At 62.7% G+C, this 56,276-nt stretch carries 52 protein-coding genes and 1 riboswitch (2 of these 53 running past the window's edge); of the genes, 24 read left to right on the top strand and 28 right to left on the bottom strand.

The window, feature by feature from the left end:
- A protein-coding gene (locus AC4D2M_RS09015) for an MFS transporter (protein WP_490891360.1) crosses the window boundary here: on the bottom strand, window positions 1-1,146 show its 5' portion. The gene continues 234 nt to the left of window position 1, outside the view; only the first 1,146 of its 1,380 coding nucleotides appear in the window; the start codon lies at window positions 1,144-1,146; the stop codon falls past the left edge of the window.
- Between the two features lie 153 nt (window positions 1,147-1,299).
- Here AC4D2M_RS09015 and AC4D2M_RS09010 point away from each other — a divergent pair, with 153 nt between their 5' ends.
- The 6 genes from AC4D2M_RS09010 (at window position 1,300) to AC4D2M_RS08985 (ending at window position 6,088) form a co-directional block, all read left to right on the top strand.
- Window positions 1,300-2,250, top strand: a complete 951-nt coding sequence (locus AC4D2M_RS09010) for a LysR family transcriptional regulator (protein ID WP_490891358.1) — start codon at window positions 1,300-1,302, stop codon at window positions 2,248-2,250.
- Between the two features lie 1,029 nt (window positions 2,251-3,279).
- A complete protein-coding gene (locus tag AC4D2M_RS09005; protein WP_490891357.1) occupies window positions 3,280-3,450 on the top strand; it encodes a hypothetical protein in 171 nt (56 codons plus the stop codon).
- Window positions 3,451-3,453: 3 nt separating this feature from the next.
- Complete coding sequence (locus AC4D2M_RS09000) at window positions 3,454-3,657, top strand: hypothetical protein (RefSeq protein WP_490891355.1); 204 nt, start codon at window positions 3,454-3,456, stop codon at window positions 3,655-3,657.
- Between the two features lie 128 nt (window positions 3,658-3,785).
- Window positions 3,786-4,511: an ATP-binding cassette domain-containing protein gene (locus AC4D2M_RS08995; protein ID WP_490891354.1), complete on the top strand. Its 726-nt coding sequence runs from the start codon at window positions 3,786-3,788 to the stop codon at window positions 4,509-4,511.
- Between the two features lie 462 nt (window positions 4,512-4,973).
- Window positions 4,974-5,105 (top strand): hypothetical protein, encoded by a 132-nt coding sequence (locus AC4D2M_RS08990; RefSeq protein ID WP_490891353.1) that lies wholly within the window; start codon window positions 4,974-4,976, stop codon window positions 5,103-5,105.
- A gap of 692 nt (window positions 5,106-5,797) precedes the next feature.
- Window positions 5,798-6,088, top strand: coding sequence for a hypothetical protein (locus AC4D2M_RS08985; RefSeq protein WP_490891352.1), 291 nt, complete (start codon window positions 5,798-5,800; stop codon window positions 6,086-6,088).
- Here the strand turns inward: AC4D2M_RS08985 and AC4D2M_RS08980 are convergent.
- The 6 genes from AC4D2M_RS08980 to AC4D2M_RS08955 all read right to left on the bottom strand — a co-directional run bounded on the left by AC4D2M_RS08980 (window position 6,075) and on the right by AC4D2M_RS08955 (window position 13,792).
- A complete protein-coding gene (locus tag AC4D2M_RS08980) occupies window positions 6,075-7,334 on the bottom strand; it encodes a D-arabinono-1,4-lactone oxidase (RefSeq protein ID WP_490891351.1) in 1,260 nt (419 codons plus the stop codon). The genes AC4D2M_RS08985 and AC4D2M_RS08980 overlap by 14 nt on opposite strands.
- 83 nt (window positions 7,335-7,417) lie before the next feature.
- Complete coding sequence (gene mmsB, locus AC4D2M_RS08975) at window positions 7,418-8,653, bottom strand: multiple monosaccharide ABC transporter permease (RefSeq protein WP_490891349.1); 1,236 nt, start codon at window positions 8,651-8,653, stop codon at window positions 7,418-7,420.
- Window positions 8,654-8,657: 4 nt separating this feature from the next.
- Window positions 8,658-10,187, bottom strand: coding sequence for a multiple monosaccharide ABC transporter ATP-binding protein (mmsA, locus tag AC4D2M_RS08970; RefSeq protein ID WP_490891348.1), 1,530 nt, complete (start codon window positions 10,185-10,187; stop codon window positions 8,658-8,660).
- Window positions 10,188-10,260: 73 nt separating this feature from the next.
- Window positions 10,261-11,379 (bottom strand): multiple monosaccharide ABC transporter substrate-binding protein, encoded by a 1,119-nt coding sequence (chvE, locus tag AC4D2M_RS08965; RefSeq protein ID WP_490891346.1) that lies wholly within the window; start codon window positions 11,377-11,379, stop codon window positions 10,261-10,263.
- Window positions 11,380-11,549: 170 nt separating this feature from the next.
- Window positions 11,550-13,064, bottom strand: a complete 1,515-nt coding sequence (araA, locus tag AC4D2M_RS08960; protein ID WP_490891345.1) for an L-arabinose isomerase — start codon at window positions 13,062-13,064, stop codon at window positions 11,550-11,552.
- Complete coding sequence (locus AC4D2M_RS08955) at window positions 13,061-13,792, bottom strand: L-ribulose-5-phosphate 4-epimerase (protein ID WP_490891344.1); 732 nt, start codon at window positions 13,790-13,792, stop codon at window positions 13,061-13,063. The genes araA and AC4D2M_RS08955 overlap by 4 nt, the downstream gene beginning before the upstream one ends.
- A gap of 291 nt (window positions 13,793-14,083) precedes the next feature.
- On the opposite strand from AC4D2M_RS08955, the gene AC4D2M_RS08950 reads away from it, so the two are divergent.
- Window positions 14,084-15,709, top strand: coding sequence for a xylulokinase (locus AC4D2M_RS08950; RefSeq protein WP_490891343.1), 1,626 nt, complete (start codon window positions 14,084-14,086; stop codon window positions 15,707-15,709).
- A 39-nt stretch (window positions 15,710-15,748) separates the two neighbouring features.
- Here the strand turns inward: AC4D2M_RS08950 and AC4D2M_RS08945 are convergent, their stop codons facing one another.
- The 3 genes from AC4D2M_RS08945 to AC4D2M_RS08935 form a co-directional block, all read right to left on the bottom strand.
- The gene (locus tag AC4D2M_RS08945) at window positions 15,749-16,804 is read right to left on the bottom strand and encodes a LacI family DNA-binding transcriptional regulator (protein WP_490891342.1); all 1,056 of its coding nucleotides are present in this window, start codon (window positions 16,802-16,804) and stop codon (window positions 15,749-15,751) included.
- Between the two features lie 64 nt (window positions 16,805-16,868).
- On the bottom strand, window positions 16,869-17,900 hold the full coding sequence (locus AC4D2M_RS08940) for an FAD-dependent oxidoreductase (protein WP_490891341.1): 1,032 nt from the start codon (window positions 17,898-17,900) through the stop codon (window positions 16,869-16,871).
- A complete protein-coding gene (locus AC4D2M_RS08935; protein ID WP_490891340.1) occupies window positions 17,897-18,556 on the bottom strand; it encodes a cyclodeaminase/cyclohydrolase family protein in 660 nt (219 codons plus the stop codon). Before AC4D2M_RS08935 ends, AC4D2M_RS08940 begins: the two co-directional genes overlap by 4 nt.
- A 153-nt stretch (window positions 18,557-18,709) precedes the next feature.
- Here AC4D2M_RS08935 and AC4D2M_RS08930 point away from each other — a divergent pair, with 153 nt between their 5' ends.
- Genes AC4D2M_RS08930 through AC4D2M_RS08920 form a run of 3 tightly spaced genes read left to right on the top strand, consistent with a single transcriptional unit; the run spans window position 18,710 to window position 20,966 of the window.
- On the top strand, window positions 18,710-20,191 hold the full coding sequence (locus AC4D2M_RS08930) for a DUF1538 domain-containing protein (protein ID WP_490891339.1): 1,482 nt from the start codon (window positions 18,710-18,712) through the stop codon (window positions 20,189-20,191).
- Window positions 20,188-20,538 (top strand): P-II family nitrogen regulator, encoded by a 351-nt coding sequence (locus AC4D2M_RS08925; RefSeq protein ID WP_490891338.1) that lies wholly within the window; start codon window positions 20,188-20,190, stop codon window positions 20,536-20,538. The genes AC4D2M_RS08930 and AC4D2M_RS08925 overlap by 4 nt, the downstream gene beginning before the upstream one ends.
- A 38-nt stretch (window positions 20,539-20,576) precedes the next feature.
- Window positions 20,577-20,966 (top strand): CBS domain-containing protein, encoded by a 390-nt coding sequence (locus AC4D2M_RS08920; protein WP_490891336.1) that lies wholly within the window; start codon window positions 20,577-20,579, stop codon window positions 20,964-20,966.
- A 66-nt stretch (window positions 20,967-21,032) separates the two neighbouring features.
- Here AC4D2M_RS08920 and AC4D2M_RS08915 read toward each other — a convergent pair whose 3' ends face one another.
- The 5 genes from AC4D2M_RS08915 to AC4D2M_RS08895 form a co-directional block, all read right to left on the bottom strand.
- On the bottom strand, window positions 21,033-22,007 hold the full coding sequence (locus AC4D2M_RS08915) for an AEC family transporter (RefSeq protein ID WP_490891335.1): 975 nt from the start codon (window positions 22,005-22,007) through the stop codon (window positions 21,033-21,035).
- Between the two features lie 37 nt (window positions 22,008-22,044).
- A complete protein-coding gene (locus AC4D2M_RS08910) occupies window positions 22,045-23,373 on the bottom strand; it encodes an enolase C-terminal domain-like protein (protein WP_490891334.1) in 1,329 nt (442 codons plus the stop codon).
- Complete coding sequence (locus AC4D2M_RS08905) at window positions 23,370-25,010, bottom strand: aldehyde dehydrogenase (NADP(+)) (protein ID WP_490891333.1); 1,641 nt, start codon at window positions 25,008-25,010, stop codon at window positions 23,370-23,372. Before AC4D2M_RS08905 ends, AC4D2M_RS08910 begins: the two co-directional genes overlap by 4 nt.
- A 35-nt stretch (window positions 25,011-25,045) precedes the next feature.
- A complete protein-coding gene (gene kdgD, locus AC4D2M_RS08900; RefSeq protein WP_490891332.1) occupies window positions 25,046-25,993 on the bottom strand; it encodes a 5-dehydro-4-deoxyglucarate dehydratase in 948 nt (315 codons plus the stop codon).
- A 136-nt stretch (window positions 25,994-26,129) separates the two neighbouring features.
- The gene (locus AC4D2M_RS08895) at window positions 26,130-27,014 is read right to left on the bottom strand and encodes a LysR substrate-binding domain-containing protein (protein ID WP_490891331.1); all 885 of its coding nucleotides are present in this window, start codon (window positions 27,012-27,014) and stop codon (window positions 26,130-26,132) included.
- A gap of 154 nt (window positions 27,015-27,168) precedes the next feature.
- Here AC4D2M_RS08895 and AC4D2M_RS08890 point away from each other — a divergent pair, with 154 nt between their 5' ends.
- Genes AC4D2M_RS08890 through AC4D2M_RS08875 form a run of 4 tightly spaced genes read left to right on the top strand, consistent with a single transcriptional unit; the run spans window position 27,169 to window position 30,779 of the window.
- Entirely contained in the window at window positions 27,169-28,173 is a 1,005-nt protein-coding gene (locus AC4D2M_RS08890) for a Bug family tripartite tricarboxylate transporter substrate binding protein (RefSeq protein WP_490891329.1), read from the top strand.
- Between the two features lie 48 nt (window positions 28,174-28,221).
- Window positions 28,222-28,827 (top strand): tripartite tricarboxylate transporter TctB family protein, encoded by a 606-nt coding sequence (locus AC4D2M_RS08885; RefSeq protein ID WP_490891328.1) that lies wholly within the window; start codon window positions 28,222-28,224, stop codon window positions 28,825-28,827.
- Window positions 28,828-28,851: 24 nt separating this feature from the next.
- Window positions 28,852-30,369: a tripartite tricarboxylate transporter permease gene (locus AC4D2M_RS08880; RefSeq protein ID WP_490891327.1), complete on the top strand. Its 1,518-nt coding sequence runs from the start codon at window positions 28,852-28,854 to the stop codon at window positions 30,367-30,369.
- An 8-nt stretch (window positions 30,370-30,377) separates the two neighbouring features.
- A complete protein-coding gene (locus AC4D2M_RS08875; protein WP_490891326.1) occupies window positions 30,378-30,779 on the top strand; it encodes a universal stress protein in 402 nt (133 codons plus the stop codon).
- 86 nt (window positions 30,780-30,865) lie between these two features.
- On the opposite strand, the gene AC4D2M_RS08870 is transcribed toward AC4D2M_RS08875, so the two are convergent.
- The 4 genes from AC4D2M_RS08870 to AC4D2M_RS08855 form a co-directional block, all read right to left on the bottom strand.
- Window positions 30,866-31,132, bottom strand: coding sequence for a glutaredoxin family protein (locus AC4D2M_RS08870; RefSeq protein WP_490891325.1), 267 nt, complete (start codon window positions 31,130-31,132; stop codon window positions 30,866-30,868).
- Between the two features lie 35 nt (window positions 31,133-31,167).
- Complete coding sequence (locus tag AC4D2M_RS08865) at window positions 31,168-31,854, bottom strand: FadR/GntR family transcriptional regulator (RefSeq protein WP_490891324.1); 687 nt, start codon at window positions 31,852-31,854, stop codon at window positions 31,168-31,170.
- Window positions 31,855-31,894: 40 nt separating this feature from the next.
- Window positions 31,895-33,028, bottom strand: coding sequence for an L-talarate/galactarate dehydratase (locus AC4D2M_RS08860; RefSeq protein ID WP_490891323.1), 1,134 nt, complete (start codon window positions 33,026-33,028; stop codon window positions 31,895-31,897).
- Window positions 33,029-33,092: 64 nt separating this feature from the next.
- Complete coding sequence (locus AC4D2M_RS08855; protein ID WP_490891322.1) at window positions 33,093-33,899, bottom strand: carbon-nitrogen hydrolase family protein; 807 nt, start codon at window positions 33,897-33,899, stop codon at window positions 33,093-33,095.
- 68 nt (window positions 33,900-33,967) lie between these two features.
- Between AC4D2M_RS08855 and AC4D2M_RS08850 the strand changes: the two genes are divergently transcribed.
- A complete protein-coding gene (locus tag AC4D2M_RS08850; RefSeq protein WP_490891399.1) occupies window positions 33,968-34,465 on the top strand; it encodes a DUF427 domain-containing protein in 498 nt (165 codons plus the stop codon).
- A 3-nt stretch (window positions 34,466-34,468) separates the two neighbouring features.
- On the opposite strand, the gene AC4D2M_RS08845 is transcribed toward AC4D2M_RS08850, so the two are convergent.
- The gene (locus tag AC4D2M_RS08845) at window positions 34,469-35,581 is read right to left on the bottom strand and encodes an alanine racemase (protein ID WP_490891320.1); all 1,113 of its coding nucleotides are present in this window, start codon (window positions 35,579-35,581) and stop codon (window positions 34,469-34,471) included.
- A gap of 101 nt (window positions 35,582-35,682) precedes the next feature.
- On the opposite strand from AC4D2M_RS08845, the gene AC4D2M_RS08840 reads away from it, so the two are divergent.
- A complete protein-coding gene (locus AC4D2M_RS08840; protein ID WP_490891319.1) occupies window positions 35,683-36,417 on the top strand; it encodes a SurA N-terminal domain-containing protein in 735 nt (244 codons plus the stop codon).
- Window positions 36,418-36,479: 62 nt separating this feature from the next.
- Here AC4D2M_RS08840 and AC4D2M_RS08835 read toward each other — a convergent pair whose 3' ends face one another.
- Window positions 36,480-37,769 (bottom strand): adenylosuccinate synthase, encoded by a 1,290-nt coding sequence (locus AC4D2M_RS08835; RefSeq protein ID WP_490891318.1) that lies wholly within the window; start codon window positions 37,767-37,769, stop codon window positions 36,480-36,482.
- 215 nt (window positions 37,770-37,984) lie between these two features.
- A complete protein-coding gene (locus AC4D2M_RS08830) occupies window positions 37,985-38,281 on the bottom strand; it encodes an Hsp20/alpha crystallin family protein (RefSeq protein WP_490891317.1) in 297 nt (98 codons plus the stop codon).
- 147 nt (window positions 38,282-38,428) lie between these two features.
- On the opposite strand from AC4D2M_RS08830, the gene AC4D2M_RS08825 reads away from it, so the two are divergent.
- Window positions 38,429-39,295, top strand: a complete 867-nt coding sequence (locus AC4D2M_RS08825) for a DUF72 domain-containing protein (RefSeq protein WP_490891316.1) — start codon at window positions 38,429-38,431, stop codon at window positions 39,293-39,295.
- Window positions 39,296-39,390: 95 nt separating this feature from the next.
- Here the strand turns inward: AC4D2M_RS08825 and AC4D2M_RS08820 are convergent, their stop codons facing one another.
- A complete protein-coding gene (locus AC4D2M_RS08820) occupies window positions 39,391-40,551 on the bottom strand; it encodes a heparan-alpha-glucosaminide N-acetyltransferase domain-containing protein (RefSeq protein WP_490891315.1) in 1,161 nt (386 codons plus the stop codon).
- Between the two features lie 229 nt (window positions 40,552-40,780).
- Here AC4D2M_RS08820 and AC4D2M_RS08815 point away from each other — a divergent pair, with 229 nt between their 5' ends.
- Together AC4D2M_RS08815 and AC4D2M_RS08810 are read left to right on the top strand one after the other, a co-directional pair.
- Complete coding sequence (locus AC4D2M_RS08815) at window positions 40,781-41,551, top strand: response regulator transcription factor (RefSeq protein WP_490891314.1); 771 nt, start codon at window positions 40,781-40,783, stop codon at window positions 41,549-41,551.
- Window positions 41,505-43,079 carry a sensor histidine kinase gene (locus AC4D2M_RS08810; protein WP_490891313.1) on the top strand — a complete coding sequence of 525 codons (1,575 nt, stop codon included), beginning with the start codon at window positions 41,505-41,507 and terminating at the stop codon, window positions 43,077-43,079. The genes AC4D2M_RS08815 and AC4D2M_RS08810 overlap by 47 nt, the downstream gene beginning before the upstream one ends.
- Before the next feature lie 87 nt (window positions 43,080-43,166).
- Here AC4D2M_RS08810 and AC4D2M_RS08805 read toward each other — a convergent pair whose 3' ends face one another.
- Entirely contained in the window at window positions 43,167-43,415 is a 249-nt protein-coding gene (locus AC4D2M_RS08805; RefSeq protein ID WP_490891312.1) for a hypothetical protein, read from the bottom strand.
- Between the two features lie 477 nt (window positions 43,416-43,892).
- Window positions 43,893-43,967: riboswitch (cyclic di-GMP riboswitch) on the top strand.
- Between the two features lie 290 nt (window positions 43,968-44,257).
- On the opposite strand from AC4D2M_RS08805, the gene AC4D2M_RS08800 reads away from it, so the two are divergent.
- The 4 genes from AC4D2M_RS08800 to AC4D2M_RS08785 all read left to right on the top strand — a co-directional run bounded on the left by AC4D2M_RS08800 (window position 44,258) and on the right by AC4D2M_RS08785 (window position 47,739).
- Window positions 44,258-45,613: an FG-GAP-like repeat-containing protein gene (locus AC4D2M_RS08800; protein ID WP_490891310.1), complete on the top strand. Its 1,356-nt coding sequence runs from the start codon at window positions 44,258-44,260 to the stop codon at window positions 45,611-45,613.
- A 294-nt stretch (window positions 45,614-45,907) separates the two neighbouring features.
- Window positions 45,908-47,032: a glycosyltransferase family 2 protein gene (locus AC4D2M_RS08795; protein WP_490891397.1), complete on the top strand. Its 1,125-nt coding sequence runs from the start codon at window positions 45,908-45,910 to the stop codon at window positions 47,030-47,032.
- A 3-nt stretch (window positions 47,033-47,035) separates the two neighbouring features.
- On the top strand, window positions 47,036-47,233 hold the full coding sequence (locus AC4D2M_RS08790; RefSeq protein WP_490891309.1) for a hypothetical protein: 198 nt from the start codon (window positions 47,036-47,038) through the stop codon (window positions 47,231-47,233).
- Between the two features lie 113 nt (window positions 47,234-47,346).
- Window positions 47,347-47,739, top strand: a complete 393-nt coding sequence (locus tag AC4D2M_RS08785; RefSeq protein ID WP_490891308.1) for an Hpt domain-containing protein — start codon at window positions 47,347-47,349, stop codon at window positions 47,737-47,739.
- On the opposite strand, the gene AC4D2M_RS08780 is transcribed toward AC4D2M_RS08785, so the two are convergent.
- The 4 genes from AC4D2M_RS08780 to AC4D2M_RS08765 form a co-directional block, all read right to left on the bottom strand.
- A complete protein-coding gene (locus AC4D2M_RS08780) occupies window positions 47,736-50,372 on the bottom strand; it encodes a LuxR C-terminal-related transcriptional regulator (protein WP_490891306.1) in 2,637 nt (878 codons plus the stop codon). The genes AC4D2M_RS08785 and AC4D2M_RS08780 overlap by 4 nt on opposite strands.
- A gap of 461 nt (window positions 50,373-50,833) precedes the next feature.
- Window positions 50,834-51,985 (bottom strand): mannitol-1-phosphate 5-dehydrogenase, encoded by a 1,152-nt coding sequence (locus tag AC4D2M_RS08775; protein WP_490891305.1) that lies wholly within the window; start codon window positions 51,983-51,985, stop codon window positions 50,834-50,836.
- Window positions 51,985-54,045, bottom strand: coding sequence for a PTS mannitol transporter subunit IICBA (locus AC4D2M_RS08770; protein ID WP_490891304.1), 2,061 nt, complete (start codon window positions 54,043-54,045; stop codon window positions 51,985-51,987). The genes AC4D2M_RS08775 and AC4D2M_RS08770 overlap by 1 nt, the downstream gene beginning before the upstream one ends.
- A 58-nt stretch (window positions 54,046-54,103) precedes the next feature.
- Window positions 54,104-54,823, bottom strand: coding sequence for a TetR/AcrR family transcriptional regulator (locus AC4D2M_RS08765; RefSeq protein ID WP_490891303.1), 720 nt, complete (start codon window positions 54,821-54,823; stop codon window positions 54,104-54,106).
- Between the two features lie 111 nt (window positions 54,824-54,934).
- Here AC4D2M_RS08765 and ptsP point away from each other — a divergent pair, with 111 nt between their 5' ends.
- Window positions 54,935-56,276: the 5' portion of a phosphoenolpyruvate--protein phosphotransferase gene (gene ptsP, locus AC4D2M_RS08760; RefSeq protein ID WP_490891302.1), read on the top strand. Its footprint extends 344 nt past the window's final position; 1,342 of the gene's 1,686 nt are visible here — the first part of the coding sequence; it begins with the start codon at window positions 54,935-54,937; its stop codon lies off the right edge, out of view.

The following is a 56,276-nucleotide window of genomic DNA, read 5'->3' as shown; positions in this document are numbered from 1 at the left end:
AATCGATCCGATCGCATAGGTGATCGAGACGCCCGAGAAACGGATCGACGCCGGGAAGATTTCGGAGTACCAAGCGGCGAGCGGTCCGTAGGTGAGGCCGAGGCCGGTCGAGATGAGGACGAGCGCGGTGTAGAGCCCTGGCAGTCCGCCGTGGTCGACGAGCCAGAAGATAGGGAAGACGATGGCGGACTGCAGAGCAAAGCCGATGAGGAAGGTGTTTCGCCGGCCGATCACATCGGCCAGGTAGCCCGCGATGAGCGTCGAGAAGAACCAGACCACCGCCGCGACTGATGCCGCAACGAGCACCGACGTGGTGTCGAGGCTCTGCACGTTGATCGCGTAACGGTTGAGGAACCCGCCCGTGGTCATGTAGCCAAGTGTGCCGTTGCCCGCGAACACGAGCGCAGCGAGGATCACAAGGTGCCAGTGGCGCTTGAACAGGGCCACTATCGGAACACTCTTCTGTTTGCCGCGCATGGCGATCTCCGCGAACACCGGGCTCTCCTCGACCGAACGGCGGATCACGAAGCCCACAACGATGAGCACGATGCTCAGGAGGAACGGCACACGCCAACCCCACTGGAGGTAAGCATCGCCCGGCGAGATGACACCGGTCATGAGGGCCGTCATGCCCGACGCGAGGAGGAAGCCGAGGGGGACTCCGAGCTGCGGCCAGGAACCAGCGCGGCCGCGGCGATTCGCGGGGGCGTGTTCAACGGCCATGAGCACCGCTCCGCCCCACTCGCCGCCGGCAGAGAGACCTTGGAGGATGCGAAGGATGAGCAGGAGGACCGGCGCGGCGATGCCGATCTGGGCGTAGGTGGGCAGCAAGCCGATGAGTGTGGTCGCAGCGCCCATGAGTATGAGCGTGACGACCAGCATGGTGCGCCGTCCGATCACATCACCGAAGTGCCCGGCGAGGAATGCGCCGAGCGGGCGGAAGAGGAAGGAGATGCCGACTGTGGCGAAGGACAGTAGCACGCCGATCTCCTCGCCGGCGGGCTGGAAGAAGAGCTGTGCGAACACGAGCCCTGCGGTCGTCGCGTAGATGAAGAAGTCGTACCACTCGATGGTGGTGCCGATGATCGTCGCGAATGCGATTCGCCGCTGGGAGGTGGGGGTTCCGGTGGAAACAGAGGATGTCATTCTCGTCCCTAACGTCTTTGTCGCCCTCCATCGAGAGGGCTCGGGAAGCTGATCCTCCAATGTTGCGGCGCTTATCTCCGCATGTAAATCACAGTAATGTGGGAATATAGTTCAATCTAGACGAAGAAGTTGGTGGCCATGGCGGACGTGAGCATGAGGCAGCTTGAACTGTTCGCGGCCTTGCCGAACTTCACTACACTCAGCGCCGCCGCAGCACATCTGCATATTTCGGAGTCCGCGCTGTCGCAGGCCGTCACAAGTCTCGAGAATGCGGTAGGGGAGCAATTGTGCGTGCGCCGTAAGGCGCGGGGCCTCACTCTTACTCCGACCGGCCAGCAGTTCGCGAAGCAGGCACGCAAGATTATCTCCGACACGCAGGAGCTCGTCCTGGGCGCCCGCCGGGCAGAGGAGCTGCGAGGTCCCGTGAAGCTCGGCTGTTATTCGAGTTTCGCCACGAATGTGGTCCCCGAACTTCTCGAAGGCTTTCCTCGGAGGCATCCCGGAGTGCACATCGAGATCATGGTGGGCACCAACGAAGAACTACTCTCCGCACTCGAGGCGGGGCGTCTCGACGTGGCCCTCGTGTACAACGTGTCTCTACCTGTCGGGTACCGTCGCCGCAAGATCTACGCGACTGAACTCGAGGTCCACCTGTATCCGAGCCATCCGCTCGCGGCGGCCAGCACCGTCGACCTCGCAGATCTGGCCGGCGAGCCCTACATCCAATATGACGCTACCCCTGGCATCGTCAACGTCACGGATGCATTCACCGCGCGCGGTCTTGAACCCAGGATCGAAGCCCGTGTCAGCCAGATCGGTCTCGTCGAGGCGCTCGTGGGCCGCGGCGTGGGCTATGGCCTGCTCATGTCACGACCCAACACGCTCCCGATGAGCTCCGAGGGCCGGCAGGTTGTCATCCGACCCCTCGACCCACCCGTCACGGTCTCGCACGTGGTCGGGATCTGGCCTGAGGACATGAACCTCACGCCGCGCGCCGCGGCTCTTCTTGACTTCGCGGTGGAGAAACTCGGAGGCTACGGCCGCGCCGATCTCGTCTCGAATCCAGCCGTGGCCGGCCTAACGGCACGTCGGCATCCGCAGTGATTCCGCTCTGCAGGATCAATATCCGTGTCGACTGCCGAATTCTGTGGCCCAGTTCCGCACTTGCCTTGTTACTCAGCCACAGACGGCAATGAATGCCCCTCTTGCCCGAATGCCACAACGGGTCGTTTCTGACAGGTGCTCAAGCAGAAGATTCGGTGCGGTTAGGGCACCTCAGCGGGCATCGTTGCGTGCAGGTCAAACGCCCCGAAGGTACACGGGCAGTCCCAACATCTGGGAGTCTACCTCGAGCGAGCGGTGGCCGTGCACAGCCCAGTTCTAGCGCAATAATGGGTCGATGGAGAGCGTGCCGCTTAAACCCGGAGCACCGCCAGCGCTGGCGTTGGCCCGGGCGGTGCCGAAACTCCCTGCACCCGATGCTCTTCCTGGCGGCTACGTGTATGAGCCGAGATGGAATGTCTACCTTCACTGCACCATGCGTGCCAAGGACCCCGGTGAGTGCCGATAACGGCCCATACGTCAGGCCACCAATTCCGGTGGGCTGGCGTAGAACAGGTCCGCAGGCTCGTCATGTTCTGGCTCGGTGGTCAGGGCGGGTTCGTTGGCTTCGAAATCGCTGCTGAAGTCCCTCATGAGTACTCGTTATTGCCAGTACGCGATGTTGGTTCAGCTGGACCGCGTTGCACCGAATCGCAGGATACGAAGGAGCCTTTTGAGTTTTCTGCGTGTGGATCGTTCATTCAAGGAACGGTTTCAATCAACGTGGCCGGTGCACCGGTCTAAATGCGGCTCAATGCTTCAGCGTCGCCTGCCTGGGCAGCGCCCAGCAGGTTGTCCGTCAGAGTGGAACCCCACTTTCACCTTTCGATCAGGGGGTGCGGCTACTCGCCGCGACGTCCTTACTGGGGGGCGGAGTGGCGCAGCCCCACATGTACGTAATCGACGGCGCACCCAGAGGGGTCACGCACCTTTTCAAACTTTCTGGGACCGTTTCGAACTGTGGCAGAAAATTAGCGGGAGCGGTCTTTCCTGCCACTGTTGCGCGCTGAAGGCGAAGAGGACGATCAAGGTATGGAAATCGTCGTCGTACTGGTTCTGCTAGCCGCTCTCACAGCGGCCGTCCTCCGCGCCGTCCATGCCGACGGCAGGGGGAACACTCCCCCGGTCCTTTCCCACCCGGGCTGGGGAGATGCCGCACTGCCGAGCCGCTCCTACTCCAATTCCACGCCGGAGGGTGTGTAAGTAATGGATCTGCTCATCATTTTCGGTGTGACTCTCGCCCTGTTCGCCCATATCGGTCGCAGCTCGGTTCCGGCGTCAGAGCGTCTGCCGCTCTCCTCCTGGCGGATCTCTGATGTGGCGCGGAACGCCTGGCTCGGCCTGGTCGTGTGCTCTCTGCAGACGCCTCTGGACCGCACGCTGGAGGAGATGTTCCGCGAGTACCGCTGACCGAAGCGGGCGCAACATAACGTCAAACAAGGTATCCCGTGACCGTATCCTTCGCCGCGCGGGCTAGGTTAGGGGTGATCACTGGCGGGCACAGGGGTGCCCGGACACCTGGATGCTACGGAGTACCGATGAGTCCCAGCCCGGTTCCACCCCATCACACGGCAGTAAAACGCGCTTCGACGCCGCTGCCCGTCTCCTTCGTGAAGCTGCACGCCGAGGGCGTGCGCAATGTCAGTCTCGATATTCGCGCCGGCGAGGTGCTCGCGTTTGTGGGCAACGAGAACGACGCCGCATCCCGCCTCCTCCGCGCGGCTGCCGGCCTCGATCACCCGCAGTCCGGATCGGTACTGGTGGGCGGAGAGCCTGTCCGGCGCACCGACGACCGCTGTTCCTGGACTCCCCGGGATGCCGACCTTCAGCTGAACCACTCGCTCCAGGCAAACCTCGCGTTGGGCCTTCGCAAGAGTTCAAGCGCCAGCGAGGGCAAGGCGAAAATCGCCGAGCTTCTGGACCTTGCCGGCCTGCACAGGTTCGCGAAGCTGTTGCCGACGGAAGTCACCGCCGAGATAGTGCGGCGGGCCGCTTTGGCTCGCGCCCTCGCGGGCGGGCCCGGCGTGATGCTCCTCGACCACCCGTTCGCCGCCGTCGAAGGCGCAGCCCGGAACGTGCTGTACAACGTGCTGCAGACCCTCCATCGGGCGCTCCCCACCACTGTTCTCCTGGCGACGAACAGTATGGAAGAGGCAGTCCGCCTCGCTGACCGGGTGGTGGTGCTGGGCCGGACAACGGCCGAGGACGTCACCGGCGCACTCTCCATCCGCGAGATCCTGGAGGGGCAGCGCAAGCAGCGCTGACCCGTCCGGCTCGGGTTCAGGGCCTCGCTCTGCGATAGCGTTTCGGCCTCCTGGTGGCATCCCGGCCGATATCCGTTGGCCCAAGCGCTATCCGCGAGCGAGGGCTGTGGATAGTCAAAACCGCAACAGGCAGGTGCTCGGTACTCTCGTCAACGAGAGAACGGACGGGCATGGCTGAGAACGGCGCTACCTATGGAGCAGACACCGGACAACCCGGGAGGTCGGGTTTCTGGATGATGAGAAGGCTGCTTGGACTGATTGCACCAGTCATCGTCCTCGCGCTTGCAGCCCTGATCTACCTAATGTTCGCCTCCGTTCCGGCAGACGAGGGCTGGATGATCGACGTCGTCATCGTGTATGGGGCCGCGCTGCTATGCCCGATGGGACTGGGTGGCTTTGGCTGGTTATCTCTGCGCTTATTCGACCCGCGGCAGTCCAGCGCCACGGACCGGGAAGGTCTCATTGATCATCAATCTCCTGCTAATTGCAGTCCTCATCATCCCGGCGATTTCCATGCTTTCCTTCTTCCTCGACTCTGCGCCCACCATCATTCCGGAGCTTTTCGCATGGACGGGAGCCCGGTTGCGCGGCTGATACTGAATTCGACCGGGATACATCTTCGAGCCTTTTGTGTAAACTAGTAAGCACACTTACGGTAGGGTGGCTCGTATTCAACGCGCCGACGCCTGGAACGTGGAGCTGTGTAGCGCCCGTCGCCCGTGCAGCGTTGGGAGATATCTGTGCAGAGCACTAACAACTGGTTCAAGTACACCGCAGGGGCGGCGCTCTTCATCGGAGCAACGTTCGCCGCCGCTCCGGTCGCGCATGCCGAACACGAGGTGGATCAGGAGTCGGGTCTGCCTTCTCCGTCGACGCAGCCCACGCAACCCGATACCGGACCACCAGCTGAGCATGGACCGCCGGCTAACGGGGAAACCCAGCCCACACTGCGCGGGGAATCGTCCGAGGATGAAACGCTGGAACCTGTCGATACTGAGACCGGTCAACCTAGTCTTGCCCCAACGACTGAGCCACCTCCACCTCCACCTCCAACGACTGCTCCGCCAACAACTGCTCCTCCAGAAGTGGTAACTCCTGCACCTGAGCCGGAACCGACGGAGGAGCCCGCACCGGCGCCTGCGCCCGTCGAGCCGCCACCGCCCGTCGAGCCGCCACCGCCACCCGCACCGGCGCCTCCGCCGGCTCAACCGGCCCCGGCCCCGGCTCCCCAGCAGTTCGTTCTTCCGCCTCCGCCCGCCCCGGTGTTTCCGCCGCCGTTGGAGTTTGTGCCGCTTAAACCTGTTCCGGAACCCGCTGCGGAAGAAACCGAAGAACCCGAAAAGGAGATCGCACCGTTTGCGATGCCTCCGTATGCCTGGGCGCCGATGTATCAGGCTCCTACGCCCTCTGATACACCGGTTCCTGTTACACCAGCCGCCGGAAGCGAGGAACCGGCCTCCGAAGCAACCGGCTTCCCGTTGCTGCCCGGTATCAGCGCCGCGCTGCTCCTGCTGGCCGCGGGCGTGGTTATTGTCGGGAAGCGTTCGCAGGGCCCCAGGGGTTTCAGCGCCCCATAACGGCTTCGGTAAACGGGTTGGTGAAGACACCTTCGGGATCGAGCCGCTTCGCCAGGATCCGGAAGTCCTCCAGCCGCGGATAGAGCCGGTCAAGATCGTGGGCGCCGGCAGTGAACAGCTTGCCCCAGTGCGGCCTTGCCGAGTACGGCTCCAGCGCTGCCTCAAGAGTCGGCAGGAACGCTTCGACGGCCGGTTGATCCTGGATCCAGGTGAAATGCAGGCCGACGGCGTCGGTTCCGTAGCTTGAGCTCAGCCACAGCTCATCGGCGGCAACCGTCCGGATTTCGTTGACCTGCAGGAGAGGCGCAATCTCGGTGCTGAGCTCCCTGACCGCGCGGATGGCGGCTACAGCATGCTCGCGGGGAACAAGGTACTCCGACTGGAGCTCCACACCGTTGCTGGGCGTGAAGTCGAGCTTGAAGTGGGGCAGCCGGTTGTACCAGGGGCCCGCCGCACCCAGCTGGGGAGTGCATCCGATGGCCGGCAGCCCGGGCAGAGGGTGTCGCTCATCCTCCGCGGGAAGCGCACCAAACAGAGTCGCCGCCAGCGGCGCATCTCGGTCCGGCCGACGCTTCACCCACACCGAGTCGGCCACGTCCGGATCGCGCCACGTAATGAAGACACTGACGCTGTACGCGGCGCCGGTCACGCCGTCGAAATTCTGCACCAAATTTTCCAGCGGCAGTTTTTCAAAAACGGTTTGCTCTACCTCGAAGGCCGGCTCAATCTCCAGATCGAGGCTCGTGACGATACCCAGTGCGCCAAGGTTGATTACCGCGCCCTCAAAGTCGGGGTCTCCGGCTTCGAACCGCACCAGGTCACCGCTGCCGGTCACCAGTTCCAGCCCGACGACGGCTGCCGCCAGGCTGCGGTTCCGGTTGCCGGAGCCGTGGGTCCCCGTTGCCACGGCCCCTCCCACCGAGATGTGCGGCAGCGAGGCGAGGTTCGCCAGCGCTAACCCTGCCCTCTCGAGCTCACCGGCCAACTCGCCGTAGCGGATTCCGGCGCCCACGGTCACGGTGGAGCGGTCCGGGTTGATCGTTACCGGGCCGGACAGCGCCGCCGTCGACAGCAACTCGGCGGTCCCGTCAGCGATGTCGTTGAAGGAGTGGCGCGATCCCAGTGCACGGATTGACGTTGACGCGGCAACAATCCGGCGCACCTCGTCCACTGTGGCGGGGTGATGCAGGGTTGAAGCGCTGTAGGCCAGGTTGCCCGCCCAGTTCGTGCCGACGTCGTTCGTCATGAGTTTCTCCTACACGTGAGTTGGCAGGACACACCCCTAAAGAGTGGTCTTAAGGGGCGTGTCCTGCCCAATGAACTACAGGGTTATTTCAACGCATTGGATGCCTTGCGCTTGTTGAAGACGTCGAAGGCGACGGCAAGCAGCAGCACTATACCCTTGATGAATTGCTGATAGTCGATACCGACGCCCAGCAGGGACATGCCGTTGTTCAGCACGCCCATGATGAGCCCACCGGTGATAGCTCCGACCACCGTGCCCACACCGCCGGTAACAGCGGCCCCACCGATGAAGGCCGCGGCGATGGCATCAAGCTCGAAGAGGGTACCAGCGCCGGGTCCCGCGGAGTTCAACCGTCCAGTGAAGACCAATCCCGCCAGAGCCGCAAGAACGCCCATATTCACGAAGAGCCAGAAGTCGATGTGCCTCGTTTTCACGCCGGACAGCTGTGCGGCCTGCAGATTACCGCCGCGGGCGTAGATATGACGACCGAAGACGGAGTTGTTCATGACCGCGCTGTACACAACGACGAGGACACCCAGCACCACAAGCACAATGGGTGTGCCGCTCCGCGAGGAAGCCAGCAGATAGGTGAGGCCGAGAATGACGACGATGCCGAATGTGAGCTTGGTGTAGAACCAAGCGGCAGGCTCGTCCTCAAGGTTGAGCTTTTTCCGGGCGCTACGGTAACGCAGCTGACTGAAGATCAGCAGCGCTACAGAGATGAGCCCAAGGCCTACCGTTGTCCAGTCGAGGATGTTTGTGTCCGGCGGGAACAAGCCCGGGAAGAGGAATCCGCCGCCCAGCTGACGGTATTCATTTGGGAACCCGGAGATGCGCTGGTTATCGAGCGTGATCTGGGCAAGGCCACGGAACAGAAGCATCCCCGCTAGCGTCACGATAAAGGCCGGGATCCCCACGTATGCCACCCAGAAGCCTTGCCAGGCCCCGACCAGGGCTCCGATGAAGAGCGACAAGAACAGAGTCAGCCACCAGGGGAAGCCCCAGTCCTGAATCATTACTCCGGACATTGCACCTACGAAGGCTGCCACGGAGCCGACGGACAGGTCAATATGGCCGGCGATAATGATCATCACCATGCCGATGGCCAGCAGTAGGATGTAGCTGTTCTGAACGATGATGTTCGAAACGTTGTCTGCCTGCAGTAGCTGTCCGCCGGTCAGAACCTGGAACAAAGTGACGATGACCAGAAGCGCGACAAATATGCCGATCTGACGCAGCCGGCTGGTCAGGAAGGCGAGTCCGTGCTCGACGGTGGGACGTGGCGGCGTCGCTTCGGCTTCCTTGACGGTTGTTGCCATGGAGTTAGTCCTTTTCCTTGGTCATATGTTGCATGAGGTATTCGGGAGTGGCATCCACGATGGGTACCTCCGCGGTGATCACGCCTTCTGCGAGGGTGTAGATGCGGTCGCAGATACCGAGCAGCTCAGGCAGTTCAGAGGAGATGACGATAATCGCCTTACCCTCGGCGGCCAGACGATTGATGATGGTGTAAATCTCGTACTTCGCGCCGACGTCAATGCCGCGCGTCGGCTCATCGAGAATCAGGATGTCCGGATCAGCGAACATCCACTTGGACAACACAACTTTTTGCTGGTTGCCGCCGGAAAGCTTGCCGGTAATAGCAGAAACCGACGGCGCTTTGATGTTCATGGATTTGCGGTAGTCATTCGCGACAACAGTTTCCTGATGCCCGTCAACCCACCCGAACCGCGCAAGCTTGCTGAGTGCAGAACCGGATACATTCCGCTTGATGTCCTCAATGAGGTTGAGTCCGTACCGCTTCCGGTCTTCGGTGGCATACGCGATCCCATGCTTGATGGCGTCGCTGACGGTTCGCGCGGTGATTTCCTTGCCGTTCTTATAGAGCCGCCCTGAGATCGCGGACCCATAACTTCGACCGAAAATGCTCATCGCCAGTTCCGTGCGTCCAGCCCCCATGAGGCCGGCAATGCCGACAATTTCACCTGCGCGGACGTTGAGGTGGGCGTTGTCGACGACCACCCGATGGTGCTCCTGGGGGTGATGAACCGTCCAGTCCTCGACCCGGAACACCTCCTCGCCGATGGACGGCGTACGTTCGGGGTAGCGATGCGCCATGTCCCGCCCGACCATCCCCTTGATGATGCGTTCCTCAGTGACAGAGCCGTCATGGAGGCTAAGGGTTTCGATGGTACGACCGTCGCGGATGATCGTGACTGAGTCGGCGACCGCGCGAATCTCGTTGAGTTTGTGGCTGATCATGATACTGGTGATGCCTTCGGCCTTCAGACCGCTCACGAGCGAGAGAAGATGTGCGGAATCCTCATCGTTGAGAGCTGCGGTCGGCTCATCCAGGATAAGCAGCTTCACGTCCTTGGAGAGAGCCTTTGCGATCTCCACGAGCTGCTGTGCCCCGACGCCGATGTCCTGGGCTCGAGTGACGGGATTGATACGCAGGCCAACCCGCTTCAGGAGTTTCGTCGCTGCCAGGTTCGTATCGTTCCAGTCGATCATCCCGGCCTTGGAACGTTCGTTACCGAGGAAGATGTTCTCCGCTACCGAAAGGAACGGTGACAGCGCGAGCTCCTGGTGAATAATCACGATGCCGCTCTGCTCGCTGTCCTTGATGCCGCGGAATGAGGCGGTGTTGCCTTCGAAAACGATGTCGCCGTCATAGGTGCCATGGGGATAGACACCGGAGAGGATTTTCATAAGCGTGGACTTGCCGGCACCGTTCTCGCCGCAAATCGCGTGGACTTCGCCGCGCTCCACGGCAAGGTTCACGCCGTCAAGGGCGCGGACGCCTGGGAACGTCTTGGTGATACCACGCATCTCAAGGATGTGCTGTGTCATGATGCTTCCTTAATCGTGCCTGGAACCGCTGTGGCCGGCGGCGCGAACCGCCGGCCACAGCAGGCTGGAAGGTCTACTGAACCTCGTCAGCGTTGTAGTAACCGCTGTTGATGAGGACTTCCTCGTAGTTATCCACAGTCACGATTTCCGACTCGAGCAGGTAGGACGGCACGACCTTCACGCCGTTGTCGTAGGTCTCGGTGTCGTTGACCTCAGGCTCCTCGCCCTTCATCAGCGCGTCGACCATGAGGACGGCACGCTCGCCGAGCTTGCGGACGTCCTTGAAGATTGTGGAATACTGCTCACCGGCGATGATGGACTGCACAGAGCCCAGCTCCGCATCCTGGCCGGTCACCACGGGAAGCTCGTCCTTGGAGTACCCGCCCGAGGTCAGCGCCGAGATAATGCCGATGGACAGTCCGTCGTAAGGTGACAGCACACCGTCGAGGCGCTCACCGCCACCAACTGTGATGAGGTCCTCCATGCGGGCCTGAGCCGTGGCCGGGAGCCAGCGGAGAATGGCAGCCTGGTCAAACTCGGTCTGGCCGCTGGGAACGTTCAGCACTCCGCTGTCCAGATAAGGCTGCAGCGTGTCCATCGCTCCTTCCCAGAAGAAAGTTGCATTGTTGTCGTCCGGGCTACCGGCGAAGAGCTCGACGTTGAACGGGCCCTCCTCACCGGTTTCCTCCCCGTTCTCATCGAGAACGCCAAGTCCGGTCAGCAGTGATGTTGCCTGCTGCACTCCCACCTGGTAGTTATCGAATGTGGTGTAATAGTCGACCGTCTCGGATCCATTGATCAGGCGATCATAGGCAATGACCGGGATGTCCTGCGCCTCGGCGGTTTCCAGGACGCTGGTCAGGGTGGTGCCGTCGATGGAGGCGATGACCAGAGCCTCGGCCCCCCCGTTGATCATGTTCTCAATCTGGGAGATCTGGGTCGGAATGTCGTCGTTGGCAAACTGAAGGTCCACCTCGTAGCCGAGTTCCTCCAGTTGCGCCTGGACGTTCTCGCCGTCCGCGATCCACCGCTCCGACTGCTGCGTTGGCATGGCCACGCCGATCCGGGCGCCCTCGTTGGAGCCTTCGCCTGCGGCCTCGTCACCGCCGCCACCGCGGCTGCCGCCACAGGCGGAGAGGGACAGTACCAGCGCACTAGCGGCGGCCACTCCCATAAGCATGTTGTTCTTCATGTCTTTCCTTTCCTGCCGGGCAACAGCGCCCGGAAGATGTATTTCCTTCGCCGGGGAACGGACGGTTCCACCGGTCTCAATGTTCGTATGTGATCGGTCACACTGCCCGCAACATTAGGGTGCTATGGCGCAATGGGGAATGACTCTGCTGAATTGTTACCCGGCTGTGACTAAAGCTTCTGCGCCAGCCGGTAGTAGGCCGAGTTCCACCGCAACTCACGCTGGAACTCACGCAGCGTCGTCGTGCTGTCGATGCGGAGCAGTTCGGTGCCGGCAATGTCGGCGAAGTCCTCGAACACATCGAGGCCGACGGCGGTGCTCATCACAGTATGGTGCGCAGCCCCGGCGCTCAGCCAGGCAGCTGCCGACGTCGCCAGATCCGGTTGCGGCTTCCAGACGGCGCGCGCCACCGGCAGGTTCGGCAGAGGTGCGTCCGGCGGAACCACCTCGACGGCGTTGGCCGTGAGACGGAAGCGGTCCCGCATGTCGGACATGGCAACAACGACGGCGTCGCCTGAGTCCGTATCGAACACCAGCCGGACCGGGTCCTCCTTGCCGCCGATGCCCAGGGGGTGCACCTCAAGCGTGGGCTTTGACGTGGTAAGGGTGGGGCAGATCTCCAGCATGTGCGCGCCCAGGATCTTCTCCTCCCCAGGCACCAGGTGGTACGTGTAGTCCTCCATCAGCGATGCGCCGCCCGGCAGTCCGGCGCCCATCACCTTGGCAGCGCGGACCAGGACGGCTGTCTTCCAGTCGCCTTCGGCGCCGAAGCCGTAGCCTGCGGCCATCAGGCGCTGAACTGCCAACCCGGGAAGCTGGCGCAGTCCGCCGAGGTCCTCAAACGTCGTCGTGAACGCACCGAAGGAACCGCCCTCGAGGAAGGACTTGAGCGCGAGCTCCTGCCGCGCTCCGTACCGGAGGGACTCGTGACGGTCGCCTCCGCGCCGCAGCTCAGGAACGACGTCGTACGTTGCCTCGTACTCCTCGACCAGCGCGTCGATGTCCGCGTCGGACTGCGCGTCCACCACCTCGACGAGCTCGTTGACACCCCAGGTATTGATGGAGACCCCGAAGCGTAGCTCGGCCTCGGTTTTGTCGCCCTCGGTGACGGCGACGTTGCGCATGTTGTCGCCGAAACGGGCAACCTTGAGTTCATGGACGGCGGCCCAGCCGGCGGCCGCGCGGGACCAGGTAGCGATCTGTGCGGTCACAGCGGGGTTGGAGACGTGCCCGACGACGGTCTTCCGCGCCACCGAGAGCCGGGTCTGGATGTAGCCGAATTCGCGGTCACCGTGGGCAGCCTGGTTGAGGTTCATGAAGTCGAAGTCGATGTCAGCCCAGGGCAGCTCGACGTTGATCTGCGTGTGCAGGTGAAGCAGCGGCTTGCGCAGCGTATCGAGCCCGGCAATCCACATCTTGGCGGGACTGAACGTGTGCATCCAGGCGATGACGCCGATCGTCTTGTCGCTGGCATTCGCCTCCAGGGCCATGCGGCGGATGGAAGCAGAGTCCTTCAGAGTCGGTTTCCACACCACCTTGACCGGCACATCGGACGCGCCGATCATCTTCACGATCTGCTGGGACTGCTCGGCCACCTGGCGGAGTGTTTCGTCACCGTAGAGGTCCTGGCTGCCGGTGAGGAACCAGATCTCGTACTGGTCGAGCGAGGTGTTCAGGGTAGTCACAGTGCGGCTCCGGTTCCTGCGGGCGTGGACTGCCCGTAAACGTTCTGATAGCGGTCAAAGAGGGATTCGATGTGGCGCTGCTCGATGGGCAGCGGGTCGCCGAGCTGACGGGAGATGTGGATGGTGCGGGCCACGTCCTCGAGCATGACGGCGGCTTTGACGGCGTCGCGCGCGTCCTTGCCGATGGTGAACGGTCCGTGGTTCTGCATCAGTACCGCCCGCGAGCGGTGGCCGGTCAGCGTGTCGACGATGCCGCGGCCGATCGAGTCATCACCAATGATCGCAAACGGGCCCACCGGGATTTCGCCGCCGAACTCGTCCGCCATGGCGGTGATCACGCACGGGATGGACTCACCGCGGGCAGCCCACGCCGTCGCGTAGGTGGAATGGGTGTGGACCACTCCCCCGACGCGGGGCATGTTGCGGTAGACGTACGCGTGGGCAGCGGTGTCGCTGGAGGGTGAACGCTCAGAGCCGGGTGTGCCTTCGATGACGTTGCCGTCGAGGTCGCACAGGATCTGGTTCTCCGGCGTCAGGTGGTCATAGTCCACACCGCTCGGCTTGATAACGAAGAGATCCATGCCGGGCACGCGTCCCGATACGTTTCCACCCGTCCAGACAACAAGGTTGTAGCGGACCAGCTCACCATGGAGCGTGGCCACATCCCGGCGGACGGCGTTGATGGCGTCCAATTCACGATCCGTGAAGGACTCAGTGGTGCTAGTCATGCGTTGACCATCGCTTTCGAGTAGGCGGCCCGGAGGAGTTCCTTGAATCGCTGCATCAGGTCTTTCTGGCTGCGGCGACGGTAGCTGCCGATTTTCATGGCGGCTATGCACTGGGAACTACCTAATGTGACCGTTCACACTATATGCTGGAGCTCACGTTTGATGTCAAGCATGGCAGGGTCGCGACACTTCCCATCGACGGATCGGTCAGAAAAACAGGCCAGTTCCAAGTGGCTAGGGCTTGGCCTTTCTCTTAGCAGCCGTGACCTCTTATCTAAGGAGACTTTGCTCATGACCGACCCCAAGGACGTTATTGCCGGCGGCCGTGCCTGCCTCGGAATCGAGCTCGGATCGACGCGTATCAAGGCGTGCCTGATTGGTGAGGACCCTTCGACGGTCCTGGCTGTAGGCAGTCATGACTGGGAGAACAAACTCGTCGACCGCCTTTGGACCTACTCGCTGGAAGACGTCTGGACGGGCATTCAGGCCGCCTACGCGGATCTGGCCGCCGACGTCGAAGGCCGCTACGGCACACGGCTGGGCAGTCTGAGCGCGATAGGTGTCTCAGCGATGATGCATGGTTACCTGGCCTTCGACGACAGCGACGAACTCCTCGTTCCCTTCCGTACTTGGCGCAACACCAACACCGGGCTGGCGGCGGCCGAGCTCACCGAACTCTTCGGAGTCAATATCCCGCTCCGGTGGTCCGTTGCACACCTGCATCAGGCCCTACTGGACGGTGAACCGCATGTACCGAAGATTCGCTCCATCACAACCCTTGCCGGCTATGTGCACCGTGAGCTGACCGGGCGCAAGGTCCTTGGTGTGGGGGATGCGTCCGGGATGTTCCCCATCGACTCCCGCACCAATGACTACGACGCCGAACTGCTGTCCCGCTATGACAACTTGGCAGCCCAAACTGCACCCGGCCTGAAGCTTTCCGAACTCCTCCCCGACGTACTGGTGGCAGGACAACCGGCAGGCGAGCTGACAGCTGAGGGAGCCGCCCTCCTTGACCCCACGGGCAGTCTCCAGCCCGGTGCCCTTCTGTGCCCCCCGGAGGGTGACGCCGGCACCGGGATGGTGGCAACTTGCTCGGTTGCCCCCCGTACCGGCAACGTCAGCGCCGGCACGAGCATCTTCGCGATGGTGGTACTCGAACGTCCGCTGGATCGGGTGCACCATGAACTGGATCTGGTGACAACTCCTTCCGGCGACCCGGTAGCGATGGTGCACTGCAACAATGGCGCCAGCGAGCTCGCCGCGTGGGTAGGGCTCTTCTCCCGCTTCGCTGCCGCCTCCGGAGCCGTGTCGGCGTCCGGTGCTGCTCTCGAGTCGGATGACGTCTTCAACACGCTCTTCCGTGAGGCACTCGAGGGCGCACCCAACGCCGGCGGCCTGCTCGCCTACAACCACCTCGCCGGGGAACCGATTGCCGAAATCGTTGAGGGCCGGCCCTTGTTCCTACGGACGCCGGACAGCGAATTCACGCTTGCAAATTTCATGCGCGCCCAACTCTATGGAGTTTTCGGTACCCTCGCCCTGGGTATGCGCGTGCTCAGCGGCGAGGGCGTTGAGCTGGACCAGATGTTTGCGCACGGAGGCTTGTTCCGCACAGCCGGCGTGGCGCAGCGCTTCCTCTCGGGCGCTCTCGCCGCACCGGTTTCCGTCGCGGCGACGGCCTCCGAAGGCGGCCCTTGGGGGATCGCGGTGCTGGCTTCGTACGCCTCAGCCAACGCCGCCGGCAATGAGCTCAACCTGGACGCTTACCTGCGTAAAAACGTATTCGCCAGCGCCGAATTCGAAACAACCGAACCTCACGCGGCCGACGTCGCCGGCTTCGCAACCTACCTCGACCGCTACCACAGAGGCCTCCAGGTCGAACGCGCGGCGATCAGCGCCCTGCCGGTGGAATGATTTCGAATGATCCATCACCGTGCGCTTTCGCGAGGCGTTCTACCTGGGCCCTGCCGCTGACTGGCGGACTATAAGTTCGGGGACTACGGTTCGCGGCGCGTTCTCGACGGGCGCGCCCAACTGCACGAGCAGGTGGGCGACGCACCGCCGTCCCAGTTCCGGGAAGTCCTGGCGAACTGTGGTCAACGGCGGAGCGAAGTGGGCGGCGTCGGGCATGTCATCAAAGCCGACAATGCTGATGTCTTCGGGAACCCGCATGCCGCGCTCGCGGCATGCGTGCATGAACCCGAGCGCCATCTGGTCGTTTGAGGAGAAGACTGCGGTGGGCGGGTCCTTCGCGAGGAGCTCCTCGCCCATGCGGAAACCGCTGTCGGAAGTCCAGTCGCCTGTAACGATCCGCGACGCATTGAGTCCCCAGTCCGCCATCTCGGTGCGGAACCCGCGAATTCTCTCCTTCGATTCCACCCACCCGGCCGGCCCGGCGACATGTCCCACCTTCCGGTGGCCCAACTGCAGCAAGTGCCGGGTTGCGAGCCGCGCGCCGGCGACTTGGTCAACCGAAAGCCCGTGATCATCGGCGGGGGATGTCGAGTGGACCGTCACCATCGGGAGTTTGACCGACAGGTGCCCCAACTGGCGAAGGGTGGCTTCCTGTGGTGCCAGGATGATGAGCCCTTCAACCGCGTGATCGACCAGCCGCTCCAGGACCTCCTTGAAAGCCGCCTCATCGAGCGACGTCAGGGTAGCGGTGTCTACCAGGTAGCCTGCGCTGGCGGCTGCGGATTCGATTGCTGCCCGAGTAGAGGCAGGACCGAAGTAAGTGCCATTCGTGACCAGGACACCGATCATGCCGGAGCGGCTGGTGACCAGCGAGCGGGCTGCTCGGTTCGGGCGGAACTGCAGTGCCTCCATCGCCTCCAGCACCCGCTGCCGAGTGCTCTCACGCAGGCTCGGGTGCCCGTTGATGACGCGTGAAACGGTCTGGTGGGAGACGCCCGCCGCCTTGGCTACGTCGCGTATGTTGGCGGCGCGCTTGCGCGGAGCGGGCTGCAGGGACGGAGCCGCCGATGACGTCGGCCCATTGTTTACGGTCACATGTCAAACGGTACTGGATGCGGGGAAGCTCTTGGGTACGGTTGCGCCCCTGCGCTCAGCGGCTTCAGGTGCGCAACCTCAATGCCGTTAGCCGTCGCGGCGGCACCCTGTGGACGAGGGCATCGATTGCTGCGGATCCAGCGGCGACAAGTTGGGTGCGCGGGCGCCTGGACCTGTCGTAATCGGCCAGCGCGCTGTCCACCCCTTCGTGCAATTCAAATTTCCCTGCCAGCACCAGCGCGTCGAGAATGGCTTCATTAGCACCCCGTCCGAGATCCGGCGTCATGGCGTGGGCAGCATCGCCGACAAGAACCGTCCTGCCGAGGTAATACCGAGGCAAACGCTTCGCCAGGTGGTGAATCTCGTGCCGCAGGAGGGATTCCCGGTCAATGCTCTCCACTGTGGACGCTACGGGGCCGCACCAGTGTCCGAACAGTCGCTTCAGCTCAAGAGCCGAGTGCGGCGATGCATCTTGTGCCGGCGCGAGGACCGCCGTTGCGTACCAGTTTGTTCCTCCGCCGGGGCGGCCGCTGACCCCGAAACGACGTCCCTGGCCCCAGTATTCGGTGAGTCCCGTCGTCGTCGTTCGTGCCGTGCCCCGCCACACCGTGGTTCCGGTAGCGACCGCGGCGTATCGGTGTCCGAACAATGCCTGGCGGAGTGCGCTGTTCACGCCATCGGCCGCTACGACAAGGTCTGCCTCCTCATACGCCAGCGGGAGATCACGCGCCGCCAACGGTTGTCCGAAGGCGAGCGCTTCCTCCGGCAGTGCGGCCCGGAGGAGGGCGACGAGCGCCGAACGGTTGATCAGCACGGAGGTTGTGGCGTGCTTGGGTGGTGTGAGCGGCACGGATCTGCGGGTGCGTATCTGCAGTTGGGTCAGCGGAACGGCCCTCTCCACAACTTCCTCGCCGAGGCCGACAGCTTCAAGTCCCTTGAGAGCCGCACGGTGCAGCACAACCGCAGTGCCTGAAGTCCGTAGCTCCGGCTGCTGCTCCAAAACCTTCACTGACCATTGTGAATGGCGCAGGGCAACAGCCGCGGAAAGACCCGCCACTCCGGCGCCTACAACGATCGCCTTCCGGCGTGCAGTCATACCGAGTCGGTCGGAGCAGCGCGGTCGTCGACGGCGGCCATGGCTGCGTCAACACGTTGGATCGCGGAGTCCAACCGTTCTACCGTTGCCCACAGACCGGGCTGCTGTTCCCGGATCTCCTCCAGCGTGAGGCCGGAGGACCTCAGCGTGGCCAGGTCGAAGCTGACGTTGGTACGTGCGCCCGTCACAGCTGCCCTGAGGGCACCGAACGCAACAACGACGTCGGCAATCAGAGCGGGATTGCCATTGTGCGCGAGCCAGGACAAGTCATCGATGGCGTCGATGGCGTGGTCGCCGAGCGTTGCCGACGATCGGGCTGCACCAAGGGACGCTTCCCGTATTGCGCTGTCCCGCTCCTCGCCCGGTTCCAGGCGAAACGCCGCCCCGAACGCGCTCGAGGCAGAAGCGTCATCATCTGCCAAACCGAGCGCAACCTGCCGGAGCTTTTGCGCCCGCGTGAGAATTTCCTCCACCTGAGCCTGCTGGTTATCCTCCCCGTCCGTGTAGCCGGCAACCATAGAGGTCAACGACGCCGCAATGGCGAGCATTACCCCTGCTCCGGCACCGCCGCCCGGCGAGCCCACGGACTCGGCCAGGGCACCCGTCCACTCCTCCACGGTCGATTCCTGAGTTGTGATTTCTTCTGAATCTGCCATGGAGCAAGTCTGTCCTACGCGGCGGTTGAACGGTACTTCAGCGCGGTGCCCCGCCGTCGGGTCGGAATCAGAGTAAGTGTGGACACCGATCTGCCGTCCCAGCGACACTGAAGTGCCACGGAACTCGCAGAATCGTCACCGGGAGAGGACCCGATGGAGCACCTCAGCCGCTTCGCGAATGAATTCGTAAAGGCACTGAGTAGTCTTCTGCCCATCGTTGTCGTGGTGACGGTATTCCAGGTGCTGGTGTTCCGTAGGGTGCCCGATGACCCGTGGACTCTGGTCACGGGACTACTGGTAGTGGCCGTTGGTATCGCCGTATTCCTGCAGGGTCTTGATTTGAGCGTATTCCCCGTGGGGAGGAACCTGGCTAACCAGTTCGTCCGGAGCGGCGCGCTTAGGCTGCTGCTGCCGTTTGGTTTCGCGATCGGCTTCGCTGCCTCGATTGCCGAGCCGGCCGTGATCGCCGTGGCCGAACAGGCTGAACTTGTCAGCGAAGGGCGCATCAACGGGCTGATCCTGCGCTTCGTCATCGCGTTCTCGGTAGGGCTGGTTCTGGTTCTTGGCGTCCTGCGGGTGCTGCGCGGTTGGGCCGTATACAAGCTGCTCATCGCCGGATACGCGGTCGCTTTGGGACTCACCTACATTGCCCCGGCGGAGATCGTTGGTTTGGCTTACGACTCCGGCGGTGTCACGACCAACATCGTGAGCGTTCCCCTGATTGCGGCTATCGGACTCGGTCTTGCCAATTCGATCCGGGGCCGCAGCCAACTGGTGGACGGCTTCGGGCTGGTCGCTCTGTGCGTGATGGTGCCGGTGATCGGTGTGCAGCTGTATGGAACGTGGGTCTATTCCTTCGGCGGAGCCGGGGCACTTCCGCAGGCTGACTCAGGTAACGAGTCTCCAGACGGTGTGCTGGGCATGATCCTTGAATTGGCGGAAATGATCCGGAATGTCCTGCCGATCGTCGGGGTGGTCCTGTTCTTCCAGTACGTCGCGCTCCAGCGCAGGCTCGCCCGGCCCTGGCGCGTGGTGGTCGGTTTCATTATGGTCCTGGTGGGTCTCTACGCGTTCGTCCTGGGACTCAAGCTCGGACTGTTCCCACTCGGGACGCTCATGGCCAACCAGCTCATCGAGCAGGGAACCCCGGCCCTGATTCTGCTCTTCGCCGTGCTCATTGGCTTCGCGGTCACTATGGCCGAGCCCGCCCTGGTAGCCATAGGCGAACAAGCCCAGGACGCTTCTCCCGGCAGGATCAACGCCGTTGCTGTCCGCATTATTGTCGCTCTTGGGGTCGGGCTCGGGATCGGTTTCGGGGTCTACCGGATCTTGGTGGGCGGGCCGTTTCACTACTTCATCATGGCCTCTTATGCAGTGGCGATCGTGCTGGTTTTCCTGGCCCCGAAGTACATCACCGCGCTGGCGTTCGACCTTGGCGGGGTGACCACCTCGGAGGTGACGGTTCCATTGGTAACGGCCCTGGGTATCGGACTTGCGGCGGCTGTGGAGGGTCGGAACGTGCTGATCGACGGGTTCGGGCTAATCGCCTACGCTTCGATCTTCCCTGTCATTGCTGTGATGGTGTATGCCATGTTGATGGAGAGATTTCCCCGCTTGAGGAGGGAACTGGCATGAAGTTTACCGCTGTCGTCGTGATCGCCCCCGATGAGTTGGAGGACAAGGTAATAGATCGTGCCCACCGCGCCGGTGCAACGGGTGTGACGATCCTGCCGGGCAAGGGCATCGGAAGTGAGGCCCGGAAGACCTTCTTCGGATTGACTTTCGAAGGGACCCAGTCCGTGCTGCTCATGGTCGTCGGCTCGCACCTGACGGCGCCGATCCTGAAGGAACTGCACCAGGTACTGGTCAAGGGCACCGAATCCCACGGTCTGGCGTTCGCGATTCCGATCGAGCACCTGACCGGCATCGATATGCGCCAAATCGTCAGCTTCGAAGAGCACATGCGCCGGGACGAAACCTGACTAAGGCCCCACGAAGCCGCCCGTTACGAGGAGGAAGAATGCTCACCGTCAAAGATGTCATGGTGCCCCAGGTCGTGACGATCTCCCCCTACAGCACCCTGCGTGAAGCGCTGTCCATGATGAGGGACCGCCAGGTGAAGAGCCTTGTGGTGGACCGGCAACACGCCCATGACGCCTACGGCATGCTCAGCTACAGGGAACTTCTGGATACCGTCGTGGCCCAGGAAGGCGATATCGACCTCCTGAACGTTTACGACGCCGCCACCATACCCGCGATCACCGTGAACGAGGACCTGTCCGTGCGTCAGGCAGCCACCCTGATGAGCCGCTACCATCTCAGCAGATTGGTGGTGGTGGAGGGGAACCAACTCATTGGCCTCCTGGCCATGAACGACATCCTCGCCCGCCTCATGGAGGATCTCATCTGAGGCTCAGGGAACCGACAGCTCAAGCACCGCAGCCGCGTCCCTGCTGACGCGCACCATCCAGTCCGCTCACCCGAGCAGCAAAGCCACGAGGAGGGACGCCGGCAGCGCCAGGAGTGAGCTCATCAGGATGATGTCACGCACCAGCGTCACCTTGAGACCGAACTGCGAGGAGAACAGGAACACGTTCTGCGCCGTGGGCAGGGCCGCCATTGCCACGACGCCGAGGAGCGCCGTGCCCTCGACACGGAACAGGTAGTACGCAACCGCCCAGGCGATCACCGGCATGAGCGCCAGCTTCACCACACTTCCAAGCACGACGTCGGCTCGCAGGCTCCGCTGCGCCAGCGGCTTCTGCCCGCGCAGGCTCATCCCGAAGACCACCAGCAGCAGCGGAATGGACGCCTGGCCCAGCATCTCCAGCGGAATCCAAACGATGTCCGGCAGCGTCAATGCGCTCGCTGCGAACAGAGCGCCGGCCGCGGTGCCGGTGGTCACAGGGTTGGCGACCGAGCGCAGTACGGTCCGCCCGAGTGTTGGTGTAGCACCGGCAGACTGCGATGAACCGGCCGAGGCGGGTGCCGCCGTCGTCGTTTTCCTGCCGCACCACGCGAAGATGGTGAGGAAGACCGGTGCGATCACCAGCAGCTGGGCCAGGAGCACCGAGACCACCGGAGCTGAGCTGCCGACCGCATACAGGGCGATCGGGATGCCGATGTTGCCTGCGTTGACGTAGCAGGAGGCCATGGCACCCACCGCCGTCTGCGCTGCCGGGCGCTTGAGCGCGAAGCGGCTGAAAAGCGCGTAGATCGCGCTGGTTGCGGCAGCCACAACCAGCGCGATCGGCGTATAGATGCCGAGCACCTCGTCGAGTTCCGTCTCGGCGAGGAGGATGAACATCAACGCCGGGTTGGTGATGTAGTAGATCACCGGCGTGAGGCCCTCCTGCATGGCCCGGGTCCGGGTAGGGAGGAGGATCGACGCCACAACGCCTACGCCAACCAGCACCAGCACGACGCCGAACCCGAGGAGAACCCCCTCCACTACCCCTCCTGCCCCTACCCGGTAAATCCAAGCCGCATCAGCGGACCAGGCAGGGCCTCTTCGGATCGAAGGTCCACTCGGGAATCAGATACTGCATGGACGTCGCATCATCCCGCGCGCCCAGCCCGTGCTCGAGATAGAGGGTATGCGCCTCGTCGAGCCGTGTCCTGTCGAGTTCGATGCCAAGGCCCGGTGCGTTAGGAACCCGGATCTCGCCGTTGCGGATCTGCAGCGGATCCTTGGTCAGACCCTGACCGTCCTGCCAGATCCAGTGCGTGTCCAGTGCGGTGATCTCCCCCGGAGCTGCAGCGCCCACGTGGGTGAACATCGCCAGCGAGATGTCGAAGTGGTTGTTGGAGTGCGATCCCCAGGTCAGGCCGAACTCATTACACAACTGCGCCACCCGAACGGAACCGGCCATAGTCCAGAAGTGCGGATCGGCCAGTGGGATGTCGACGGCGTTGGTGCGCACGGCATGGGCCATCTCGCGCCAGTCAGTCGCTATCATGTTGGTTGCAGTCTGCAACCCGGTTGCCCGCCGGAACTCAGCTACAACCTCACGGCCTGAGAACTTGCCTTCAGCACCGCAAGGGTCCTCGGCATAGGCCACGACGCCACGCATCCGCTTGCCGAGCCGGATGGCGTCCTCAAGCAACCAGCCACCGTTCGGGTCGAGCGTGATGCGCGCATCCGGGAACCGCTCCTTCAGCGCAGTCACGGCGTCCACCTCCAGGTCTCCAGCCTGGACACCGCCCTTGAGCTTGAAGTCGGAGAACCCGTACCGGGCCTGCGCTGCCTCGGCGAGGCGAACCACAGCCTCGGGGGTCATGGCCTCCTCACGACGCACGCGCTCCCAGCTGTCGGATCCTTCCGGCTCCCGAAGGTAGGGCAGGTCCGTGAGGTCGGGGTTGCCGATGTAGAAGAGGTAGCCGAGCATCGGCACCGCGTCACGCTGCTGTCCGTCGCCGAGCAGTTCTGCGACAGGGACACCAAGGAACTGGCCATGCAGGTCCAGCAGCGCCGACTCGATCGCGGTTACGGCGTGAACCGTGGTCCGCAGGTCGAAGGTCTGCAGTCCACGGCCACCGGCGTCACGATCCGCAAAGGCTGCAGCGACCGAACGCAGGAGGCTACGGAACTGAGCAATCGGCTTGCCGGCAAGGAAGCGCCCGGCCTCCTCGATGGTGGACCGAATGGCTTCCCCGCCCGGCACCTCGCCGAGGCCGGTCCGGCCGTCGGAGTCGGTGATGATGACTACGTTGCGGGTGAAGAACGGCCCATGCGCACCGGAGAGGTTGAGCAGCATGGAGTCGTACCCCGCAACGGGGACAACCTCGACGCCCGCAATGGATGGCTGGGTACTCAAGCGTCCTCTCCCGTCGCTTCTACTGTTCCTTCAGGCCCTCCATTCTCGGCGACGACGTTGCCGTCAATCCGCCGGTTGAGCTTCCAGGGGTTCGCCTGCTGCACAGGCGCCGGCAGAAGGTCCTCCGGGATGTTCTGGTAAGCAACCGGACGCAGGAAACGCTCGATGGCCAGGGTGCCGACCGAGGTAGTGCGCGAATCCGAGGTCGCGGGGAACGGGCCACCGTGCACCATGGCGTGCCCTACTTCGACGCCGGTGGGCCAACCGTTGGCGAGGATGCGCCCCACTTTGCGCTCGAGCACAGGCAGTACACCTGCGGCAGTCGCATAGTCGGACCCGGTGAGGTGGAGGGTAGCCGTCAGCTGCCCTTCCAGGCGCTTGGCGGCCGCCACCAGTTCCTCTGTGGACGAGTAACGCACCACGAGGGAGGCTGCACCGAAGATTTCCTCGTGCAGAACCGGGTTGCTGAGGAACGTTTCGGCCTGCGTCCCGAAGACCGCAGGCGCCGGGGCGTTCTCCGTGCTTCCCTTTGTTCCCTGCGCAACCAGTTCGACGCCGTCCTGCGAGCCCAGAGCCTCCACACCTGCGTTCCAGGAATCTGCGATCCCACGGGTGAGCATGGTCTGACCGGCGGCCGGTGTGAGTGCTGCGGCGACTGCAGCCAGGAAATTGTCACCGGCGTCGCCCGTTGGGACAAAGATGAGGCCGGGAGAGGTGCACAGCTGACCGCTGGAGGCGGTCAGGGAGGTGGTGTACGCCTTGGCGAGCTCACCAAGATCACCCTGCAGCGCCCCCTCGAAAAAGATGACCGGGTTGATCGAGCTCATCTCCGCGTAAACCGGAATGGGTTCCGGACGTGACGCAGCCGTGGACATCAGAGCGGTTCCGCCCGAGCGGGATCCGGTGAAACCGACCGCCTTGATCGCCGGGTCAGCCACGAGCGCCTGGCCGATGCTGGCACCGGGTCCGTAGATGAGGGAGAAGACGCCCGGGTGGAGTCCGGCGTCGTTCACTGCTTCAGCGATCGCGCGGCCAACAATCTCGCTGGTACCGGGGTGTGCGTTATGGGCCTTGAACACGACCGGGCAGCCGGCAGCCAGGGCCGAAGCGGTATCGCCGCCGGCAGTGGAGAACGCGAGCGGGAAGTTGCTCGCTCCGAAGACGGCGACAGGGCCCAGGGGCACCTTGCGCTGACGGATGTCAGCACGCGGCATCGGCTTCCGGTCCGGCTGCGCGGGGTCGATCCGCACGCCACGGTGATCGCCCTGGCGAACCACTGTTGCGAACAGGCGAAGCTGCCCGGTGGTGCGAGCAAGTTCTCCGCGCAGGCGTGGCTCGGGCAGCCCGGTCTCGAGCATCGCCCGTGCCACCACCTCGTCACCCGCGGCCTCAATCCTGTCTGCGATTCCGTCAAGGAAGGCTGCATGAGTATCGGGGTCCAGCTGGCTGAAGGACTCGAAAGCCTCCTCAGCTGCGGCGGTGGCGACCTCAAGCTGCGATACGTCAATCAGCGAGTAGGCGGGCTCCAGCGTTTCGTTGGTGGAGGGGTCGAAGCCGTTGACAGTCTTGCCGTTGCCGGGAGTGGTCTGCCCGACGATGATCGAGTGGCCCTGAAGAGTTGCGTTCTGGGTAGGCATGAAAGCTCCTTACGGATGGATGACCGGTTGGTTGATCAGGCGGTGGTGAGAGCAGCAGGTGCTGGACGAATTCCCGCTGCATCGATGAGTGCGCTCAGGTCTGCGAGGTCAGCGTCGGTGAGGTTCTGCAGCGGCGGGCGTACGCCACCTACGTCGCGGCCGACGACCTTGAGTCCACCCTTCACAATGGAGACGCCGTAACCGCGCACCCGGTCACGGATGTCGAGGTAGGGCAGCACGAACCGCTGCAACTTCTCGGTGACGGCTGCATGGTCCTGCTTCCGTACGTCACGGTAGAACTCAAGCGCGAACTCTGGCACGAAGTTGTAAAGCGCCGATGAGTAGGTACTCATTCCCAGCTGCAGCAACGGAAGTGCGAACGTCTCGGCCGTGGGCAGGCCGCCGAGGTAGAACAGCCGGTCGCCGTTCTTGACGTAGACCTTGGTGAGGTGCTCAATGTCGCCGATAGCGTCCTTGAACCCGATGAAGTTCGGGTGGCGCTCAGCAAGACGGGCGACGGTGTCCGCGGAGTAGATGGCGTTGGCGCGGTTGTAGACGATCACGCCGATCGATGTTGCGGAGCATACGGCGCTGACGTGGGCAAGGAGACCGTCCTGGTCGCATTCCGTGAGGTACGGCGGGAGAAGCAGGAGGCCCTCGGCGCCGGCAACTTCCGCGTCCTGTGCGTTCTGCACGGCCTGTGCAGTGGAACCACCCGCGGAGGCGAGCACGGGAACTTTGCCGCCGACTTCCTCGACTGCGACGCGGATGACCTGCGCTGCCTCGCCCGGGGTCAGGCTGAATCCCTCGCCGGTGCCGCCGGCAGCGAAGAGGCCTGCGACGTCGAAGCTTGTCTGCCATGACAGGTGCTGCCGGTAGGCATCCTCATCAAACCCCAACTCGGGCGTGAAGGCGGTCACCGGGAAGGACAGCAGGCCGTCCTTGAGCTTCTGAGCGAGTTCGTGGGGCGCGTACTGGGCCACTATGCATCTTCCTTAGGCAGTTTGCCGCGAACGGCGGGCGATGGTGCTTTTGTTGGGTTACTTCAACAGTAGGAAGTTAGATGATGCATGTCTAAGCCCATTTTTGTATGGATTGATGCCCTCCGGGTATCAGCATTTAGATATCCTTGGTCCTGATGACTTCGAGGAGCCGACCGAGGGCCGGGTTACGAATCTCCCTGCTCCAGATGGCATAAAGCTCGACGGCGTCCGGCTCGATATCCGCCAGTCGCAGGTAGGAGACGCCCTCCACACCCAGCATGCTCGCTGATTCCGGCACGAACGCCACTCCCCTGCAGGCTGCCACCAACGCGACCATAGTGAGGACCTGGCTCACCGTATGCACAACGTTCCCGTGCTCCACCGGGATGTTGCGCACCACCAGATCGTAGAAGTACCTGGCCTTGGTGGGCGAGTGCATGATCAAGGGCGCCCCCTTAAGATCCGTCACCGTCAGCGACCGGTGCAGCCGGTCGAGCTCGTGACCCGACGGAACAGCCAGCAGCAGGTCCTCGGTGAACAACAGGTGCGACTCGAAAATATCCGCATCAAAGGTCGGCCTCGCGAGACCGAGATCCAGGTCCCCGTCAGCAATTGCTGCCACCTGCTCACCGGTGACAAGCTCCTGAAGCTCGACATCGACGTCGGGCAGTTCCGTCGCGATCTCCGTCAGGAGCGGACCAAGCAGGCTGAAGCCGGAAGCAGCGGTGAAACCGACACGGAGCTGGCCGGACTTGCCCGCCGCAATGCGTTGCGCGGTTTTGGGGGCGCGTTCAGCGGCGACAACGAGCTTTCGGGCCTCGGCCAAAAAGGCGCGACCGGCAGCAGTGAGTGACACCTTCCGATTGTCGCGTTCCAACAGTTCGACGCCGACACTGCGCTCCAACTTCTGAATCTGCCGGCTCAGCGGTGGCTGGGTCATATTGAGTCGCTCGGCGGCGCGCCCGAAGTGCAGCTCTTCGGCGACAACCACGAAACTGCGTGCCTGATCGAGAGTGAACATGATGCCTTCCGGGTATCACTTCATGCATATTTTGGCTTGGACAGCATCATAGCTGCTCCGTAAAGTCTTCTCAGGGCCAAGCCGTGAGTGCCATCACATTTTGCTTAGAGCCCACTAGCCGAACAACGCCGTTCCCGAATGAGGAGTACCACTCGTGAAAGCATCACTTACCCGCCGCATCCTGATCGCGACAACCGCAACAACCGGCGTGCTCGCACTGTCAGCCTGTGGCGGAAACGTAGGCGGCGGTAGCGCCGCGCCCACCGAAGAGTTCCCCAGCGGCCCCGTCACCATCACCGTTGGCCAGGATGCGGGCGGTTCAACCGACCGAATCGCCCGTGCAGTCGCCGAGGGCATGGCCGAGGACCTCGGCGTTGCAGTACCCGTAGTCAACAAGGCAGGCGCGAACGGCGCTGTGGCCACCAAGGAAGTTGCCGGCATGGAGGCGGACGGCCATAACCTGGTTCTCCTTAACGCCTCGCTGATCACCATCACGCCGCTCGCGGTTGGTGAGGATGAAACAGTGTCCCTGGATAACCTCGACGTGATCGCCGGCCTGTCACAGGACGACTACGTTCTGGTTGCGAGCCCAGAGTCCGGTTTCGAATCCCTCGCCGACATCAAGGAGAGCAGCGGTGACCTGAACTTCGGTACCACCGGCGTCGGCACCGGCTCCCAGCTGGCGCAGGCAGTTCTGTTTGCTCAGGCCGACATCGACGGCACCGCTGTACCGTTCGATTCGGGTTCGCCGGCCCTGACCGCCGTCATGGGCGATCAGGTCGACGTTGCCACGATCCAGCTCGGTGAAGCCCTCCCGCAGATCGAGGCAGGCGCGGTCACTCCGATCGTCACCTTCGCCGCCGAGCGCAGTGAATTCCTTTCTGAGGTCCCGACCGCCATCGAAGAGGGCTACGAGGTCCCTGTTTCCCAGTACCGCGCGCTCGCCGCACCGAAGGGACTCCCGGAGGATGTGAAGGCTCGACTGGTTGAGGCCGTTGAGACAGCCCAGGGTAGTGAGACCTACCAGGAATTCAACGAGCAGAACATCCTCGCACCGTGGGAAGTTTCCGGTGAAGAGGTTGTCGAGGAGTGGAATACTCTCGCCGAGAAGTACAAGGCACTGGTCGAGGAATACGACATCTCGCTCGCCGGCGAGTAACACCTCGTCACAGGCCGAGCCGAGACCTCAGTTGAAATGAGCACTGCAATGAAGCCTAAACGCACTCCCGGAGCCGCTCCCAACGGCTCGACCGACGCGAAGGGCGTCGATGAAGTCAAAGAAGTAAGACACGCCCATGACTTCGAAGATGCGGGCACACCTGTCCTGTCGCCGGAGGACCTTGCTGCCGAGTGGGAAGCGGATGCTGCTCCGCCGGCGGGCCCGGTCGCGAACCTCGCATCCTCCCTCGTGGCGGCCGGTGTGGGCGTGGCTGGCATGATCATTGCTGTTGGTCTCGGCCTTGGCTCGCCAGGCACGCCCAGTCCAGGGACCTGGCCGTTCGTCATCAGTCTCATCATCACCGTTCTCGCCCTCGCGCAACTGGTCCTTGGCCGGCGCGGGGGCCTGGACGGGGAGAAATTCTCCCCGCTGTCGCGGATGGCCGGCTACGGATTCGCGACGCTGCTCGCCATGGTCTGGCTGATGCCGGTCATCGGCTTCGAAATTCCATCCCTGTTGCTGTGCTTCATCTGGATGAAATTCCTCGGCGGAGAAACCTGGCGGGCGGCATCGATCTACTCGGTGCTCGTCATCGCCGCCTTCTACGCAATCTTCATCCTCGGCCTGGGGACCTCGATCCCCCACCTCTTCTAGCCCTGAAGCACAAAAGGACCCGCCATGGATTACCTGAACCCGGTCATTGACGGCTTCGGCGTCGTTCTAGACCCGCAAAACTTCCTCTACTGCCTGATGGGCGTAGTGATCGGCATGCTCATCGGCGTGCTGCCGGGCCTCGGCCCCGCAGCAACGATCGCCATTCTGCTGCCGCTCACGTACGGCATTGAACCCGTCACGGCGATCATCATGCTCGCCGGCATCTTCTACGGCGCCCAGTACGGCGGAACCATCACCTCCGTCCTCCTGCGCCTTCCCGGCGAAGCCAGCTCCGTGGTTACGGTGTTCGACGGCTACGTGCTCGCAAAGCAGGGCAAGGCCGGAACCGCCCTCGGTATCGCCGCCATCGGCTCCTTTATCGGTGGCACCGTGGCGATCATCGGACTCACTTTCCTGGCTCCGCTGGTTGCCAGCTTCGCGCTCGATTTCGGTCCACCGGAATACACCGCCCTTGCCCTGGTGGGCATCCTGCTGGTCGCGACGATCAGCGGCGGAACCAAGATCAAGGCGCTCATTGCCGCAGCGGTCGGCCTGCTGCTGGCAACCGTCGGCCGCGATGTGTTCACCGGCGCCGAGCGCTTCACTTTCAGCAACCTGAGCCTTGCCGACGGCATCGACTTCGTCCCCATCGCCATGGGTCTCTTCGGCCTCGGCGAAATCCTCTACAACCTCGAAGAGCGCCACCGGGCAGTCAGTGCGCCGGCCAAGGTCGCCAACGTCTGGCCGTCCCGTGCAGATCTCCGCAAGTCCTCCGGGGCGATTGGCCGCGGCTCCGTCCTCGGATTCTTCCTCGGGATCCTCCCCGGCGGCGGCGCAACCATCTCCTCCATGGTGTCCTACGCAGTGGAGAAGAAGCGGGCCAAGGACCCCACACGCTTCGGCAGGGGCGCCGTGGAAGGTGTCGCCGGGCCTGAAACCGCCAACAACGCGGCAGCGACCAGCTCCTTCATTCCGTTGCTCACCCTGGGTATCCCCGCCAATGCCACCATGGCGATCATCTTCGGTGCCTTGCTGATCCATGGCATCACACCGGGACCCCAGCTGATCACGGAAAACCCGGACCTGTTCTGGGGCGTTGTGAACTCGATGTACATCGGCAACATCCTGCTGCTGATCATGTCCATCCCGCTCGTCGGCTTGTTCGTGAGGATTCTGCGCGTTCGCGCCGCCATCCTGGCTCCGATCACCGCGTTGATCACCATCCTGGGCGCTTACACCATCCGCAACTCCATGTTCGATGTGCTGCTCGTGGTGCTCTTCGGCGTCCTGGGATACCTGATGAAGAAGTTCGGCTTCGAGCCGGGGCCGCTGGTGCTGGCGTTCGTGCTCGGCGAGCTGCTCGAGTCCAACCTGCGACGCTCGCTCCTGGTGTTTGGCGGAGATGTGTCCGGGTTCTTCACCCGCCCGATCTCGGGAACACTGCTGCTGGTCTTCGTCATCGTAGCCGTCAGCCCCATGATCCAGTCCGCCCTAACCAAGCGCAGGCAGCGCAACACCGACCGCGTAACCGCAGATTTCTAGGAGAAGTTATGAGCATCATGGTTGGGTACGTACCCACTCCCGTCGGCGAAGCAGCCGTCACCGCCGCGGTTGCGGAGGCGAAGCTGCGCGATCAGGAGTTGCTGATCGTCAACTCTGTCCGCGAAGGATCCCGCGTGGACAAGTCGGTTGCCAGCGACGAGGACCTTCAGCGGTTGAAGAAGTCCGCCGACGACGCCGGCGTCTCCTCCCGCGTACTGCGCCCCTCCCACAGGGATGACCTTGCAGAAGAAATCCTGGAGCTGGCCGTGGAACATGACGTCTCGCTGATCGTCATCGGCTTGCGGCAGCGCTCACAGGTGGGCAAGTTCATCATGGGTTCCCACGCCCAGCGGATTCTCCTGCAGGCAGACCGCCCGGTCCTCGCGGTGAAGCCGGCGGAACGGAGCTAGCTTCCCGCACGGACACGGCATCGAGCCGGCAGAAACGACCAGCTTCTCGCGAAGGTCCAGTCGTTCCTGCTGGCTCGGTGCCGTTTTCAGCTGCTGAGCAGGTTCAACCCGCGAAGCTTCTCCTCTACCTCTGCGTTGGTCGGCTCGACCTGATGGTCGCCGTCGGGATAAACCACAACCGGGATGTTCGTCCGCCCGGAGATACCTCGGGCCTCTTCAGCCGCGTCAGGCACTTCTTCGAGGTTGACGTACTCATAGCTGATGCCGAGCTCGTTGAGCTGCCTCTTGGTTCGGATGCAGTCGCGGCACCAGTCCGCACCATACATTCGGATTGTTTCTGGGTTCGCCGTCATGAGGCCATCCTACGACTGAGGAGTGGTTAGTCAGGCTACCCGTCCAGGCGGGACCGCGAGTTGGCCAGGTGCAGGCGCATTGCGGCGGCCGCGGTCAACGCATCTCCCGCACGAATCGCGTTGCGGACGGCAACATGTTCGACGGCGACGCGCTGCAACCGCTCGGACTGCCCGCCGTCGTCGGCTGGTTCAAGGCGCTGCGGAGGCATCGCAATCATCGCCGGCCCCAGGGCCAGCAGCGCATCCACGAAATAGAAGTTGCCACTGGCCTCCGCCACGGCCCTGTGGAAGGCGAAGTCGCAGGAGACTGCCGTAGCGGGGTGGTTGCCGGCGGCGTCGAATGCCGCGAGCGCGTCATCAAGGGCAGAGATCATCCCGGGGGTTGCGTTCGCTGCGGCGAGCGCAGCGGCCTCGCTCTCAATACCCGCACGGAACGCCAGGAGCGCGCGCCGCTCCTCGATGGTCCGGGGCCGTCGCATGCCTCCGGTTGATTCCTCGTCCGCGGACGGCGGGGTGAGGGCGAAGCTGCCGCTCCCCCGCCGCGTGTACACCAGACCTTCGGCCTGCAGCCGGGACACAGCTTCCCGGACGACCGTGCGGCTGACGCCGAACTCGCTGATGAGAGCGCTCTCGCTGGGCAGCTTCTCACCGGAGGGAATGATGCCTTCGACAATGCGACGGCGGAGGCTATCGACGAGCGAGACGGCCAGCGTTTGTTTCATGCTGTCAATGCTGGCACGTGGTCAGTGCCGGCACGCACGCTCAGCGCGTGCCGAACTCGACACTGTCAGTGGTCCACGCGCGTGCCTGGTCACTGAAGGTCACGCCCAGCCCCGGGCGGTTGGGAACCAGCATCCGCCCGTCACGTGTCTCGAGGCGCTCGTTGAACAGCGGATCCAGCCAGTCGAAGTGCTCCACCCACGGCTCGCGGGGGTAGGCCGCGGCAAGGTGCAGGTGGATTTCCATGGCGAAGTGCGGAGCAAGGTCCAGGCCGGCCTGGTCCGCCAGCGTGGCGAGCCGGAGGAACTGCGTGATGCCCCCGACGCGGGGCGCGTCGGGCTGGATGATGTCGCAGGCCCGGGTTGCGATGAGCCGCTCGTGCTCGGCGACGGAGGCGAGCATCTCGCCGGTGGCGATGGGGGTATCAAGTGCCAGTGCCAGCGCGGCGTGCCCCTCGGCGTCGTACGCGTCCAGGGGTTCTTCGATCCAGACCAGATCGAACTGCTCAAGTTTGCGGCCCATGCGCAGGGCGGTGGCGCGGTCCCACTGCTGGTTCGCATCCACCATCAGCGGTACGTCGGGGCCGATGTGCTCCCGCACGGCCGCCACGCGTCGCAGGTCCTCTGCGGAGTCCGGCAGGCCGACCTTGATCTTGATGCCGCCGATGCCCTCGGCGAGTGACTGGGTTGCCCGCTCCTTGACCTCATCGATCGAGGCGTTGAGGAAACCGCCGGAGGTGTTGTAGGTGCGCACCGAGTCCCGGTAGGCGCCGAGCAGCTTGGCTAGCGGCAGTCCGGCACGCTTCGCCTTGAGGTCATAGAGCGCGATGTCGAGTGCGGCGAGCGCCTGGGTGGCGACGCCGGACCGGCCCACGGACGCACCGGCCCACAGCAACTTGTTATACAGCTTGGCGATGTCGTTGGGGTCTTCGCCGATCATTGCTTGGGCGACTTCCCGTGCGTGGGCGTACTGCGCCGGCCCGCCTGCCCGCTTGGAGTAGGAGAACCCGAGACCGCAGACGCCCTGCTCAGTGAGGATCTCGGCGAACAGGAACACCACTTCCGTCATGGGCTTCTGCCTGCCGGTAAAGACTTTGGCGTCGGAAATGGGCGTGGCCAGCGGCAGCGTGGCGGTGGAAAGTTTGACGTGGCGGATTGCGTCGGGCGTGTAAGTCATCGCGGAACCTTTGGGAGAACGGGACGGATGACTTATCGTACAACTTACCTACTTATCATACAAGCTAGTGCGCTTCGACAATCTCCTCGTTCTGCGCGAACCGGCGATTCCGCAACACCGGCAGGAACTCACGCACTTCCTCGATACGCTTCCGATTCACCTCAACCGTCACAACGCCCTGTTCCTCGTCGTTCAGGAAAACCTGCGGCACCCCCATCGGGTCAAGGATGGCCGAGTGCCCGATGGTGTGCGACGACGATGTCCCCGCCGCGGCGATCCACACCGTGTTCTCAATGGCCCGGGCCCGCAGCAGCGTCTCCCAGTGCTCGACCTTGTGATCCCCCTTGAACCACGCGGCAGGCACCAGCACGACGTCGGCGCCACGGTCCGCGAGTGCCCTTGCTAGCTCCGGGAAGCGGAGGTCGTAGCACGTCATGAGTCCGACGGTCAGGTCACCGACCGGCACCACGGTGAGGCCGCCGTCGCCCGGTTTGATGCGCTCGGACTCCCGGTAGCTGAACGCGTCATACAGGTGCAGCTTGCGGTAGGTATCCACGATGCGGCCAGTGGAGTCAATGAGCACCAGCGTGTTGTACGGGCGCTCCTCGCCGCTTGACTCGTACCCGCCGGCGACGATGGCGATCTTCAGCTCCGCGGCAAGGAACGAGAGCTGCTGGACGAAGATGGTCCAGCCCGCATCCACGGCGTCGGCGAGGGCGCCTTCCACTTTTCCGATGGAGAACATCGACTCCTCGGGGAAGACGATCAGTTCTGACCCTTCCTGCACTGCCTGGCGCGCGAGCTCCCGCATCGTCGCGATATTGGCGGAGACGTCCCCGATCGGCCTGAATTGTCCAACACTGATCTTCATCGCGGGCCCTTTCGGGTAGGAACTGGGGCTCATTCAAGGGTACCGAAGAGTACGGTGGCGCTATGGGTATGAACAAGGTAAAACGCGAGCAACCGGGGCCGGACCAGGAGTCGGTGTGGGACTTCCCGCGCCCGCCCCGCATCGAGAACTATCCCGGCGTCGTCGTCATCGAGTTCGGCGGGCGGGAGATCGCGCGGACTCATAGCGCCCTGCGGGTGCTGGAGACGAGCCACCCACCCGTGTTCTACGTACCGGACACGGATTTCGTGCCGGACACGCTGCACCCGGTCGGCAGTACCAGCTGGTGCGAGTTCAAGGGAGAGGCCACCTATTACGACGTCGTTGCCGGCTCTGCGAGCGCCGAACGGTCCGCGTGGACCTACCTCCAGCCCACGGCCGGGTTTGAGCGGCTCGCCGGAACCGTCGCGGTCTACCCCGGCAGGATGGACCGCTGCCTCGTCGACGGCGAGGAGGTGCGCGCCCAGCCCGGTGACTTCTATGGCGGCTGGATCACATCAAGGGTGGTGGGCCCGTTCAAGGGCGCGCCGGGGACCTGGGGCTGGTAGCGCTCAGAATTGCGGGTGCCACACCTCGGTCGCGTTGCCGTGGACGGCGAGCGCCGTCCGCCACCGGTCAAACACGGAACAGGGGTGCGAAATACCGAGGTCAACGGTGTCGCCCACCCTCAGCGATGCGGCGTCGTCCACCACCGTGTGGTGATCGAACAGCCGAACGACGACGCCGGTTGGCTCAGGCAGCGCGGCACCGTCTCGGTGGTGCGCCACGATGGTGGGCAGGCCGGCGTCGTACGCCAGCTCCCGCTTGCCCGCGCCCAGGACGGCCCGCCCCTCCTCAGGCACGGAGACGACGACGGCACGCACCACTGCGGCGGCACGCAGGCCGGGCAGCGGCGACACGTCCGCATAGGTGCCGTGGTCATGGATGACGTAGCAGCCGGAACGCAGCACGTTGAGTGCGCCCTCGGGAAGGTGGAGCACCGCACGGTCCTGGAACGCGGATCCTCCCACAGTGAAGAGAGGTTGCTGGACCTCGAACTGGCCCTGCAACGCATCGAAGATCTCCCTGGCGGCCCGGCAGTGTCCGTCGATGACGGCGAGGTTCTCAGGCGTGCGGATATTCGGCGCGATCCCTTCATAGGCGCTGACGCCGGCGAGGCGGAGCCCGGGGGCATCCCTGACCGCTGCGGCCAGGGCGGGTGCTTCCGCGGCGTTGCGAATTCCGGTTCGCCCACCGGCCACGCCGACGTCGACCAGTACAAACAGGGGCCGGTCGGCGTCGTGGAAACCCTGTGCCAGGGCGGCAATTGCCTCTTCGGAGTCAACGAGGCTGTGGATCTCGAGGTGGGGATTGAATTCCAGGAGCCTGCGCAGGTCATCTATCAACGCAGGGAACACCACTTCATTGGCGATGAGAATGCGCCGGGCGCCCCAGGTCACAGCGAGTGCGGCCTGCGCCGGCGTCGCGACCGTCACTCCCCAGGACCCGGGAAGCTGGCGCTGGACTATCTCGCGGGTCATCGTTGTTTTGATGTGGGGAGCGAGCACCATCGAGTGTCCGGCCGCCCACTGCTCCTTGAGGGCAATGTTGGCGTCAATCGCGTCAACGTCGAGCAGCAGTTGCGGCAGGCTTGCAAGGTGGATATCCGAAGGGAACTGCGCCATCTTCCGCATCCTACCGTTCAGCGTCTATCCAGCCAGCACTGAGCCGATGTACATGGGGCGCTGCTAGAGTCGCAGGTCGGTAATCAACAGTAGGAGTGTTTGTGAAGAAGAAGTGGCTCATGAGCCTGGCCCTGGCGAGTGCGCTCGCTTTCGCGACAGGCTGCGGAGGGGACACCGAGGCTGAACCCGCCCCGAGCGAGAGCGCCGCAAGCACCCCGGCGGAAGCCCCCACGCCGGACCTTGAGGGAGTTCCCGACGTCGTGGCAAGCGTCAACGGCGACGAGGTGACCAAGGAAGAGTTCACCACCGCATACGAGGGCACCTTCCAGCAGATGGCAATGCAGGCGCAGGTGACCGGACAGGAAGTCGACCAGGAGCAACTGAAAACGCAGACGCTCGACAACCTCATCGGCACCAAGCTCCTCATCCAGGAAGCCGACGATCGTGGGATAGAAGCCAGCGAGGAAGCCATCAAGGCGACAACGGACGAACTGGTCGCGACGAACCAGTTCACCTCCCCCGAAGAACTCTTCACAGCGCTTGAGGAAAAGGGCATCACCAAGGAAGAGGCCACCGAGCAGATTCGGCAGCAGGTCCGCCTCGACGCGCTGCTCGCCGAGGAGACCGGTGACACCGCGCCGACCGAGGAGGAACTGAAGGCAGCCTACGAGGAGGCAAAGGCCTCCGGCGCAGCCGCACAGGGCTCCGAGATCCCGCCGTTCGAAGAGGTAAAGCCGCAGCTTGAGCAGCAGGTTACGCAGCAGAAGCAATCCGACGCGGCACTCGCGCTGGTCGAGAAACTTAGGGAAAGCGCCGACGTCGACAGCAATCTCTAGACCGCAGGCAGCAAAACGGCCAGGTTCTCCAGGAACCTAGCCGTTTTGCTGTGTTGACCCGGCTATCCGCCGATGAGGTCGTTGATCACGATCGTCTGGTCGCGGTCCGGGCCTACGCCGATGGCGGAGAAGCGAGTGCCGGACATCTTCTCGAGCGCCCGCACGTAGGTCTGGGCGTTCTCCGGCAGGTCCTCGATGGTCCGGGCTCCGGTGATGTCCTCGGTCCAGCCGTCGAAGTATTCAAAGATGGGCTTCGCGTGGTGGAAGTCGGTCTGCGTCATGGGCATTTCGTCGTGGCGGACGCCGTCGACGTCGTACGCCACGCACACCGGAATGCTCTCAATACCGGTCAGGACGTCGAGCTTCGTCACAAAGTAGTCGGTGAATCCGTTGACGCGGGAAGCGTGGCGCGCCAGCACGGCGTCGTACCAGCCACAGCGCCGCGGGCGTCCGGTGTTCACGCCGAACTCTCCGCCGATCTTCTGGAGGTGGATTCCCATGTCGTCGAACAGCTCGGTGGGGAACGGTCCGGCGCCGACGCGGGTGGTGTACGCCTTGATGATGCCCACCGCCCGGTTGATGCGGGTGGGGCCGATGCCGGAGCCGACTGAGGCGCCGCCGGCGGTCGGGTTTGACGACGTCACGAACGGGTAGGTGCCGTGGTCAACGTCGAGGAACGTCGCCTGCCCGCCCTCCATGAGGACCACCTTGCCTGCGTCGAGCGCTTCATTGAGCACGTAGGTCGAGTCGATGACCAGCGGGTGCAGACGCTCGGCGAAGGAAGTGAAGTACTGGACGATTTCCTCGACCTCGACGTCGCGCCGGTTGTAGACCTTGACCAGCAGTTCGTTCTTCTGCTTCAGCGAGCCCTCCACCTTCTGGCGAAGGATCGACTCGTCAAACACGTCCTGCACACGGATGCCCAGGCGGGCGACCTTGTCCATGTACGCCGGACCAATACCGCGGCCGGTGGTTCCGATGGCCCGCTTTCCGAGGAAGCGTTCGGTGACCTTGTCCAGGACCTGGTGGTACGGGGCCACGAGGTGCGCGTTCGCGGAGACGCGCAGCTTCGACGTGTCAGCGCCGCGTGCTTCAAGTCCGTCGATCTCCTGGAACAGCGCCTCCAGATTGATGACGCAACCGTTGCCGATGATCGGCACGGCGTTGGGGCTGAGGATGCCGGCGGGAAGGAGCTTGAGCTCGTACTTCTCACCGCCGACGACGACGGTGTGCCCGGCGTTGTTGCCGCCGTTCGGCTTCACGACGTAGTCCACGCGCCCGCCGAGCAGGTCAGTGGCCTTGCCTTTGCCTTCATCGCCCCACTGGGCTCCGACAATCACAATTGCTGGCATGGGATCCTCCCCCATTGTTTGGCGACAGAAGTGCGCGCCGGGTGCCGCGCGAATTGTGCCGCCGTGCATGAGAACGCCCCAAGGCTTCCGCAAGCGTTCTCCGCTTCGAAGTCCGGGGCTCTTACCACGCAAGTTTAGCGGACAACGCGTACGCAGACTCCTACCGTTACCCGATCTCCACACCCCGGCGTCCAGTGGTCGCGTGGGGAATCGATCTACTCGCTGCTGCGGGTTACGGGAATCTTCCGGGAGTGGCCTTCGTCCCGCTCAGACACCGGGATCCGGACTTCTAGAATCCCGTCGGTGTAGGAGGCCTGGATATCTTCTTCCTGCACCGCCCCCGGCAGAGTCACTGTCCGGGAGAAGGTTCCGTACCGAAACTCGGACCGGTATCCGCGCTTGTCCTTGTGCTCGGTTTTCTCCTGGTGGCTGACCTCGATGGTCAACTGGTCTGCGGTAAGCGTGATGTCGACATCCTTGTCAGGGTCAATGCCCGGCACCTCCGCCTTCACGACATGGAATTGCCGTCCCGATACTCTTCCAGCCGAAGCCAGGACCCCGCGGCGCCGGGATGTTAAACCTCTCGAAGGTGGGCGGGACCGGCGGGACTGGGGTGATAACGGGTTTCGCCGGCAAGGAGCGCAAGGTACGTTCTGTGCATGGACCAGACCGCCCCTCGAGCCCGTATCGGCATCTCCGGGTGGCGGTATGCTCCCTGGCGGAAGTCCTTCTACCCGGCCGGCCTCCCGCAGCGGCTCGAGCTAGAGTACGCCGCGTCCCAGCTCGACACCATCGAGATCAACGGGACCTTCTATTCACTCCAGCACCGGGACAGCTTCGTTCGCTGGCGTGACACCGTGCCCCACGATTTTCGATTTTCCGTCAAGGGCCCGCGGTACATCACGCACATGCTCGGGCTGCGAAACGCCGAGACTGCGCTGGCCAACTTCTTTGCCTCAGGCGTCCTTGCTCTCGGGCCGAAGCTCGGCCCGGTTCTCTGGCAACTGCCCGCCACCCGCCGGTTCGATGCGGATCTCCTGGACACTTTCCTTTCGCAACTGCCTCGCACGACGACGGCAGCCGCCTCCCTCTCCCGCGGGCACGACGAGCGCCTCAAGGACCGCGACTGGGTCACGACGGATGCCGACCGGCCGATCGAGCATGTGCTCGAACCACGTCACGAGAGTTTCGGCAGCGAGGAATGCTACGAGATCCTGCGACGCCACGCCGTAGCACTGGTGGTGGCCGATTCGGCAGAGAAGTGGCCGCAGTTCCGCGAGGTGACCGGCGCCGTCGTCTATGTCCGGCTGCATGGCAGCACCGAGCTTTACACCAGCGGTTATACGGATGCCGAGCTGGATGAGTGGGCGGCGCTGTGCGCGGGCTGGCTGTCGGGGCAGACGTGCCCGGACGAACGCGGCCGCGACGTCTACGTGTACTTCGACAATGACGTGAAGGTCCACGCACCGTTCAATGCGATCGGCCTCGCCGAGCGCTTGAGCCGGCCAGCACCTGTGACCGGGTAATGGGTGCATCCTATTTGGTGCTCGGCTTGCCTCGATCGCAGCGCAGTGTTCTGGCACGAAACGTGCACAGCTGGGCGGGATTCAGCCGAGCTGTTTTAAGGGTTGGTTAAGAGGCGAGTACGGGTGCGTCTTGTTGCAGTTGCGACTAAGCCTTCGAGCGGCCCGTGATGGTGGGTTCGTCGCCACAGAGAAGCGAAGATCGCAGCGACAACGATTTGGAGGATGAGGGAAGCATCGGGTTGTTCTTCCAGAAAGCCGGTTGCGAGGACAAGCAGGTGGGCCGAGTAGAGGGTCAACGTCATACTGCCCATGGCGGCCAACGGCATCAGTGGCTCGGTGGTGAAGCGGGCGAGGAGCAGCACCGCCCCCAACGCGGCGATGGACGTGCCCGTGGTGTTTAGCATTTCCAGGACCGTGGTGGAGTAGGGGGCCACCATGGCATGCCACCACAGTGAAGTAGTCGGCAGGTATTCCTCAGGCCCCCAGATCAGCATCTCGTCAATCATCTCCGCGCTCAGGCTTGGTGACGACTCCAGTAGGCGGTCGATCCCTCCGAGTGGACCCAAGAGGAGGCCTGAAAGCAGCCAACTGGTGACGGTCAAAACAAGCCCTGCCAACGTCACGCGGATCTGTACTAGGCGAGACCTGAGATCGAGTCTGCCGATGGCTAGTCCGGCGCAGATATAGGTCATGTAAGGCAGCGCTGGATACTCGCCGGTGAAGAGCAGCTGACTGACCAGCACACCGGGTTCCGTGAAGAGCATTGTGAAACTGGGATCGAAACCAGGTTCGGGCATAAAGTCCCGCAGTGCCTGCACAGTGAGAGGGCCCGCCACTGCAATCCCTGCGGCAAGAAAGGCCAGTGATTTGGCGGAGAGTCGAAGCACGGGAATCGCCAGCATGAACATCACCCCGTAGTAGGCCAAGATGATGGAGGGCGGCGTATCAACGTAAGCGATAGTGAGCCCCAGGGCCGTGATGAGACCGGCACGGACCGCCACAGAGCCTCGGGTTGCCTTGAGTGCCGCGCCCTTCACTGGGCGCTGGCTCCCGGAAGTGAAAGCGAGTGACACTCCGGCCAGCAGGGCAAACAAGGCAGCAGAATGGCCGGCGAACACTGTCCATAGGACGGTCGGGGCATCGTCGTCATTGGTGCCAGGGAGAATGTGGATAATCATCAAGCCGATGAGGGCGACACCGCGTGCTGCATCGACTCCAAGCATTCGCGACCTTCTCACAGGGTCAGAGAACCGCATGTAATTCTCCTCTAGTCGTACTTGCACAAGCAGTAGGGAGGTCCGCCTCGAAGAAACAGGAATCCCGTAACGGCTTCTAGTCCAGCAGGCGGCTCTATGCCTGAGTTATAGGAGTCCTGTGAATTTGCCTTTAAAGATCGCCAACGTATTGACCCCGGCTTTGTCCCAATCCTTACTTGTTGGCATCGGCAGCGTTGGACCCTTGCTATGGAGGAGGGAGAGTGCATTCATGACCTCGAACACATCGGATTCAATAATGACGCATTTACCCCTACTGCGGCGTTCCGATGGGTCCCGCGTGCGTGCTCTGGTGATCGATGATGAGCCCGCCCTTTCTGAGGTGGTCAGTGCGGTGCTCAGGTTGTCGGGGTGGGACGTCATGGTAGCGGCCGACGGCCCCTCTGCTGTTCGACTAGCGCACCAGTTCCGCCCGGACGTTCTGGTGCTGGACGTGATGCTTCCCGGGCTGGACGGTGTTGAGGTTCTCCGCAAGGTCCGGGCCTCAAATCCATCCATTGCCGCACTTTTCCTGACCGCAAAAGGTCGTGTGGAAGACCGGATTACCGGTCTTACTGCCGGAGGTGATGATTACGTCACTAAACCCTTCAGCCTGGAGGAAGTCGTCCTGCGCTTGCACAGGCTAGTCCAGCGCGCAGGAATTACAGCCATAGACAGGGCCGAGCTGGTGGTTGGTGACCTGACTATGAATCTGAATACACGCGAAATCAGCCGGGCCGACCAAAGTATCCAGTTGACAGCGACGCAGTTCAACCTACTTCGTTTCCTGATGGAAAATTCCCGGCGGGTCTTGAGTAGAAGCCAGATTTTGGAACATGTTTGGAATCACGATTTCGACGGCCAGTTGAACGTCGTCGAACTGAACATTTCCTACCTGCGGAAAAAGATCGACGTGGGCCGTGAACCCATGATTCATACTGTGCGCGGCGCAGGGTATGTCCTCAAGCCAGCAAAGGAAGATCATGGAGAAGCTACCAGCTGAACCCGTAGGGGCTGCACGGATTCAAAATTCCTCCTTCGGCTGGCCGGTTTCCTCATGGAAACTGCGAACCAAACTGTTGCTGATAACTCTGGTCCTGCTCACCGTCATCTGCGGTTCGCTGGGAATTCTGAGCTACGCCGCTATGAATGTGATCCTTACCCAACAGCTCGACAGCCAACTGCATAGAGCCTCGAACCGGACGATTAGGTTTGGAGATCCCATACCCCCACGACGGTCACAGATGGATCGAAGCTCTGTGGACGTTCCCGCTCAGGGGGCAGGCACACTTAGCGCATACCGATCGGACGGTGAGGTCTTTTATTCCGGGTTGTACTCCATCGGAGGGGAACACCAGGATTTATCGACAGCCGACATCGAGGTGGTCAACAGTCTGCCCGAAAGTCGCGAGCCTGTTGACCGCTCACTGTCTATTGGTCACTACCGTTTGATCGCTGTAGATGACACGGAAGGTCATATCCTCGTCACGGGTATACCCACTGCTGACAGGGACGCCACCTTGAACTCACTGGCCAGCGCAATGGCCACGATCTCCATAGCCGGACTCATTTTCACCGGGATCTCAGCGGCAATCGTTATCCGCCGAACCCTCCGTCCCTTGGATCACTTATCGAAGGTAGCAACAAATGTCGCCGAATTACCCCTGGATGTGGGAGAAGTTGTCCTGGCTGCACGTGCTTCCCCAGGTTCTCCTCAAACTGAAGTGGGCAACGTGGGACACGCCTTCAATAGAATGCTCGACAACGTTGCAAGCGCCCTAACCGCACGACAACGCAGCGAGACTCAAGTCCGTCAATTCGTCGCAGATGCCAGCCATGAGCTGCGCACACCTTTGGCTGCGATCCGCGGCCACTCTGAGTTCATCCGTATGACAGAACACCTCGGACCAAAAGGCGACGCTTCACTGCGCAGGGTTGAATCAGAAACACTAAGAATGACCACACTGGTCGAAGACCTGCTCCTGCTCGCCTGGCTCGATGAAGGACACTCCGGTGCGGAGGAAGATGTCGATGTAACAGAACTCATCATCGAATCAGTCAGTGATGTGCGGATCACCGCTCCGGAGCAACACTGGAGCGTCCGCCTCCCCGACGAGCCCGTGGTCGTGCGCGGGAATGCGAACCATCTGCGCCAAGTCCTCATAAACCTTCTCACAAACGCTCATAAGCACACCGATCCTGGGACCACCGTCGTTACAAGCCTGACTGTGGAAAGTAGCGAAATCATCCTCACGGTGACGGATGATGGCCCGGGCATCGCCTCCGATTTCGTCGATCACGTCTTCTCCCGCTTCACCCGTGCCGACAAAGCACGAACCGGCGGACACGGGACGTCAGGGTTGGGACTGTCGATCGCCCATGCAATTGTCTGCGCTCACCACGGGGCAATCCATGTCGATAGTCAACCCGGTCGCACCACTTTCACCGTCCGTCTTCCAAGGAACACCCAACCGGACCCGGACTCTGTGAACCCAAAAAGAGAACCCAATGCTTGGTCAGGGACCAGTTAACAGGCAGAACGTGACAGCCATTCACGCACGCCCTCGGCGCGTCAAAATGGTTGTGACGGCACCGGCAGGGAACCGAAGCGTCGTCTCCTACCTCTTGGCTCGTCTGGGCATGCTCCGTGCGAGGTAGGCTGCCGCGCCACCGGCCACGATGACCGACACGACCACTGCTACAAGCATGGCGTAGAGCCCGAGCAGCGCGGACATCGGATCTGCAGGACGTTGAAGGAAGGCCAATCCGCCGGCCATTCCGATCACCCAGAAGAGGACACAGGAAAGAAGGGCCACCGCCGCTGTAACGACGGCGGGTTGGCGTCGGTATGACTTCCACTCGCTCATGAATCCATGGTGCGACCGTCAGCCGTGGCCCGGCATGATTGACCGACCCCGTGTCGGTCACATTCAGTGGGGGCAGTTTTTCACCCTGAGCACCATTGACTGCGGCCTGCTCGCAGATCGAACTGGGCCGGCTACTGCTCCGTGCTGCACTCCCTGGCCCTGACCGGCTCCACCGGGGACTACGGCCGGAGACTGAGCGCCGTCGTCATCGGCTTCGGGGCGACTGCACGCTGCAGGACCCCAACGCGCCGTTGACCTCCCTGCGCACCGAGGACCTGGACGCCCGGTAGTTACGTCACCTCCTTGCCCCGTCGCCTTGGGTGACCGCGAAGCCGAGTAGACCGGCAGATCTCCTTGGAAGAAGCTGCGTCATTTTTGCGTGCTAGCTGGGTCTAATTGGCGTCTTCTCCGAGGGGTCACCTCCCATAATCGAGGAGCCGCTATTTCTGATCAGTGCAACGCGTATGGGCAACCGCTCATCGATAAAGGCAAACCCGGTGTGAGCCGGGGACGCAAAGCCACGGGGCCCCAGGGGCCAGCCGGGCTACCAACAGCAGGGGGCCCTCGCTCGAATGTCTTACGCAAGCCGTGCTTCCAGGAGCAAAGCATCTGATACTCGCCGCCCGGCTCGTCCTATGCGATGGCTCAAACCCCTCGCCCTGCTGACTGTTTCGAGCTTACTCATGCTCCCTGCGATAGGAGTGCCAGCGCAGGCGACCGAAAGCACGTCCACGGCCGCTGACCCGGGCCCAGCCGGCAGCTTCGCCTGGCAAGGATTCAATTGGGAGAAACGATTCTGGGGTGGTGCGCCCCAGTACAACGGAGCTTTCGACCCAGGAAATGTGAGTGATCCAGACATCAACGGACACGTCACCCTGACTCTCTCTAACCCGACGGGGACAGCGCCGGTGGGCGCGGAGTTCCAATCGACGCGTGAAGGTTTCGGGTACGGAACCTACAGCACAACTGTGGAGAAGAACCTGGCGTCGCTGCAAAAGGAAGTGGTGTGGGGGTGCTTGTTCACCTACGATCCGGCTGCTGCCCCGGGATACAACGAAATCGACCTGTGCGAGGCATCAGCATGGGGAGGCGGGGCAGCCTACGGCGAATCATGGCCCGTGAGCCAAGGTCACGGTTACTGGTTCGACGCAACCAAACCGCCGGGTCAGGGCAACAACACGATTACCTTCGGGGTGACCAACGATTCCGTCCTGACACACCGGATGATCTGGGAACCCGGGAAACTGACTTTCGAAACCTTCGCCGGAGAGGGTTTCACGGGACGCGTGCTGAAACGCACAGTGCTCGAAGGTGCAACGGTTCCGGTTCCGGCCAAAGAAGCCATCCACTTCAACCTATGGGTGACAGGAGGCGGAGGAGGCAAACCATCCGCAGTGAAGCCCGAGAAAGTTGTGATCCGGGACTTCTCATTCACTCCAGCTCCCGCTGCGGTCCCCTTCAACGGCAACAGCAGTCCGGACGTCCTGGCTCGTGACACCCTAGGCAGGCTGTGGCTGTACGTTGGCAACGGAACCGGCGGATGGCTCGGGCGTACCCAGGTGGGCTCCGGCTGGCTGGGCTTCACAAGCATCCTCACACCCGGCGACTTCAACGGCGACGGAAACCCGGACGTGCTTGGCCGCGACAAGTACGGAGCGTTTTGGCTCTACCCGGGCAACCGTGCAGGCGGCTTGGATTCGCGTGTGAAGGTGGGCTCCGGTTGGCATGGGTTCACGAGCCTGACTGCGCCTGGAGACTTCAACGGCGACGGGAATGTTGACGTGATGGCGCGTGACATGTACGGCGCTCTGCACCTGTATCCCGGCAACGGCAGCGGGGGCTGGAAGCCCCGGGTAAAAATCGGATCCGGTTGGCAGGGCTTCAACGCCATCGTCGGCCCCGGCGACTTCAACGGCGATGGCAACGCCGACGTGCTGGCCCGCGATTCGAAGGGCGGTTTGTACCTGTACGCCGGCAACGGCGCCGGCGGCTGGAAGTCCGGCACCCGGATCGGCTCCGGCTGGCAGGGCTTCTCCAGCCTCGTCGCGCCGGGCGACTTCAATGGTGACGGAACCGTCGACGTCCTCGCCCGCGACCAGTACGGTGCGCTGTGGCTCTATGGCGGCGACGGCTCCGGAGGGTGGAAGCCGCGCGTCCAAGTCGGCTCAGGCTGGAACACCATGAACAGCATTTCCTGACACACCGCCGCGCGCTGCCGGCCTACTCCATTGGGAGGACTCCGTGCTCCTACTGCCCGGTACGAGTATCACGCGAGTAATACGGGTGCCGAGCACCTCCATGCTCCACGTAGTACCCCCGTAGCACCGGGTGAAAACCTTGCTGACTGCACGTAATCACTGCGTAAATTACTCATATATTCGCGTGAAAATTACGCGTGTGAAGCGGAAATATCCCGAATAGTCTCCTTAACAATCACTAATTGTCGAGGAGACACTATGCATGCTGCGCCAGCACGGGAGCGTCGCGACGCTCTGGCGCGGGAGCGTCGTCGTGCGGCTATATCGCGGACCAATTCACGAGTAGTTGCACTTATTCCCGCTCATAATGAGGAAACACTTATCCTCCAGGCGGTGCGAGGCCTCGTAGGGCAATCCTCACCCCCTGACGAGATAGTGGTTATCGCGGATAACTGCACGGACGGGACCGTTGAACTCGTGCGCAGCTCAGGGCTTCCGGCTGTTTCGGTATATGAAACTCAGGGGAACACGGCGAAGAAAGCAGGAGCGCTCAATCAGTTCCTGGCCGGACTGCTGCCAACGCTGCATGACGACGACACCATACTGGTGCAGGATGCTGACTCGATCCTCGATGCCAACTTCGTGGTCAACGCCGAACGGCACATCAAGGCCGACCCCTCCTTGGGTGCTGTCGGAGGGACCTTTCGTGCCGTACCGCCGAGCTCAGGCGCACCCATTGCTGAACGATTCATCGTCCATCTGCAGGACAATGAATACGCCCGTTACGCCCGGGATGTACGCCGGCTCAAAGGCAAATGCCTGGTGGTCACCGGAACGGCTGCAGTATTCCGGGTCAGTACCCTTCGGAAAATTGCGCGGGCGCGATTGGATGGGAAGCTTCCCGCCGGCGACGGCCTAGGCGGCGTCTATGACACGACGGTTCTGACGGAAGACAACGAACTGAGCTTCGCCGTCATGACGGTCGGGATGAGACTTCTCGCGCCGGCGGATTGTCTCCTCGTAACCGATGCCATGACCTCCTGGCGAGAACTCTGGATGCAGCGGCTGCGGTGGAAGCGCGGAGCCGTCGAGAACTGCTTCCAGTACGGCTTCACTCGCGTGACCGCCGGCTACTGGGGACGCCAGCTTCTCAGCCTGGCCGGAATCCTCGTGACACTTGCATATATCGCCTCATTGATCTCGAGCCTTGTACTTTTCGGCGGCCTAAGCATCCATCCGTTCTGGCTCGGCATAACCGGCATATTCGTGTTGGAAAGATTCATAACCTTAAAGGACAAGACTTGGACTAACCGAATCCTAAGCACAACCATGTATGAACTCCCTTACGACTTTTTCCTACAAGTTATTCACGCCCGGGCGTATTTCGATGTAATGCGCCGATCCGAAAGGAAATGGTAATTCATGTATAACAACCCAACCTCACCCCTGGCAGCAGGCGTCGGTTCAGGTGCTCTGGCCTACACCGGAGCCGGAGATTTCTTCTGGGCAGGGCTGGCAGGATTTGCGCTGCTCGCGACGGGTATGGCCATAGCCCGGATGGTGCCCCGCTCAGAAGTGGCAACCCAATCCTCCGGCGATGCCTCGGATCACACGGCCTAAAGGGACTTGGCGGGCGGGAGCGGTCATATACCGGGCCCGTCCGCCCGCCGTCGTCTTTGTAAGAACGAACAGGTGCGCGTCCAACCTCAAACAGCCGCTCACGGAGAAGTCCAATGCCAACGAAAGACCCGCCGCTACTACTTGACCTCACTGCGCTGAGGGCAATGGAAAGCGACTTCCACGATGCAACACCGGTGCGTAACTTCGTTCAGGACTTCATCAGTATCTGGGATGCCCGGTACGCGCGCTTGCTTGACGCGTCTGCGGACGAGGATCGCCGGGCGGCAATCAACGTCCTTATGGGCATCAAGGTTTCCTCGGTGATGCTCGGAGCCGACCAACTGAAATCAGTGGCAGAAGACATAGAGTTGCGCGTTCGCAAAGGTTCCGCGCGTGTGTCAGACAGCCTGTTGATCGCACTGCACGACTGCGGTGAAAGGACCGTACGGGAGCTTACCGACGTGTATCTACAGCCAGCTGCGACCCGTCATGATCGGGTCCTTTAGTTCTCGAGCGCATCGAGAAGATCACTGCGGCTGTTCACCCCCAACTTCACATAAATCTGGTACAGATGTCCCTCAACAGTCCGTACCGAGACCTGCATTCGACCGGCCATCTCCTTGTTGCTCATCCCAGCCTTTGCGAGCCTTGCGACCTCTTCCTCGCGTGGAGTCAGAAGGTTGAGCCGCCGCTCTATATAGGTGTCTTCCTCGTAAGTTGTGCTATTGACGATCACTCGCTGGACTTGCCGCATGAGCACCCGATCACCAGAGGAAACGGCCATGGCACGAGCCGCCTCGGTGATTTCGGCCGCAAGCAGCTGATGACCCATCGACTCGGCCATATGGACGGCTTTCAGCAGCAGCTCTGGGTCTTTTGCGGTCAGGCCGTTGGCGAAAAGGGAGCAAACATCGGAGAAGGGACCCTGGGTGCGGCGCGCCGTATCCAGGAGAGCCGCGGCTGCCGATCGATCGCCCAAACGCACAAGCGCAGCGCGGGCTGGTAGCTCCAATCCGAAGTGGCCCGCCTTGAACTCCTCTTCCGCCAACTCCCGCAGATTGTCTAGCGCCTCGGCTGTAGAACCCAGCAACGCAAGCGTCAATGCCCGGAAATAGTGCAGACCGAAAAGTGGCTGGCGCACCGGCGTTGCCCGGCCCACGTCCTGAAGCGGCAACATCAACGAGCTCGCCTTGGCCAAGTTCCCTTGCAAGGCATGGCAGTAAGCCGTCGCAGCAGCGCTGACACACCGTAAACCTACGGGATCCCAGACTTGCAGCTGGGCAAAAGCAGGGACAAGGAGTTCCAGAGCTTCGCCTGCCTGACCGTGATGGGCGAGCTCCAACCCTTCCATCAGCTCCCCCGCTGTCCCGTCCCCGGACAACGAGTATCGGTTCTGCGCGACCTGGCTGGAGCCGTCACCGTGTCGGCCGGTGATGAGAAAGATCAGTTGCAGACGAAAGGCCAAACGGGCACGTATTTGTTCGGGCATCGGCAGCGACTGCGCGGAGGATGCAATCCGCTCAGCAAGACCGAGGGCGTCGTGTTGACGGTCAGTTACCGCGTGCGCCAACGCCAATAGTCCCTGAAGTTGAATTTCCACTTCAGGGCAATGAACGTTCAGCTGTCCCTGCTGTCCCTCCAGCAGGGACCGGACTACGTCATGCCGGCCCTCCCCTGCGGCTCGCTCGACCTCTGCCAGGAGGACCTCTCCCTCCCCAAGGGCAGGTTTGGGCGTGCTGAACGCGGGACGCATCGAAGGGTGTCCCTGGCCGGTCAGGATGGAACGCGCGATCTCCAACTGGACCCGGACCGCCCCGTCTTCCGGGATTACGAGCCGCTTCAGTTCAGCCCCGGAGAACTGCCTGGACGCCGCTGCAACGAATGTTCGCATCAACCGGGCGGCGGACGTCTCATCGTCAGTTCGAAGGTGGGCATTTGCCGTCTCGAGGAGCAGCGGCAAATGCGTACTGTTGTCACCACTTATGCCGGCAACGATTTTGAGTGCGGTCTCGGGGTCATCGTGGTCATTAGCAACAGAGGCAGCGTACAGCCCCACGTCCGCGTCCAACGGCAGCCCGCATTCGAGGGTCCACTCCGCATACCTCACGGGATGAATTGGAGGAGCTCCGGGGCTGGAATGGGTTTCCTTGATCCTTGCCAAGTGGCCGACTCTCCGGAAGGGGCCAACGCGTCCTCGAACCACCGCAGCAACCAGACGATCCGCGCGCACGAGGTGGTGCGTGTCCTGGGCGAATATGATTGCTCCGATAGCGTGCAGATGGTCCAAGTCCTCAACCCGACCGAGATCGGAGGCCATCGCGAGCGGCATGTGACCTGCCAGCGACAGCATCTCAAGTAGAGAAATTTGTTGGTCAGTCAGTGGGCCCAGGTGTGCCAGAACCGCATCTGCTGTCGGCTGTGACACTCTAAGAGATCCGCGGCCGAGGACGTATATATTGCCCTGACGCATGATCTTCCCTGAACTGATGAAGTCATGTATCAGCAGCTGCATAAGCCGGGCGTTTCCAGCGCTGTACTCCCACAATGCGTGGACGGCACTGCGAGACAGCCTGCCCCTGACTGCCCGAGCTAATAGTCGTCGTGCTTCGAAAAGCGACAGTTTATCCAGGTCGATCCGGAGCAGGGCCCCCTCCAACCAAAGGGTCATCAGACTGGACGGGGAGCGTGTCAGGTCCCTGCAGGCAATCAGCAGCTTCACCGACCGATCAAGCGCCAGTTGGGCCACTACGTCCGCCGAGTCCACATCGAGACTGTCTGCATTGTCGACGACTACGACGGTCTGTCCGCCATTCGCTTTTTCGTTGAAGTGGCGCGCCAAGGACTCAGCAACCATCTGAGGGTCCTGCTCCGCGCTGATACCGAGCTCGTTCAGGAGAAAGCCCAGAGCACTAAGAGGCTTGTTCGCAGACAGTGCCGTCCCCCGCAGATGAACGACGTGGGCGCCCACAGCTTCGTCCTCGAGTACCTCCTGCAGAAGACTGGACTTGCCCACGCCCGGCTTGCCCACCACGACTGATCCAAAGAGATAGTTTGAAGACAGGGATCGGAGAACTTCTGAGACTACTTGTTGCCGGTCGGCGATAGGTACGGTGGAGTTAGCCAGCCATGTTGCACTCACGCCAACACCTCATTCCAACCAGCGCACAGTAGGGAGAGAGACGGATCTCCGTACGCGAGTAAACGGGAGGCGGGTTTTGCTGGCCTCGTAGCAAACCCACGCCCATCAGTGATACGAGCGGCGCCACGAACATGCTTACGCCACCCTGAAAGGTATGTTCGGATCCGCGCACTGGTTGGATGGGTTCGGCTGGGTGGTGATCCTTGTTCGTCATTGGGTGAGGGCGACAGCAATGAGCGCGCGGACTTCCGCGTCGTTTTCGATGATGACTGCTTGGTGTGCTTTCTTCATCCGGTCCCCGCCCGTCTGTGCCGTGACCAACGGCTCGTATCCAGCAGTATAGTGACGCACCATTGAACTCGCGGTGTCAACCCCTAAATTGGACCTGCACGCGCCCAACGACGACGGCGCCGCACCCCTGGGAGAGTACGGCGCCGCGGCATGCTGCAGCTTAGCCGGCGTCAGACGGAAGCAGCCTGTCGCTCTTCCACCAGCTTCCGGATGGCCGGGAACAGCGGATGGTCCTGGTCCAGCCCGGTGATGCGCTCTGTTGCCTCATCGGCGTCCGAGGATGCGAGGAGCCGCCCCAGTTCCACCGCCTCGGCGTCCTCAGAATCGTCGAACCGTAACGCCACCGCAATCGCCTTCAACAGCGCATCCGGCGTGGTTCCGCGCTCAGCGAGCTCAGCGGCCGGTCCGATGAACCGTTCGTTCCGGCTGAGCTTGCGCAGGGGCGCGCGGCCCACCCGGTTGACGGTGTCCGGCAGATGCGGGTTGGTGAAACGCCCGAGGATTTTTTGGACGTACGCTTCCTGCTCTTCGGCGTCGAAGCCGTGTTTGTCCACCAGGAGCTGTTTGGTTTCCCCGAGAACTGCACGGACGTTACCGGCGACTTCCTGATCGGCCATCGCCTCCGAGATCTTCTCGAGTCCAGCCTTGTATCCGAAGTAGGCCGCGGACGCATGACCGGTATTCACGGTGAACAGCTTCCGTTCAATGTACGGACCCAACCGGTCCACGAACATCGCTCCCGGAATAGCCGGCGGGTTATCCCCGAACGGAGTACGGTCGATAACCCATTCGTAGAAGGTCTCCACCGTCACGTCGAGGCCCTGGCCGGGCTCCTGGTTCGGGACGATGCGGTCCACCGCAGTGTTCGCAAAGACCGCTCGATCGGCAAGGCTGCCTTTCGACTCGTCCCAGGAAGCTTCGATCGATTCGCGCAGGATGTCGGTCGCATCGATCGCGTTCTCGCACGCCATGACCTGCAGCGGCGCGGAATCACCAGCCCGCGCCGCTATCCCCTTGGCGATCACTGGAGCCACGAACTTCAGGATGTGCGGCCCTACCGCTGTGGTGACGATGTCCGCGGTGGCGATCTCCTCAACCAGCCGGTTCTCCTCGGTGTTCGAGTTCACCGCCCGGAAGTTGTCGACCGTATGCTCCGCCGGTTGCTCGCCCACCTCGTGGACGCGGTAACTCTCCGCGCCTGCCAACTCGCTGATCAGGGCGTCCGCGACGTCCGCGAACACCACCTCGTAGCCCGCCTGGTGGAGGAGCAGCCCAACAAAGCCGCGCCCAATGTTCCCTGCTCCGAAGTGAACTGCTTTCACTATGCGTTGACCTTTCGGAAGATTTCGAGGATTTCTTCGGACGACGTTGCAGCCTCCAACTGAGCTACCTGCGCCTTGTCGGTGAACACCTTCGCGATGGAGGACAGGATGTGCAGGTGCTCGTTGTTCACGCCGGCGACGCCGACCACGAACTTGACTTCCTTGCCATTCCAGTCGAGACCGTCGGGGTAACGGACGACGGACACAGCGGACTTGCGGATGTGGTCCTTGGCCGCGTTGGTGCCGTGCGGTATCGCGAGGAAGCTTCCCATGTAGGTGGAGACTGACTCCTCGCGCTCATGCATCGCCTGAATATAGCCCTCATCGACCGCCCCTCGGGCCAGCAGCAACTGTCCTGCCTCGTCGATGGCTGCGTCACGGTTTGTGGCCGTACCGCTGAGCACAACGCTCTCGGCTACCAGCACGTCCGACGGCGACTCGCTCACCGCTTCTGCGGCGTGAGCTCCCGCGGCGTGGGCACCACCGGTCCGGGCAACTGCGTCGGCGTTGGACGCGTCCGCGCCTCCCGGCGTCCCGGCGGCAGGCGGTGCGTCGCCAGAACCCTCCGAGTTACCGGTGCGGCTTTCCTTGACCAGTTCCACGATCTCGTCATACTTCGGGCTGTTCATGAAGTTGTCCACCGAGACGTGCACGGCGCTGGCGGTTGCGGGCTGGGCCCGCTCCGTCAGGTCCTGGTGTGTGATGACAACGTCGTAGTCATCACGAAGGTTTGCGATGGAGGCGTTGGTCACCTTGACGTCAGGGTAACCGGCGGCCTTGATCTTGTTTCGCAGAACAGATGCGCCCATCGCGCTGGAGCCCATACCCGCGTCGCAGGCGAAGACGATGTTCTGGATGGGCCCGGACATGACAGCTACGGCGCCGGCGCCGGTGAGTGCGGAGGAAACCGAGCTCTTCTTGCCCTTCATGGATTCCATCCGGGTGGTGGCAGCGGCGAGGTCATCCGCGTCGTCGATGTCTTTCCGCTTTGCGGTCTTCAGGATTATCGATGCCACCAGGAAGGACACCGCTGCCGCAAGGATCACCGAAAGAATCACACCGAAGTAGCTGTCTCGGGCGGTCTGTACGAGCACGGCGAAGATCGAACCCGGCGCCGCCGGTGCTACGAGGCCTGAATTGGTGATGGCAAGCGTTGCAACGCCCGTCATGCCGCCGGCGATCGCTGCCAGGATCAGCAGCGGGCGCATCAGCACGTAGGGGAAGTAGATCTCGTGGATACCACCGAGGAAGTGAATGATCACGGCTCCGGGTGCGGATGCCTTGGCAGCACCGCGACCGAAGAACATGTACGCCAGGAGGATGCCCAGACCGGGTCCGGGGTTGGCTTCGAGGAGGAAGAGGATCGACTTGCCGTCCTCGAGCGACTGCTGGACACCCAGCGGCGTAAGTACGCCGTGGTTGATGGCATTATTCAGGAAGAGGACCTTGGCAGGCTCAATGAAGATGCTGGTGAGCGGCAGAAGCCCGTTGTTCACCAGGAACTGTACAACGTTGCCGGCCGCCGTGCTGAATGCCTCAACCAGCGGGGAGATACCGTAGAAACCGATCAGTGCGAGCAATCCACCCCAGATGCCGGCGGAGAAATTGTTGACCAGCATTTCGAAGCCCGGCTTGATTTTGCCGTCCCAGATGCTGTCGATCTTTTTCATAGTCCAGCCACCGAGCGGACCCATGATCATGGCACCGATGAACATGGGAATACCGGCACCCACAATCACGCCCATGGTGCCGATCGCGCCAACGACGCCGCCCCGGACGTCGTAGACCATCCGCCCGCCGGTGTAGGCAATGAGAAGCGGCAACAGGTAGGTGATCATGGGGCCGACAAGCCCGGTGTTCGGGTTGCCTTCCGCATCCGTGCCGAAGCCGCCGAGTTCAGGTACCGGCAGCCAACCCGCTTCGATGAACAGCGCGGTAATGAGGCCCCACGCAATAAATGCACCGATGTTGGGCATGATCATGCCGGACAGGAACGTCCCGAACTTCTGGACGCCGACCCTCATACCGCCTCGGGGCTTTGCAACTGTCTCTGTTGCCATGTGATTTCCTAACCGTGAGTCCCGCTTCAGCGCAGGATGGTCCGATAGATGTGGAGGACTAACTGGTGGATATGCGATGGAGCCATTCAAGGAAGAGCTTTAGTTCGGAACTGGACAGCTGATCGGAATGCGAAGCCTGCAGTGCAGCATTTAGCGCAATCGCGGCCACCACGACCGACGATTTTCCGGACGACTCGGCTTCATTCTGGTCCGCCTGGTCCGAGGACACCGCGAAAATCATGGCGTCCCGGGTCATGGTGGAGAGGTCGAGGTTCCGGTCAGCGACAGCTTCTGCGATCAGCATGAGCGTCACTCCCACGTTGGCCGCCAGGATGCTCCTGGCCGCCTCCCGCGGCTGAACGCTTAGCTGGCCGGCAGCAGCCGCCTTGTTCAGCATCTCTTCCATGAGCGCCTCGGCATCAGCGACGATGGCGGGGCGGCTTTCCGGACGGAGGTTACCGAACATCACCAGGTAGAGCTCCGGCTGGTTGAGTCCGAATTGCACGTGGTTGTCCCACATCCGCCGGATGTCCTCCAGCGGCTGACCGGACGGAGCGAAATCCCGCTCGCCCGCCACGTACTCTTCGAACCCAGCTGAAATCACCGCATCAAACAGGCCTTCCTTGTCACCGAAGTGGTGGTACAGGGTGGGCGCGCTTACCGCCGCCAGCTGGGTGATCTGGCGAGTGGAGATGGGAGCTCCAGCGGAGTTGGCCAGCAGTTCTGCGGCTGCACGCAGCAGTCTCATCTTCGCCGGTGGCTGGCCTTCGAAACTCATGGCCGCTAGCCTAGCACCTATAGCAACGCTATATGAACTGCGTCACAGACTAATTTCGCTAGAGTAAATTCTTACGCGGTGACGGACATCGGCAGGAAATGAGGACCTTCAGTGCAGAACTTCCAAGGAGTAGGCGTAAGCCCAGGCCGAGTGATCGGACCGATCCGTCAGATGCCCAAACCCGTCAGTGAACCTCCGACCGGCGAGCAGCTGCCCGCCGGCGTAGAGGCCGAGGAGGCAACCGCCGAGCTGAAACAGGCCGCCACGGCGGTCCACGACAAACTGAAGGCACGCGCAGAGCGCGCCTCCGGCGACGGCAAAGCGGTTCTTGAGGCCACGGCGCTGATGGCCAAGGACACCATGCTCCTGAAGGGTGCCGCGAAACTGATCGCGAGGGGTACGTCCAACCAACGTGCCGTCTGGGAGTCCGCTGCCTCGGTCTCCGAGATGCTCCACAACCTCGGCGGATACATGGCTGAACGCGCTACGGACGTGCTTGACGTCCGCGCCCGCATTGTTGCTGAGCTCCGCGGACAGGCAGCACCCGGAATCCCGGCCTCCAACACGCCGTTCATCCTCGTCGCGGAGGACCTCGCCCCGGCGGACACCGCAACGCTTGACCCGGCCACCGTGCTTGCCCTCGTGACCTCTGGCGGCGGCCCCCAGTCGCACACTGCCATCATCGCCCGTTCCCTCGGTCTCCCTGCCGTGGTGGCTGCGGCCGGCATCGACGAACTACCCGACGGCGCCGAGGTGTACGTCGACGGTGCAGCCGGAACTGTCGTCGTAGAACCGGGCGACACGGAACGCGCTGCCGCGGTTGCGTGGAGCGAGACAGCCTCGCTCCTGGCCGACTTCGAGGGCCAGGGCACGACGGCGGACGGCCACTTGGTCCCTCTCCTCGCCAACGTAGGCGGAGCGAAGGACGCGGTAGCGGCCGCCGGGCTCGGAGCCGAAGGAGTCGGCCTCTTCCGGACCGAGTTCTGCTTCCTCGAGCGTGACAGCGAGCCGACGGTGGAGGAGCAGGCCGCTGCCTACCAGGGAGTGTTCGACGCCTTCCCCGGCAAGAAGGTGGTCCTCCGGACGCTCGACGCCGGAGCGGACAAGCCGCTTCCCTTCCTGACCGACGCAACCGAGCCCAACCCTGCCCTCGGCGTCCGGGGCTACCGCACAGACCTCACGTCTCCCGGTGTTCTCGGTCGCCAACTTGAGGCCATCGCCCGTGCCGCACAGCAGTCGGAGGCGGACGTCTGGGTAATGGCGCCGATGATCTCGACGGCGGACGAGGCCGCGAAGTTCGCCTCCATGTGTGCCGAGGCCGGGCTGAAGACGCCGGGGGTCATGGTGGAAGTGCCCTCCGCCGCCCTGACCGCCGATGCGATCCTGCAGGAGGTGTCCTTCGCGAGCCTTGGGACCAATGACCTCACGCAGTACGCCATGGCCGCCGACCGCC

The sequence above is a fragment of the Arthrobacter sp. TJ-270 genome (genome assembly GCF_058269075.1).
Note: the sequence above shows the minus strand (reverse complement) of the source record. Positions and strands in the feature narration are given on the sequence as shown.

What these genes read in the sequence shown, in the direction of transcription:
- AC4D2M_RS08835 (WP_490891318.1), bottom strand. Translation starts at nt 37,769, where the DNA reads ATGCCAGCAATTGTGATTGTCGGAGCCCAGTGGGGCGATGAAGGCAAA.
- AC4D2M_RS08875 (WP_490891326.1), top strand. Translation starts at nt 30,378, where the DNA reads ATGAGCATCATGGTTGGGTACGTACCCACTCCCGTCGGCGAAGCAGCC.
- AC4D2M_RS09010 (WP_490891358.1), top strand. Translation starts at nt 1,300, where the DNA reads ATGAGGCAGCTTGAACTGTTCGCGGCCTTGCCGAACTTCACTACACTC.
- AC4D2M_RS08940 (WP_490891341.1), bottom strand. Translation starts at nt 17,900, where the DNA reads ATGACTGCACGCCGGAAGGCGATCGTTGTAGGCGCCGGAGTGGCGGGT.
- AC4D2M_RS08955 (WP_490891344.1), bottom strand. Translation starts at nt 13,792, where the DNA reads ATGACTAGCACCACTGAGTCCTTCACGGATCGTGAATTGGACGCCATC.
- chvE (WP_490891346.1), bottom strand. Translation starts at nt 11,379, where the DNA reads ATGAAGAACAACATGCTTATGGGAGTGGCCGCCGCTAGTGCGCTGGTA.
- AC4D2M_RS08885 (WP_490891328.1), top strand. Translation starts at nt 28,222, where the DNA reads ATGAAGCCTAAACGCACTCCCGGAGCCGCTCCCAACGGCTCGACCGAC.
- AC4D2M_RS08850 (WP_490891399.1), top strand. Translation starts at nt 33,968, where the DNA reads ATGAACAAGGTAAAACGCGAGCAACCGGGGCCGGACCAGGAGTCGGTG.
- AC4D2M_RS08860 (WP_490891323.1), bottom strand. Translation starts at nt 33,028, where the DNA reads ATGACTTACACGCCCGACGCAATCCGCCACGTCAAACTTTCCACCGCC.
- AC4D2M_RS08785 (WP_490891308.1), top strand. Translation starts at nt 47,347, where the DNA reads ATGCCAACGAAAGACCCGCCGCTACTACTTGACCTCACTGCGCTGAGG.
- AC4D2M_RS08865 (WP_490891324.1), bottom strand. Translation starts at nt 31,854, where the DNA reads ATGAAACAAACGCTGGCCGTCTCGCTCGTCGATAGCCTCCGCCGTCGC.
- AC4D2M_RS08920 (WP_490891336.1), top strand. Translation starts at nt 20,577, where the DNA reads ATGCTCACCGTCAAAGATGTCATGGTGCCCCAGGTCGTGACGATCTCC.
- AC4D2M_RS08925 (WP_490891338.1), top strand. Translation starts at nt 20,188, where the DNA reads ATGAAGTTTACCGCTGTCGTCGTGATCGCCCCCGATGAGTTGGAGGAC.
- AC4D2M_RS08790 (WP_490891309.1), top strand. Translation starts at nt 47,036, where the DNA reads ATGTATAACAACCCAACCTCACCCCTGGCAGCAGGCGTCGGTTCAGGT.
- AC4D2M_RS08845 (WP_490891320.1), bottom strand. Translation starts at nt 35,581, where the DNA reads ATGGCGCAGTTCCCTTCGGATATCCACCTTGCAAGCCTGCCGCAACTG.
- AC4D2M_RS08765 (WP_490891303.1), bottom strand. Translation starts at nt 54,823, where the DNA reads ATGAGTTTCGAAGGCCAGCCACCGGCGAAGATGAGACTGCTGCGTGCA.
- AC4D2M_RS08895 (WP_490891331.1), bottom strand. Translation starts at nt 27,014, where the DNA reads ATGTTCACTCTCGATCAGGCACGCAGTTTCGTGGTTGTCGCCGAAGAG.
- AC4D2M_RS08810 (WP_490891313.1), top strand. Translation starts at nt 41,505, where the DNA reads ATGTCCTCAAGCCAGCAAAGGAAGATCATGGAGAAGCTACCAGCTGAA.
- AC4D2M_RS08825 (WP_490891316.1), top strand. Translation starts at nt 38,429, where the DNA reads ATGGACCAGACCGCCCCTCGAGCCCGTATCGGCATCTCCGGGTGGCGG.
- AC4D2M_RS08930 (WP_490891339.1), top strand. Translation starts at nt 18,710, where the DNA reads ATGGAGCACCTCAGCCGCTTCGCGAATGAATTCGTAAAGGCACTGAGT.
- AC4D2M_RS08880 (WP_490891327.1), top strand. Translation starts at nt 28,852, where the DNA reads ATGGATTACCTGAACCCGGTCATTGACGGCTTCGGCGTCGTTCTAGAC.
- AC4D2M_RS08770 (WP_490891304.1), bottom strand. Translation starts at nt 54,045, where the DNA reads ATGGCAACAGAGACAGTTGCAAAGCCCCGAGGCGGTATGAGGGTCGGC.
- AC4D2M_RS08995 (WP_490891354.1), top strand. Translation starts at nt 3,786, where the DNA reads ATGAGTCCCAGCCCGGTTCCACCCCATCACACGGCAGTAAAACGCGCT.
- AC4D2M_RS08980 (WP_490891351.1), bottom strand. Translation starts at nt 7,334, where the DNA reads ATGACGAACGACGTCGGCACGAACTGGGCGGGCAACCTGGCCTACAGC.
- mmsB (WP_490891349.1), bottom strand. Translation starts at nt 8,653, where the DNA reads ATGGCAACAACCGTCAAGGAAGCCGAAGCGACGCCGCCACGTCCCACC.
- AC4D2M_RS08870 (WP_490891325.1), bottom strand. Translation starts at nt 31,132, where the DNA reads ATGACGGCGAACCCAGAAACAATCCGAATGTATGGTGCGGACTGGTGC.
- AC4D2M_RS08950 (WP_490891343.1), top strand. Translation starts at nt 14,084, where the DNA reads ATGACCGACCCCAAGGACGTTATTGCCGGCGGCCGTGCCTGCCTCGGA.
- AC4D2M_RS08820 (WP_490891315.1), bottom strand. Translation starts at nt 40,551, where the DNA reads ATGCGGTTCTCTGACCCTGTGAGAAGGTCGCGAATGCTTGGAGTCGAT.
- AC4D2M_RS08815 (WP_490891314.1), top strand. Translation starts at nt 40,781, where the DNA reads ATGACCTCGAACACATCGGATTCAATAATGACGCATTTACCCCTACTG.
- AC4D2M_RS08935 (WP_490891340.1), bottom strand. Translation starts at nt 18,556, where the DNA reads ATGGCAGATTCAGAAGAAATCACAACTCAGGAATCGACCGTGGAGGAG.
- AC4D2M_RS08855 (WP_490891322.1), bottom strand. Translation starts at nt 33,899, where the DNA reads ATGAAGATCAGTGTTGGACAATTCAGGCCGATCGGGGACGTCTCCGCC.
- AC4D2M_RS08905 (WP_490891333.1), bottom strand. Translation starts at nt 25,010, where the DNA reads ATGCCTACCCAGAACGCAACTCTTCAGGGCCACTCGATCATCGTCGGG.
- AC4D2M_RS08805 (WP_490891312.1), bottom strand. Translation starts at nt 43,415, where the DNA reads ATGAGCGAGTGGAAGTCATACCGACGCCAACCCGCCGTCGTTACAGCG.
- mmsA (WP_490891348.1), bottom strand. Translation starts at nt 10,187, where the DNA reads ATGACACAGCACATCCTTGAGATGCGTGGTATCACCAAGACGTTCCCA.
- AC4D2M_RS09000 (WP_490891355.1), top strand. Translation starts at nt 3,454, where the DNA reads ATGGATCTGCTCATCATTTTCGGTGTGACTCTCGCCCTGTTCGCCCAT.
- AC4D2M_RS09005 (WP_490891357.1), top strand. Translation starts at nt 3,280, where the DNA reads ATGGAAATCGTCGTCGTACTGGTTCTGCTAGCCGCTCTCACAGCGGCC.